Origin of the sequence: Streptomyces sp. NBC_00234, assembly GCF_036195325.1 — a bacterium.
Taxonomy (GTDB): Bacteria; Actinomycetota; Actinomycetes; order Streptomycetales; family Streptomycetaceae; genus Streptomyces.
On the sequence record NZ_CP108101.1, the window covers coordinates 4175814 to 4233484 of the forward strand.

A 57671-nucleotide genomic window follows, 5' to 3' on the forward strand; every position below is an offset into this window, starting at 1 on the left:
CAGAGGAGCTGAGAGATGGAACTCCACGACGTCTGGTTCGTACTCATCGCCGTCCTCTGGACCGGCTACTTCTTCCTGGAGGGGTTCGACTTCGGTATCGGTGTCCTCACCAAGGTGCTGGCCCGCGACCGCAAGGAACGCAGGGTCCTGATCAACACGATCGGCCCCGTCTGGGACGGCAACGAGGTCTGGCTGCTCACCGCGGGCGGTGCGACCTTCGCCGCCTTCCCCGAGTGGTACGCCACGCTGTTCTCCGGCTTCTACCTGCCGCTGCTGATCATTCTGCTCTGCCTGATCGTGCGCGGTGTCGCCTTCGAGTACCGGGCGAAGCGGGCCGAGGAGAAGTGGCAGACCAACTGGGAACACGCGATCTTCTGGACCTCGCTGATCCCGGCGGTGCTCTGGGGGGTGGCCTTCGGCAACATCGTGCGCGGCGTGAAGATCGACGCCGACATGGAGTACGTCGGCAACTTCTGGGACCTGCTCAACCCGTACGCCATTCTTGGCGGACTGGTCACGCTCTTCCTCTTCACCTTCCACGGCACGGTGTTCGCCGGGCTCAAGACGGTCGGTGACATCCGGGAACGGGCCCGCAGGCTGGCGCTCAAGCTGGGGCCGGCCACCGCGGTCCTCGCGCTGGTCTTCCTGATCTGGACCCAGGTCGACAACGGTGACGGCTGGAGCCTGACGGCCATGATCGTCGCGGCCGTGGCGCTGGTCGCCGCGATCGGTGCCGTCGCGGCCGGACGCGAGGGCTGGTCGTTCGCGCTGTCCGGGCTGACCATCGTGGCGGCGGTCGCCATGCTCTTCCTGACGCTCTTCCCGAACGTCATGCCGTCCTCGCTGAACGACGCCTGGAACCTCACGGTCACCAACGCCTCGTCCACCCCGTACACGCTGAAGATCATGACCTGGTGCGCGGGCATCGCCACTCCCATCGTCCTGCTCTACCAGAGCTGGACCTACTGGGTGTTCCGCAAGCGCATCGGTACCCAGCACATCGCCGATGCGCACTGATCGCACCGGCCGCGCCGAGCTCTCTGGGGGCTGTTTCACGTGAAACCGATCGACCCGCGTCTGCTCCGGTACGCCCGGGCCACCCGCCTCTTCCTGGCCGCCGTCGTGGCGCTCGGTCTCGTCGGGGCGGCGCTGGTGATCGCCCAGGCGATGCTCATCGCCGAAGTGGTGGTGGGCGGCTTCGAGGAGGGACTGTCCCTTCCCGGACTCCGTATGCCCCTGCTGCTGCTCGCCGCGGTCGCGGTGGGCCGGGCCCTGGTGGCCTGGCTCACCGAGCTGGCCGCGTACCGGGCCGGCGCGGCGGTCAAGTCCGAGCTGCGCGGCCGGCTCATGGAGCGGGCCGCCCAACTGGGCCCCGACTGGTTGAGCGGGCAGCGCACCGGGTCCCTGGTGGCGCTCGCCACCCGGGGCGTCGACGCGCTCGACGACTACTTCGCCCGCTACCTGCCGCAACTCGGTCTCGCGGTGGTGGTGCCGGTCGCGGTCCTCGCCAGAATCGTCACCGAGGACTGGGTCTCGGCCGCGATCATCGTGGTCACGCTGCCGCTCATCCCGCTCTTCATGATCCTGATCGGCTGGGCAACGCAGTCCCGGATGGACCGTCAGTGGCGTCTGCTCTCACGGCTCTCCGGGCACTTCCTCGATGTGGTCGCCGGGCTTCCGACACTGAAGGTCTTCGGGCGCGCCAAGGCGCAGGCCGAATCGATCCGCACGATCACGTCCCAGTACCGGCAGGCCACCCTGCGGACCCTGCGGATCGCGTTCCTGTCGTCGTTCGCCCTGGAACTCCTGGCGACGCTGTCGGTGGCCCTGGTCGCCGTGACCATCGGCATGCGTCTCGTCCACGGCGAACTGGACCTCTACACCGGCCTCGTGATCCTCATCCTGGCCCCGGAGGCGTATCTGCCCCTGCGCCAGGTCGGGGCGCAGTACCACGCGGCTGCGGAGGGGCTCTCGGCCGCGGAGGAGATCTTCTCGGTCCTGGAGACCGAGCTCCCCGCGGGCGGCACGCAGGACGTTCCCGCGACGCTGAGGCTGGAGCTCGACGGGGTGACGGTCCGGCACCCGGGCCGTAGCGAACCGTCGCTGAACGACGCCTCCCTGGTGGTGGAGCCGGGTGAGACCGTCGCCCTCGTCGGTCCCAGCGGAGTCGGCAAGTCCACGCTCCTCCATGTGGTGCTGGGCTTCGCCGCACCCGACGAGGGACGTGTGCGCGTCGGCGGGACCGATCTGGCCGAGCTCTCGCCGGAACGCTGGCGCGAGCGCATCGCCTGGGTGCCGCAGCATCCGCATCTCTTCGCCGGCACGATCGCCGAGAACGTACGACTGGCCCGTCCGGACGCGGACGACGAGACGGTGACGGCGGCGCTGCGGGACGCGGGCGCGTCCGGCTTCGTCGCGGACCTCCCGCAGGGCGCGCAGACGCTGCTCGGGGAGGACGGGGCCGGCCTCTCGGCCGGCCAGCGGCAGCGGCTCGCCCTGGCCCGCGCGTTCCTCGCCGACCGGCCGGTGCTCCTGCTCGACGAGCCCACCGCGGGTCTCGACGGCGAGACGGAGGCGGGGATCGTCGAGGCGGTACGGAGACTGGCGGCGGGACGGACCGTCCTCCTCGTCGTGCACCGCCCGGCGCTCCTGTCGGTCGCCGACCGCGTGGTGACGCTGGAGCCGCAGCAGGTCCGGAGCCCCGCAGGCGGGGCCGTGGAGGCAGGGCGGGTGGTGCCGCGGCCCGGGGGACCGTCCTCCGTTCCGTCCGCTTTGCCCGTCCCCTCCGACGAGCCGGGCGGCACGGGGGAGCCCGGGATCCTCAAGGACACCGCCCCGGGGACCGGGCACGTGCTGTCCCGGGTCAGGGAGGCCGCCGGTGCGCAGCACGCGAAGCTGGGCCTGGCCCTGCTGCTGGGCAGCCTCGCCGTGGGCTCGGCCGTCGGTCTCATGGCCGTGTCGGGATGGCTGATCTCCCGCGCCTCCGAACAGCCCCCGGTGCTCTATCTGATGGTCGCCGTCACCGCGACCCGCGCCTTCGGTATCGGCCGCGCGGTCTTCCGCTACGCCGAGCGCCTGGTCTCGCACGACGCGGTGCTCAGGATGCTCGCCGAACTCCGGGTCTCCGTGTACCGGGGGCTGGAGCGGATCGCACCGGCCGGTCTGCGCACGACCCGGCGCGGCGACCTGCTGTCGCGCCTCGTCGCCGACGTGGACGCGCTTCAGGACTACTGGCTGCGCTGGCTGCTGCCCGTGGGAACCGCGGTCGTCGTCGGGACGGCCGCTGCCGGGTTCACCGGCTGGATGCTCCCGGAGGCGGGCGCCGTGCTCGCCGTGGGGCTGCTCCTCGCCGGGGTGGTCGTACCTTTGGTGAGCAGCGCGTGCGCCCGTCATGTGGAACGCCAACTGGCGCCCGCACGGGCCGAGCTGGCCACCAGGATCACGGATCTGCTCAGTGGGACGGCCGAACTCACGGTCGCCGGCGCGCTGCCCGGCCGCAGCCGGCGGGTACGCGAGGCGGACGGCGTCCTCACCCGGATCGCTTCCCGCTCGGCGACCGCGACCGCGCTCGGCGGCGGTCTCTCCTCGCTGATCTGCGGCCTCACGGTGGTGGGCACCGCACTCGTCGCCCTCCCGGCGGTGTACGACGGGCGGCTGGCGGGCGTGGAACTCGCGGTGGTGGTCCTGACCCCGCTGGCGGCGTTCGAGGCGGTGACGGGGCTGCCGCTCGCCGTGCAGTACCGCAGGCGTGTGAAGCGGAGCGCGGAGCGCGTGTACGAGGTGCTGGACGCCCCCGTGCCCGTACGGGAGCCCGTCACTCTCGCTGCCGAGCCCGCCTCGCCGTTCCCGCTGGAGGTACGAGGGCTGTCCGCCCGGTACGCCGGAGCGCCGCGCGATGCCTTGGAGTCCGTCGATCTGACCCTCGTGCCCGGCAGGCGTATCGCGGTGGTCGGGCCCTCGGGCTCCGGCAAGTCGACGCTCGCCCAGGTCCTGCTCCGCTTCCTGGACGCGCGGACCGGGACGTACCGGCTCGGCGGTGTCGAGGCGTGCGAGCTCGACGGGGACACGGTCCGCACGCACGTGGGGCTGTGCGCCCAGGACGCCCATGTCTTCGACAGCTCCATCCGCGAGAACCTGCGCCTTGCTCGTACAGGAGCGACGGACGGCGAGCTGCGGGACGCGCTCGCGCAGGCCCGGCTGCTGGACTGGGCCGAGTCGCTCCCCGAGGGGCTCGACACCCCGGTGGGTGAACACGGCGCCAGGCTCTCGGGCGGGCAGCGGCAGCGGCTCGCACTGGCCCGCGCGCTCCTCGCCGACTTCCCCGTACTCGTCCTCGACGAGCCCGCGGAGCACCTCGACCTGGCGACGGCCGACGCGCTGACCGCTGACCTGCTGGCCGCCACGCGGGGCCGTACGACCGTCCTGATCACCCACAGGCTGGAGGGCCTCGACGCCGTCGACGAGGTGCTGGTGCTGGACGCGGGGCGCGTGGTCCAGCGCGGTGCCTACGCCGATCTCGCGGGTGCGGACGGCCCCTTGCTCCGCATGCTGGAGCGGGAGAGGGAGAGCGCGCCCGTCTGACGGGGGTCGGGGAGGGCCTGCGCGGGCCCTCCCCGACTTTCCTCGCCAAATAGGACTAATTAGGCTCGGTGCATGGCAGAGCCGGACCCGAAGGACTCACTCGAAGCCGCGACCCGGGCGGCGCGCAGCCTGCAGGGTCTCTCGACCGAACTGACCGCCCGCGTCCCGCAGCTGCTGGAAGCCATGCGCTCCGTGGGCACGGGCCTGGAACTGCACTCCACCCTCGACCGCATCTGTGAGACCGCGGCCGACCTCGCGGGAGCCCGTTACGCGGCCATCGGTGTCGTCGACGAGTCCGGGGAAGGGCTGTCCGACTTCGTCACCCATGGAGTTCCGGAGGACGTGGTCCGGGAGATCGGACACCGGCCCGACGGGCACAAGGGGCTGCTGGGCGCGCTGATCCACGATCCCGTACCGCTCAGGCTGGCCGACCTGACCGCCGATCCGAGGGCCGCCGGATTTCCGCCCGGGCACCCGCGGATGCGTACGTTCCTGGGGGTGCCGATCCGCGTCCAGGGGGAGATCTTCGGCAATCTCTACCTGGCGGAGAAGCACGGCGGGACGGAGTTCAACGACTACGACCTGCACATGGTGCGGGTGCTCGCCACCGAGGCCGGGATCGCCATCGGCAACGCCCGGCTGTACGAGGCGGCACGGCAGCGCGAGCGGTGGATCGACGGCTCGGTGGCCGTCACGACCGCCCTCCTCTCCGGTGGTGACGCCGACGACGCCCTGTCCGTCGTCGCCGAACAGGCCCGCCGCCTCGCCGACGCGGCGGCGGGGATCGTGCTGCTGCCGACGGCGGAGGGCGGTCTCGAAATCGTCGCGGTCTCCGCCGACGACCCGTCCGACTCCCTGGGCATCATCATTCCGTCGGGGAGTCCCGTCGTGTCGATGCTCCTGGCCGGTGAGGCGGTCTTCATGGACGACTCGGCATCCGACGCACGCCTGGTCACGAGGCTGGCCGACCAGTTCGGACCGAGCATGCTGCTGCCCCTGCACAGCGGTGGCCGGGTGCTCGGGGCGCTCGCCACCCCCCGTGCCCGGGGCGAGCGCCCGTTCACGGAGGCGGAGCGGACGCTCGCCACCCAGTTCGCCTCGCAGGCCGCGCTCGCGCTGATGATGGCCGAGGCGCAGCGCGACCGTGAGCGCCTCGCGGTCTACGAGGACCGCGACCGGATCGCCCGTGATCTCCACGACCTCGTCATCCAACGGCTGTTCGCCACCGGAATGATGCTGGAGAGCGCTCAGCGCAGGTCGGTGGTCCCCGAGGTGCAGACCGGCGTCGGACGCGCCGTCGACGAGCTGGACGTGACCATCCAGGAGATCCGGACGGCCATCTTCGCGCTCCAACAGGAACCGGCCGAGGCGCCTTCGGGGCTGCGCACCCGCGTGCTGCGGGAGATCAACATGGCGGCCGTGCCGCTGGGCTTCAAGCCCTCGCACCACTTCGTCGGCCCGGTCGACGCACTCGTGGGTGAACTCACCGGGAAGAACCTCATCGCGGCCCTGCGCGAGGCGCTGTCCAACGCGTTCCGGCACGCCGGAGCCTCGCTGATCGACGTGGTCGTCGACGCGACGGTGAGACTGCCGGACGGGCGTGAAGGGGTACGGCTGTCGGTCGCCGACGACGGGGTGGGCATTCCGGAAGGCGGGCGGCGCAGCGGTCTGCGCAACCTGGCCCGCCGCGCGGAGTCGCTGGGCGGCGCGAGCTGGTTCGGCCCCGGGATCGGGGAGGACGGGGGCGGTACGACAGTGGTGTGGGAAGCGCCGCTCTGACGGCCCTGCCGCTGCGTCCGTCCCGGCGGCCGGGTGTGGGCCGGTTGGCGGTACGACACTTCGGGGTCCCGTGATTCGGGGCGCGCCGGGGTGACGATCCGGGGATGCGCTCCGCTGTGCCGTGTCACTGTCGCCGGAAATGCCGCCAGGTATGCCGCCGGACGTATCGCCGGACGTATCGCCGGACAGAGGCCGGCCGTCCGCGGCGTGACCGGACGGCCGTGCTCCTGCTCTGCGTGCTGTCGGCCCTGGCCGTGCTGCCTGCGGTGCCCGGGCCGGACGCGATGGCCGCGCCCGCCCCGGCCGTCGCCCCGCTGGATCCGGCACCCGGCCCGCCGGCCGAGCCCTGGGACGCTCCGCCGGCCGGTCCCGACCCCGGTGCTGTGCCCGGTCCGCCGTCGGGGCCCGTGCCCGGCCCGCCGCCCGGTCCTTCGTCACCGCTGAGCACGGGGGCCGCGGTCGCCCGGCTGTACGCGGAGGCGGCGAAGGCCACCGAGACGTACGAGGAGGGCAGACGCGCATCGCTCGTGCAGCGGACCGAGGCCGCACGGCTGGACCGGCTGCTGGCCGACCGGCGGCGCGAACTCGGGCTGATCCACGAGGATCTCGGCCGCGTCGCCCGCTCCGAGTACCGGACGGGCGGCGTCGGCCTCTCCTACACGGCGCAGCTTCTGCTCGCCGACGATCCGCAGGAGCTGCTGCGCGGCCGGCAACTGGCCTGGCAGGCCGACAGAGTGGTGACACGCCTCCTGGAACGCGCCCGGCATGCCGAACGCGCCCTGGCCGACGGCGAACGCAGGGCCAGGTCCGCCTGGCACGCACTGGACATCGCCGTCGTGCGGCTGGCGGAGGTCAAACGGGGTATCGCGGCGAAGCTGGCCTCGGCACAGCAGCGGCTCCAGAGCGAGGCGGACCGCAGTGTCGCGGCGGGAAAGTGTGCGGGCGCGGTACGGATCGAGCAGCCGGGTCTGCCGGACGACGGCCCGAGCTGGGTGACGCCGGTGGAGGGGTACGAACTCTCGGCGGGCTTCGACAGCGTCGGCGCGCACTGGGCGAGCAGGCACACGGGGCAGGACTTCGCCGTGGACATCGGCACCCCGGTGCGCTCGGTCGGCGAGGGCAGGGTGGTGTCGGTCTCCTGCGGCGGCGCGTTCGGCATCGAGGTCGTGGTGCTGCACCCGGGCGGCTACTACACCCAGTACGCGCATCTGGCCGGCGTCACGGTGGACCAGGGCGAGCGGGTCCGGGTGGGGCAGTGGGTCGGGCAGTCGGGCACCAGCGGGAACTCGACGGGGCCGCACCTCCATTTCGAGGTGCGGCTCACGCCTCATACCGGGTCGGGAGTCGACCCCGTGCGCTGGCTGCGCGAGCACGGTGTGACGCTCTGACGGCCCGTCGTCCGGGGGCCGCCGTACGGCACGTCAGCGGGTGGCGAGAATCCGCTCGATGACGACGGCCACGCCGTCCTCGTTGTTGGTGAGGGTCGTACCGGAAGCGGCGGCCACCGCGTCGGGGTGGGCGTTGCCCATCGCGTACGAGGCGCCCGCCCAGCTCAGCATCTCCACGTCGTTGGGCATGTCCCCGAAGGACACGACCTCGGCGGCGTCGATGCCGCGCTCGGCACAGCACAGGGCGAGGGTGCTGGCCTTGGAGACGTCCCGGCCGCTGATCTCCAGGAGGGCCGTGGGGCTGGACCGGGTGAAGGAGGCCAGGTCGCCGGCGGCGGCGCGGGCCAGTGCGAGGAAGTCGTCCGGGGCCAGCTCCGCATGGTGGGCCAGGACCTTCAGCACGGGAGCGCCGGCGCCCGGAGACTCCTCCTGGAGCAGCTTCTCGGCGACGGCGACGGTGGCACCCGGGTCCAGGTGGAACGGCGGGTAGGCCGGTTCGTAGTGGATGCCGGTGGTGAACTCCACGGCGAACGAGGTGCCGGGGGCGGCCTCGCGCAGTGTGCGGACCGCGGCGAGGGCGGCGTCCCGCTCCAGCGGCCGGACCATGAGGGGCTTGCCCTCGGCATGCAGGTCGACGACGGTTGCGCCGTTCGCGCAGATGGCCATGCCGTGGCCGTGGACGTGGTCCCGGACGACGTCCATCCAGCGGGCGGGCCGGCCGGTGACGAAGAAGACCTCGATGCCGGCCTCCTCGGCCGCCGCGAGGGCTGCCACGGTGCGATCCGACAGGGTCTTGTCGTCACGCAGCAGGGTGCCGTCCAGGTCGGTGGCGATCAGCCGGGTTACGGCAGGCAGAGGCGAGTCGGTAGCTGAGGTCACAGGGTCATTCTCCCGTACAGAAGTGCACGGGCGTGCAGAGGGGCGCACATTTGAGGGCACGCGCCCCTGAGCAGCAGAACATGCCTGTGGCATGTGCCCGGGGACATCTGAACCGAATTCAGCGGAGCTGTGCCAGTCCCTCGGTGGCGATCCGCTCGAAAACCTTCTCGTCGGCCGCGAAGTCGGAGCCCGGGACCGGCCAGTGGAGCACGATCTCCGTGAATCCCAGCGCGAAGTGCGTCCCCGCGAAGTCGACGAACGCGTCGAAGGAGTCCAGCGGACGGTCCGGGGTGAAGCCGGTGAGCAGGATCCTGTCCAGTCCCCCGACGTCCCGGCCGACCGCGGCGCCCGCCGATTCGAGTCCGTCGAGCTGGCGGCGCAGGGCGGCCACGGACTGCTCGGGCGTCCCCGTCTCGTACAGCTTCGGATCACCGGTGGTCACCCACCCCTGGCCGTACCGCGCGGCGAGCTTCTGCCCGCGCGGGCCGGTGGCGGCGATCGCGAAGGGGAGCCGGGGGCGCTGCACGCAGCCGGGGATGTTGCGGGCCTCGTTGGCCGTGTAGAACTCGCCCTCGTACGTGACCGAGGGCTCGCGCAGCAGCTGATCGAGCAGCGGGACGAACTCGCCGAAGTGGTCGGCGCGTTCGCGCGGCGTCCACGGGGCCTCGTCGGTCCTGCGCAGGGTCGTGGCGTCGAAGCCGTTGCCGCCGGCGCCGATGCCGAGGGTGATGCGTCCGTCGGAGACGTCGTCGAGCGTGATGAGGTCCTTGGCGAGTGTCACCGGGTGCCGGAAGTTCGGCGAGGTGATGAGGGTGCCCAGACGCATGCGTTCGGTTGCCGCGGCTGCGGCGGTCAGCGTCGGGATCGCGCCGAACCACGGCCCGTCGCGGAAGGTCCGCCAGGCCAGATGGTCGTACGTGTACGCGGCGTGGAAACCGAGTTCTTCGGCCCGCTGCCAGACCTTTCGGCCTTCGCTCCAGCGGTGGATGGGCAGGATGAGGGTGCTCAAATGCATACATGCGACGATACGGCCGAGTCGTCGGGATACGTCGCAGGGGTCCGCGCGAGTGGTTGCCGCCTCCCGCGCGCGGGGCGACGCTGGAAAAGGACGCGGCCGGTCCCTCCCGCGCGTGAGCACGGTGCCGGGCGCAGTTCACCGGAAGGATGAACCCCCATGAGGATGCTGCTGACCGCTCGGATGGATACCGAGCACGCGAACCGAGCCGTCTCCGACGGAACGATGCCCAAGCTCATCGAGGACATCGTGGACACCCTCAAGCCCGAAGCGGCCTACTTCATGCCGGTGGAGGGCGAACGTACCTGCATGCTCGTCTTCGACATGGAGGATTCCGCCCAGATGCCCCCGATCGCCGAGCCGTTCTTCCTGGCAGGCGCGAGGGTCAGCGTGCAGCCCGTCATGAACCTCGACGATCTGCGCAGGGGCCTCGGCAACCTGGCGCGGTGACGCGCTCAGCCGGGCAGCCGCAGGAACTCCGGTGGTACGGCGTCGGTGAGCCAGACGCCGTTGGCGCTGACGTGGAAGACGTGACCGGCCGCGTGCATGGCTGCCGCGTCCACCGACAGCACGACGGGCCGGCCGCGGCGGGCGCCGACCCGGGTCGCGGTCTCGCGGTCCGGTGACAGGTGGACATGGTGGCGGTCCATGGGGCGCAGCCCTTCGGCGCGGATCGCGTCCAGTGCCCGCACGACAGTGCCGTGGTACAGGTACGCCGGCGGTTCGGCGGGGGGCAGTCCGAGGTCCACCGCGACGGTGTGGCCCTGGTTCGCGCGGATGCGGTCGCCGTCCACGGTGAAGCGCCGTTTGTCGTTGGACGCGACGACATGGTCGAGCTCGTCGCGGGTGATGACGAATCCCTGCCGGGCGGTGGCCCGCAGAAGGTCGTCGATCGCTACCCAGCCCTGGGCGTCGAGGGTGATGCCGATGCGCTCAGGTTGGTGTCTGAGGTGGGCCGAGAGGTATTTGGACACCTTGACCGTGCGTTGTTCGTTCATCCGGTCAGAGTGCCCACGGCGGACCTCTCGGCGCACCGGATTTTTTCTTCGGTGGTGAGGGCACACAGGTTTGATCCACAGCCAACTGCGTTTATCCACAGGTACTTTGACGATTCTGTGGACAAGTGACGCCCTGTATAGGCTATTTGATCAACTTACTTCTCTTTTGCGTGAGATGCCGCAAGAGAGTCCAATGTCCTGGCCTGTACCTCTCGTTCGGTCGCTGCCGCGACGAAGGCTTCCACCCCGTCCGAGCCAACCAGCCTCTGGACGGCGCGCATTGTTCCGGCGGGCAGGATCACCGGACGGGGCGTGTCCTCGTCGGTCAGCGGTTCCTCGGAGCCCAGGTGGTGGTGCAGGTGGCGGGTGGCGAACAGCCGCATCGCACGGGCCAGTTCGGCGTCGACCGTCTGCTGGGCGAGCGGCCGGAGCCGGCGCACCATCGAGGCGGCCTCCGCCGCGTCCGCGTCCGTCGGCGGACGGTGACCCAGATAGCGGGCGAAGACGTGCTCGGTGGTGAACTCCAGGAATCGGGACGCTATGTGCTCGACCTGGCCGCGAAGTTCCCTCAGATGGGCGGAGATTGCGGTGAGCGGAACGCCTGCCGCGTACAACTCGGCTGCCACCGATAGCTCTTGGGGGCTGGGGACCAGGAACTCGTCGTCCTTGCCCGGTACGCGCTCCAGTACGCCGAGTGCCACCGCCTCGTCGACCGCCGCGTCGTCCGGCGTCGCACCGAACCGCAGGTCGAGCTCGGCGCGGGTGATCCGGCCGGCCTCCTCATCGGTCCACGGGCCGTGCACCTCGGCGACCAGGCCGAGCACTCCGCCCAGCCCACGGCCGGCGTCCCATGCCTCCAGCAACTCCTTGATGCTGGCCAGGGTGTAGCCGCGGTCCAGCAGATCCGCGATCTGCCGGAGCCGGGCGAGATGCGTGGACCGGTAGACGTTGGCCCGGCCGCGCCGCTCCGGTGTGGGCAGCAGGCCGCGGTCCTGGTAGGCGCGGATGGTGCGGACCGTGGCCCCACTGGCGTGGGCCAGGTCCTCGATCCGGTACTCGGCGTCCGGCCGCGCCCCGGACGGCGTCCCGCTCCCGGTCACAGCGGCGGCTTCATACGGGCGATGCCGCGCAGCACCCCCGGGCTCACCCGGGACAGCAGCCGGATGCCCCGGGCCTCCGGGGTGACCGGCACGACGGCCTGATTGCGCACGACGGCCTGGAGGATCGCGTCGGCGACCTTCTCCGGGGGGTAGTTCCGGAGCCCGTACAGCCTGCTGGTCCGCTTCTGGAGGCGCTTCTCCTCCGCCGCGTCCGCCCCGGCGAACCGCGTGGTCGCCGTGATGTTGGTGTTGACGATGCCGGGGCAGATCGCGCTGACTCCGATGGACTTCTCGGCCAGTTCGGCCCGCAGACACTCACTGAGCATCAGCACGGCCGCCTTGGAGGTGCTGTACGCGGGCAGGGCCCGCGAGGGCTGGAAGGCGGCGGCGGACGCCGTGTTGACGATGTGGCCGCCCTGGCCGCGGTCGGCCATCTGCTTCCCGAAGATCCGGCAGCCGTGAATGACCCCCCACAGATTGACGTCGAGGACGTTCTTCCAGTCCTCGCTCGTCGTCTCCAGGAAGGAACCCGACAGGCCGATCCCGGCGTTGTTGACCAGCACGTCGACGATCCCGTACTCCCGGGCGACCTTCTCGGCGAGCTTCTCCATCGCCTGCTCGTCGCTGACGTCGACCGTCTCGCCCCAGGCGGCCGGGGACCCGATCAGCCGGGCCATCTCGGCCGTCCGGGCCGCTCCCTCGCCGTCACGGTCCACCGCCACCACCCGGGCACCGGCTTCGGCGAACGCGAAGGCGGTGGCCCGTCCGATCCCTCCGGCCGCCCCGGTCACCAGGACCAGCTGTCCGCCGAACCGGTCGGCATGGGCCCCGGTCGCCACCGCGCCCTGCACCGGCAGGCCGTCCCGCCGCGCCGCCTCGTTGGCCTCGACGAACTCGCCGATCCAGGACGACAACTGGTCCGGCCTCGTGCGGGGCACCCAGTGCTTGGCCGGCAACGACCGGCGGACCAGGTCCGGCGCCCACGAGTCCAGTTGGTCGTAGAGCGACTCGGAGAGGAAGAAGTCCTCGGTCGGCGTGATCAGTTGGACCGGGACATGCGCGTAGGCGTCCGCCCGGGGCCTGCGCAGACGGGGCCGGACGTTGTCACGGTAGAGCCAGGCCCCGTGCGCGGCGTCCTGGGGCAGCGAGGGCGTCGGATAGTCGCCCGCCGGCACCTTCTCCATGCGCTGGAGTATCCGGGGCCACTGCTTGCCGAGTGGTCCGCGCCAGGCGAGCTCCGGCAGGACCGGGGTGTGCAGCATGTACACGTACCAGGACTTGGCGCCCTGCCCCATGAGCTGGCCGACCCTGCGCGGGGTGGGCCTGCTCATGCGCTGCTTGATCCAGTGGCCGAAGTGGTCGAGGGACGGCCCGGACATGGAGGTGAACGAGGCGATCCGGCCCTCGGTCCGCTTGACCGTGGCGAACTCCCACGCCTGGACCGAACCCCAGTCGTGTCCCACCACGTGCACGGGCCGGTCCGGGCTCACCGCGTCCGCGACGGCCAGGAAGTCGTCCGTGAGCTTCTCCAGCGTGAATCCGCCCCGCAGGGGGGACGGAGCCGTCGACCTGCCGTGGCCGCGCACGTCGTACAGCACGACATGCCACTCCTCGGCCAGCCGCGAGGCCACCTCCGACCAGACCTCCTTGCTGTCCGGGTAGCCGTGCACCAGCACGACCGTCGGCCTGGACTCGTCGCCCAACTCGGCGACGCACAGCTCGATTCCGCCTGTGCGAACCCAGCGCTCGCGCGCCTCGCGCAGCTTCATGCCGCCACCTTCTCCTCTGCCCAGCGCCGCACGTGCGGCAGATCGTCATCCAGCCAGAAAGCGCTCTGCTCCGGGTCCTTGGAGTCGGTGACGACCAGGATCTCCTCGAACTTCGCGCCCGTACCCCGGAATCCGAGGTGCGGTTCGACCGCCCACAGCCCCGGCTGCGGCGGGTGATCGGAGAAGCGGTACGGGCTCCACAGGGGCGACCAGCCGTCCCGGTGGCCGTGCAGGGCGTCGCTCGCCAGCCCCTTGATGGACTGGGTGCCGAACCCGAAGACACGGGGGGACCAGCGCCGTTCGGTCACGCGGTCGACCTTGTGGGCGATGACGCCGAAGGGATAGGCCCGGTGTCTGTTCGCGTACCCCTGTCGGATCATGAGGCGTTCGACGTCCTCGTAGATCTCGCGGAGCGAACGCCGCTCACGGACCTCGCGCAGGATCAGCTCGCGGTGGACTTCCAGATCGGCCAGCAGCCTGTCGTGCAGCGGGCTGAGACCGAGACAGCCGGAGTAGCCGACGTCCGCGGTGAATCCCTTGTACACCGGGGCCATGTCGAGGATGAACGGCATCCCCGGCTCCAGCTTCCGGCCGGTCGGGAAGAACTGCAGCGGCACCTTGAAGTTCGCGAACGCCGTCCGGTCCCCGAACCAGGCGAACGGGAGATGGAACCAGTCCCGCACACCGCGCTCGCGCAGCCAGTCACGCTGCATCCGTGCGGCCTCGCGCTCCGTCACGCCCGGCCTGAGCTGAGCGGCGACCGCCTCCGCGCAGTCGTACGCGAGGCGCTGCACTTCTCTGAACCCCCGCAGTTCCGGGGCTTTTCCGTCCTTCGCTGCCGAGGTCATGCAACCGTCCGTTCCCTGACGTGCGCGGTACGTGCCCGTAACGTGACACTGATGAATGTGACAATGTCCGGCGGCTACGTCAAGGGGTGCGCGGAGACCTGTGGACAACTTCGGGCGCGGCCCGGACCGGAGCCGTGAACTCCTCCCCTGTGGGGTCCCCCTACGGGTCCGTACGCCTGGAGTCTGACGGCGATCCAGCCGCCAGGTCTGACGACCGAAGTGGTCCACGCCACTACCGTCGAACCCGTGACTGTGATCGTGACCGAAAGCCTGAGCAAGCGGTTCCCCCGGGTGACCGCGCTTGACCGGCTCACCCTGGACATCGGACCCGGTGTAACCGGCCTGGTGGGTTCCAACGGGGCCGGCAAGTCCACCTTGATCAAGATCCTGCTGGGTCTGTCCCCCGCCACCGAAGGCCGGGCCGCGGTTCTCGGGCTGGACGTCGCCACCAGTGGCGCCGCCATCCGGGAGCGCGTCGGGTACATGCCCGAGCACGACTGCCTGCCGCCGGACGTGTCGGCGACGGAGTTCGTCGTGCACATGGCCCGGATGTCCGGCCTGCCTCCCACGGCGGCGCGCGAGCGCACCGCCGACACGCTGCGCCACGTCGGTCTGTACGAGGAGCGCTACCGGCCCATCGGTGGCTACTCGACCGGTATGAAGCAGCGCGTGAAGCTGGCCCAGGCACTCGTCCACGACCCGCAGCTGGTCCTGCTCGACGAGCCGACCAACGGCCTGGACCCCGTCGGCCGGGACGAGATGCTCGGCCTGATCCGCCGCATCCACACCGAGTTCGGCATCTCCGTGCTCGTCACCTCCCACCTCCTGGGCGAACTCGAGCGCACCTGCGACCACGTGGTCGTCGTCGACGGCGGCACCCTGCTGCGGTCGAGCTCCACCAGCGACTTCACGCAGACGACCACGACCCTCGCGGTCGAGGTCACCGACAGCGACACCCACCCCGACGGCACCGACGCGCTGCGCAAGGTCCTCACCGGGGCCGGCGTCACCCTGGTCGGCCTCGACGGCGTCGACGCGGAGGGGCTGCCCGGTGCGGGCCACATCCTCCTGGTCGAGGCGACCGGCGAGGAGACCTACGACATCGTCCGCGACAGCGTCGCCGGGCTCGGACTCGGCCTCGTACGGATGGAACAGCGGCGCCACCACATCGCCGAGGTCTTCCGTACCGAAGAGGCACCGGCGGCGGACCGGGCGGCACAGACCGCGTCCGCCGGCGCCGTGACGCAGAAGGGGAGCGGTTCGTGATGAGCACCGACACCGGGGCCGTTGCCGGGAGCGACAGCTCCCGGATCCACAACATCGGGTACCGCTCCTACGACGGTCCGCGCCTGGGCCGCGCCTACGCGCGCCGCTCGCTCTTCTCGCAGTCCCTCAGGGGCTCGTTCGGCCTCGGCCGTTCCGCGAAGTCCAAGGTGCTGCCGATGCTGCTGTGCGGGGTGATGTGCCTGGTCGCGCTGATCATCGTCGCGGTCGCCATCGCCACGCCCAATATGACGAAACTGCCCATCAAGTACACGGCGTTCGCGATCTACCTCCAGGCGGTGATCGGACTCTTCATCGCCGCCCAGGCACCGCAGTCCGTCTCCAGGGACCTGCGGTTCAAGAGCATCCCCCTGTACTTCTCACGCCCGATCGAACGCGGCGACTACGTGGTCGCCAAGTACGCGGCCATGGCCTCCGCGCTGTTCATCCTCACCGCCACGCCGCTGGTCATCCTGTACGCGGGCTCGCTGCTCGCGAAGTTCGACTTCGCCGACCAGACCAAGGGGTTCGGGCAGGGACTGGTGTCGGTGGCGCTGCTGTCGGTCCTGTTCGCCGGCCTCGGACTGGTGATGGCCGCCCTCACCCCGCGCCGCGGCTTCGGCGTCGCGGCGGTGATCGCCGTACTGACCATCTCCTACGGGGCGGTCTCCACGGTCCAGGCCATCGCCTGGGAGACGGGGTCCGGCGACGCGGTGCCGGGGCTGGGGCTCTTCTCGCCGATCACACTGATCGACGGTGTCCAGACCGCGTTCCTCGGTGCCACCTCGGCCTTCCCCGGAGGGGAAGGCCCGGGCGCCGGTGCCGGAGTGGCGTATCTGATCGTTGTTCTCGCGCTCGTCGCCGGCTCGTACGCCGTGCTGATGCGCCGCTACCGGAAGGTCGGGCTGTGACCACCATCGAGATCGACCACACCTCGCGCTGGTTCGGCAACGTGGTCGCCGTGAACGACGTCAGCATGACGGTGGGTCCGGGGGTCACGGGTCTGCTCGGCCCCAACGGCGCCGGAAAGTCCACGCTGATCAACATGATGGCCGGGTTCCTCGCCCCGTCGACGGGCAAGGTCACGCTCGACGGCAGGACGATCTGGCGCAACGAGGCGGTCTACAAGGAGATCGGCATCGTCCCCGAGCGGGAGGGGATGTACGACTTCCTGACCGGCCGCGAGTTCGTCGTCGCCAACGCCGAACTGCAGGGCCTCGGCGACGAGGCGGCGCGCAAGGCCCTGGCCACCGTCGAGATGGAGCACGCGCAGGACCGGAAGATCTCGACGTACAGCAAGGGCATGCGCCAGCGCGTGAAGATGGCGTCCGCGCTGGTCCACGAGCCGTCCGTGCTGCTGCTCGACGAGCCGTTCAACGGGATGGACCCGCGTCAGCGCATGCAGCTGATGGAACTGCTGCGGCGGATGGGAGCGGAGGGCCGTACGGTCCTGTTCTCGTCGCACATCCTCGAAGAGGTCGAGCAACTGGCCTCGCACATCGAGGTGATCGTGGCCGGGCGGCACGCCGCATCCGGCGACTTCCGGCGCATCCGCCGGCTGATGACGGACCGGCCGCACCGCTATCTCGTACGGTCCAGCGACGACCGGGCGCTCGCCGCCGCGCTCATCGCCGACCCGTCCACCGCGGGCATCGAGGTCGACCTGAGCGAACGGGCCCTGCGGATCCAGGCCGTCGACTTCGGGCGCTTCACCGCGCTGCTGCCGCAGGTGGCACGCGAACACGGCATCCGGCTGCTGACCGTTTCGCCTTCCGACGAGTCCCTCGAATCGGTCTTTTCCTATCTCGTAGCGGCCTGAGTAGTGGCCTGAAAGGAGCTGTGAAGCGTCATGTACGACCCCACAGTCGCTCGGCTCACCTACCGGGCCCTGCTCGGCCGGCGCCGGGCTGCCATTCTGTTCATCCTGCCGGTGCTGCTGGTGGTCATCGCCGTCGCGGTACGGGCGTTCGCCGGGGCGGACGACCAGGTCGCGGCCAACGTGCTGGGCGGTTTCGCCATCGCCACGATGGTTCCGCTCATCGGCGTCATCGCGGGGACCGGGGCGATCGGGCCGGAGATCGATGACGGTTCGATCGTCTACCTCCTGGCCAAGCCGGTGAAGCGTCCGACGATCATCGTCACGAAGCTGATCGTGGCCATCGCCGTGACGATGGTGTTCTCCGCGCTGCCGACCCTGCTCGCGGGCCTGATCCTCAATGGCAACGGCCAGCAGATCGCGGTGGCCTACACGATCGCGGCGCTGGTCGCCTCGATCGCGTACAGCGCGCTGTTCCTGCTGCTCGGCACGGTCAGCCGGCACGCCGTCGTCTTCGGCCTGGTGTACGCCCTCATCTGGGAAGCGCTCTTCGGCAGCCTGGTGCCGGGCGCGCGGACGCTCAGTGTGCAGCAGTGGTCCCTCGCGGTCGCCGAGAAGGTGGGCGCGGAGGGTGCGATCACCTCGGATGTCGGGCTGCCCCTGGCGACACTGCTGCTGGCGGGGATCACGGTCGCCGCCACCTGGTACGCGGGCCAGAAGCTGAGGGCCCTGAAGCTCGCCGGCGAGGAGTGAGCCGGTCCGCCCCTGCGCGGTACGACCCCCGTCCGATGGGCGGGGGTCGTTCTGTGTCCTATGAACGGACAGTTGTACGCGTAACCGTACGTTTATCGGCTCGTTGGCCAGGGTGCGTGGAGGCAGTGGGGATCTGTGGCGTCGAGCTTTCGTGAATGCGGGGATCGCCGACACCGGTGGGGCAGTGCCGGCCGGGTCGGTCATTGAGTGAGTGGCAACCGTGAGCGTCCTCCACCCCTGAAGCCCGGGGACAGGGCCGTCCATCGCCGTTCCCGCGAAAGGGATGACCATGCCCACGGAAGTCGCACTGCTCGAATCACGCGCCCTGCGCGTCGAGCGGATGGGGCGCGTCGACGCCCTCGACAAGGTCAAGAGCCTTGTCATGCTCCCGGACGGAATTCACGTCCGTACCGAGGATGTCGCGCGCTACTTCGAGGTATCCACAGAGGCCGTGAAGAAGGTGACCCAGCGCCACCGAGCCGAGATGGAGGAGAACGGTCTCAGGCTCCTGCGCGGCGCTGACCTGCGAGCCTTCCATAGGGACATGGTGTCCCTATGGAGAGGCGAGGAGGGTGGGAGTTATCCACAGGCGGTCACTCAGCTCACGCTCTACACCCGCAGAACCGTACTCAACGTCGCCATGCTTCTTCGCGACAGCGACATCGCGCGGTGCGTCCGTACGTACCTGCTCGACGCCGAGGAGGAGCTGAAGGTGGCGTACCGCTCGCTGGACCAGCGCGTCACCGGCATCGAGGGCTGCCTCGCCGGTGTCGGCAGCGCGCTCCAGGAGCTCGGGCCGGTGCTCGGCAGAATGTCGGAGCGGCTCGACAGTCTCGACCGGAAGCTGGACGTCACGTACCAGGTCGTCGGTGCCATCAGCGTCAGGCTCTCGGACGTCTCCCAGGGACTCGTCCGTATCGACACGCGCATGGACGGCCTCGCCCAGCAGCTGAAGGATCTGCGCGGCTGACCCGGTCCCGACCGTCGCAGCCCATGGGAATGCCGCCGGCCACAGGGACCGGCGGCATTCCCGCGAGGGTCAGGACCGGCCGGTCCTGAGGAGTTCCTCCAGCACCAGGGCGATGCCGTCGTGCTGGTTCGACGCGGTGATCTCGTGGGCGACGGCCTTGAGGTCGTCGTGCGCGTTCGCCATCGCCACACCGTGCTGGGCCCAGCCGAACATCGGGATGTCGTTCGGCATGTCGCCGAAAGCGAGCGTGTCCGCGGCCTTCACTCCGAGCCGACGGGCGGCCAGGGACAGCCCGGTCGCCTTGCTCAGCCCCAGAGGCAGGATCTCGACCACGCCCGGACCCGCCATGACGACGTCCACCAGACTGCCGACCACCTCGCGGGCGGCCTTCGCCAGTGCGTCGTCGCCGAGCTCCGGATGCTGGATGTAGACCTTGTTCAGCGGGGCGGCCCACATCTCGGCGGCATCGTCCACGAACACGGCGGGCAGCGGTCCCTCCTGCACCCGGTAACCGGGTCCGACCAGCACCTCGCCGTCGAGTCCGTCACGGCTGGCGGCCAGCGCCAGCGGACCGACCTCCGCCTCGACCTTGGACAGCGCGAGACCGGCGAGCTGCCGGTCCAGGGTGAGCGAGGTCAGCAGCTTGTGCTCACCGGCGTGGTAGACCTGCGCGCCCTGGCCGCAGACCGCGAGGCCCTCGTAACCCAGGTCGTCCAGGATGTGCCGGGTCCACGGGACCGCGCGCCCGGTGACGATGATGTGCGCCGCGCCGGCCGCTGTGGCTGCGGCCAGCGCCTCGCGCGTGCGCTCCGAGACCGTGTCGTCGTCACGCAGCAGCGTGCCGTCGAGGTCGGTCGCGATGAGCTTGTACGGGAAGGTCGTCACTTGGAGACCGGCTCCAGAACCTCACGCCCGCCGAGGTACGGACGCAGTACCTCGGGTACCCGCACCGAACCGTCGGCGAGCTGGTGGTTCTCCAGGATCGCCACGATGGTGCGGGGTACGGCGCAGAGCGTGCCGTTCAGCGTGGCGAGCGGCTGGAGCACCTTCTTGCCGTCGCGGCTGTCGCGCATCCGGACGGAGAGGCGGCGCGCCTGGAAACCGTCGCAGTTCGAGGCGGAGGTCAGCTCGCGGTACTTGCCCTGCGTGGGAATCCACGCCTCGCAGTCGAACTTCCGGGAGGCGGAGGCCCCCAGGTCGCCCGAGGCGACATCGATCACCTGGAAGGGCAGCTCCAGCGCGGTGAGCCACTGCTTCTCCCAGTCGAGGAGACGCCGGTGCTCGGCCTCGGCGTCCGCCGGATCGACGTACGAGAACATCTCGACCTTGTCGAACTGGTGGACGCGGAAGATGCCGCGGGTGTCCTTGCCGTACGTGCCGGCCTCGCGGCGGAAGCAGGGCGAGAAGCCCGCGTACCGCAGCGGCAGCTTGTCGGCCTCGATGATCTCGTCCATGTGGTACGCGGCGAGGGGCACCTCGGACGTGCCGACCAGGTAGAAGTCGTCCTTCTCCAGGTGGTAGACGTCCGCGGACGCCTGGCCCAGGAAGCCGGTGCCCTCCATGGCGCGCGGGCGGACCAGCGCGGGGGTCAGCATCGGGATGAAGCCGGCCTCGGTGGCCTGCGCGATCGCGGCGTTGACCAGCGCGAGTTCCAGGAGCGCGCCGATACCCGTCAGGTAGTAGAAGCGCGAACCGGAAACCTTGGCTCCGCGCTCCATGTCGATGGCGCCCAGCGCCTCGCCGAGCTCCAGGTGGTCCTTCGGGGCGAAGCCCTCGGCGCCGAAGTCGCGGATGGTGCCGTGCGTTTCGAGGACGACGAAGTCCTCCTCGCCGCCGACCGGCACGTCCTCGTGGACGATGTTGCCGAGCTGGAGCAGCAGCCGCTTGGCGTCGGCGTCGGCCTCGTCCTGAGCGGCGTCGGCCGCCTTGACTTCGGCCTTGAGCTGATCGGCCTTCTTGAGCAGCTCGGCACGCTCGTCCGGGGATGCCTTGGGGATCAGCTTGCCGAGCGACTTCTGCTCGGAGCGGAGTTCGTCGAAGCGGACGCCGGACGACCTGCGCAGCTCGTCGGCGGAGAGAAGGGCGTCGACGAGCGCGACGTCCTCTCCACGGGCGCGCTGGGAGGCGCGAACACGGTCGGGGTCCTCACGGAGCAGGCGAAGGTCAATCACCCCTCAAGGCTACCGGTGTGGGGTTCCCCCGCTCGAACCGATATCGATGAGCGTGTCACTTTGCCCGAATTGCCGGAATTGATAATCCTGGAGGGAATCGCTGGGCCGGGCATCGGCGAAGTGGTCAATAAACGAGCGCATTCCCCCGAAAAGGGTTCAAGTGGTCCGCGCCGCTTGACGCACCGGGCCTGCGCGGGGCGGGAGTTGGGGACGGGGTTCCGATGTTGTCCACAGGGGGGTGCGGTTCGATTTAGTTATCCACAGGCTGTGAGGAAGATCTGTGGACACCGGAAGAGATCGTTCCGAAAGCCACATGAAGGCTCATGGATTCCCCGTTCAAACGCGGTTCACACACTCATTCGGGTGGGAATTCGATGCTCTAAAGAGTTGATCAATGCAATTGGGGTGACACGCGATGACCTGGGGCTCTGTGGACGGATCTGATGCCACTGAGCCGATTTGTCGACCATGTCGCATTACGGTGTCGACTTGTCCCCAGGTCGAGACGTCGGCCTGTGGATAACTCTGTGGGTAAATGAAAATCTGCAGGTAGGACCGGTGGGCAACGCACAGGACGCCCCTGGCCGGAGCGCCGCCGGGGCCCGGCTCAGCCGGGCCGGTGCTGCCTCAGACCCGGCCGTCCTGGCTCCGTGCCAGCCAGTCGGACGCCTCGGTGAAGTCGGTGTCCGAGGTCCCGGTACGCAGCGCGCGTACGTCCTCGGTCGTCACTCCGGCCCGCGGATACGAACCCAGGAACCGCACGTTCGGGCAGATGCGCTTGAGCCCCATCAGCGCCTCACCGACCCGCCGGTCCGCGATATGTCCCTCTGCGTCCACGGCGAAGCAGTAGTTGCCGATGCCCTCCCCGGTCGGCCGGGACTGGATCAGCATCAGGTTCACCCCGCGCACCGCGAACTCCTGGAGGAGTTCGAGCAGCGCGCCCGGGTGGTCGTCGCCCAGCCAGATGACCACGGAGGTCTTGTCCGCGCCGGTCGGTGCCGACGGCCGGGCCGGGCGGCCCACCAGGACGAAGCGTGTCTGGGCGTTCTCGGCGTCGTGGATCTCCGTGACCAGCGGTTCCAGGCCGTAGGTCGCCGCGGCGAACTCCCCGGCGAAAGCGGCGTCGTACCGCCCCTCCTGGACCAGCCGCGCACCATCGGCGTTGGAGGCGGCCGACTCCCACACGGCCTTCGGGAGGTGGGCCGCCATCCAGTTGCGTACCTGCGGCTGCGCGGCCGGGTGCGCGGTGACCGTCTTGATGTCGGTGAGCTTGGTCCCCGGACGCACCAGCAGCGCGAAGGTGATGGAGAGCAGCACCTCGCGGTAGATCATGAGCGGTTCGCCGGTGGTCAGCTCGTCGAGCGTCGCGGTGATCCCGCCCTCGACGGAGTTCTCGATGGGTACGAGGGCCGCCGCCGCTTCGCCGCTGCGCACCGCGTCCAGGGCCGCCGGTACGGAGACCATCGGGACGAGCTCGCGGGTGGCCGCTTCCGGGAGCGTACGGAGGGCGACCTCGGTGAAGGTGCCTTCGGGGCCGAGATAGGCGTAGCGCGTGGCTGACATACGGTCACCCTAATGCGCCCTGCGCGAGGGGCCGCGCCGTCTCAGGATGCGGCCGGGCGGGCGTCAGGACTCCAGCAGTCGCTGTCCCACGTACTCACCCTTCGCCGCACCGCCCGGCACCGCGAAGACTCCGCTCGCCTCGTGCCGGATGAACGGCGAGAGCGCGTCTCCCCGGTCGAGCTTGCGCTGCACCGGCACGAAGCCCCGGAAGGGGTCCGCCTGCCAGCAGACGAAGAGGAGCCCGGCGTCCGGGGTGCCGTCCGCCGCGATGCCGTCGTGGTACGAGAAGGGGCGCCGCAGCATCGCCGCGCCGCCGTTCTTCTCGGGGGAGGAGATCCGGGCATGGGCGTTGTCGGGGATCACCAGGCGGCCGTCCGGGCCTGCCTTGTCGAGGTCCATCCCGGTCGTCTCCGTGCCGCCGCTGAGCGGGGCGCCGTCCGCCTTGCGGCGCCCGATGACCCTCTCCTGCCGGTCCACCGTGAGCTTCTCCCAGTCGTCGAGGAGCATCCTGATGCGCCGTACGACGGCGTACGAGCCGCCCGCCATCCAGTCGAACGCCGGTCCGGAGTCGGCTGAGGCGGTGCCGGTCCCCGCGCCCGACGGTACGAAGATCCGCTGGTCGAAACCGCTGTCGGACGGCTTCGGATTTCCGGTGCCGTCGATCTGCCCCATCAGATTGCGCGCGGTTCTCGGGCGGTCGGTGGCGCCCGGAGTGCGGTTGAAGCCGCTCATCTGCCAGCGCACCCGGGCCGTCGTGGCGGCGTCCTTCTGGAGGGCGCGCAGCGCGTGGAAGGCGACGAGCGCGTCGTCCGCACCGATCTGCACCCAGAGGTCACCGTTGGAGCGCTTGGCGTCGAGGTGGTCGGAGGAGAACGGCGGCAGCGGGTCGAGGGCGGTGGGCCGACGGCCGGTCAGGCCCGTACGTTCGAAGAAGGTGCGGCCGAAGCCGAAGGTGACCGTCAGCGAGGAGGGCCCGGCGTCCAGGGCGATCCCGGTGTCGTGGTCCGCGCCGTCTCCGTCCACCGCCGGCCGGCCCGCCATCAGCCGCTCGGCCGTGGCCGACCAGCGGCGCATCAGCGCGGCGGCCTCCTTGCGTCCCGCACCGGGTGCCAGGTCGAAGGCGATCAGATGGCCGTGGGCCTGAAGCGGAGCGGTGATCCCCGCTTGATGTTTCCCGTGAAACATCGCGCGGGTCGATCCGACAGTGGTCAGCGCGGCCGGATCGTCGGGGCGGGTGGCGGCGTATCCCGCGGCGCCGCCCGCCGCGCCCAGCACGAGGCCCGTCGCTCCGGCGGCTCCGGCGGTGCCGAGCAGCCGCCGCCGGGAGACGGCACCGGCCGGAGCAGCGGCACCCGTGCCGGAGCCGTTCCTCGCGGCCTTCGGGGTGGCGTCCTTCATGTTCTTGCTCAACGTGCTCAGCCGATCCTGACGTTCTTGTCGATGGTCGTCTGGTCGATGTCCGACGTCCGCACCGTCACGGAGACCGTCCACTCGCCGGCCATCGGGACCTGGATGCCGTCGGCCGTCCAGTGGCCGTCGGCGAGGTGGTCGGGGACGACCGGCAGCGGACCGATGTCCTTGGACTTCAGCGTGAGCGCCACCTTCACCTCGGGGACGTCCAGCGGCCGGCCGTTCGCTCCGTCGACCCAGATGTGGAGCTGGTTGGCACCGATGCGCGCGGGGTCGATGTCCATCCGCACGGTCCCCTTGCCGTTCCGGCCGCCGGTGTCGAACGGCATGCTCAGGTTGATCGGGGTTCCGGGAGCCGGAACGCTCGTCGCGGCCGGGCCGCGGGAGGCTTCCTCCTCGGTACGCCCCGGCTCGGTGGAGGTCAGCACGGTCGTTACCGCGAGGAGGACGACGGCGATGCCCGCCTCCGTCAGTACCGAGCGGCGCAGGCCTGAGCGGTCCGGGTCGGCATCGCGGACGCGCTTCTCCTTCGTGGCCGTCAGGGCGGCACGCTGGCGGGCGAGCTGCGCGGCCCGTTCGGGGTCGACGGCCTCCGCGTCGGCGCCCACCGCGACCGCGACGGGCTCGCCGTCGTCGTCTCCGGCCTCGGCGTCCGTCGCCACGGCCTCGGCCGCTCCGGTGCTCTCCGCCAGCCGGGAGGTCCACCGGCGGGAGATCCAGGCGACACCGACGAGGACGGCCACCAGGGCCACCTTGACGAGCAGGAGCTGGCCGTACCGGGTGCCGGTCAGCGCGGACCAGGAGCCGACCTGGCGCCAGGACTGGTAGATCCCGGTCGCGGTGAGGACGACCACGCTGCCGAACGCCACGCGGGAGAAGCGCTGTACGACGGAGCTCTCGACGCCGGGCGTCCGGTACAGGGCGACCAGCAGGGCGGCGAGACCTCCGAGCCAGGTGGCGACGGCCAGCAGGTGCAGGACGTCGACCGGCATGGCGATGCCCGGCTGGATGCCGGTCGACGCGTGTTCCGCGAGGGCCCAGGTGCCGGCGATCCCGGCGGCGACGACCGTGCCGCCGATGGCGAGGCCGAAGGTGAGGTCCTTCTGCTCCGTCTCGTCCTCGCGCTTGGCGTACCCGCCGAACAGGACGGCGATGAAGAGGGCGGCGGCCCCGAGCAGCAGCAGCCGGGAGACCAGTGCGGCGCCCGGCTTGGTGTCGAGCACGGCTTGCAGACCGTTGAGGTCGAAGGCGTCCGAGAGCTTGCCGGAACCGGTGTACGGGCTGCGCAGGAGCAGCATGATCAAAGTGGCGGCGGTCAGGGTGATCCAGCCGCGCACGACGAGGCGTTGCAGCGGGCGTTCGGCTGCTCCGCGCCGCCAGCAGGCGAGTACGAACGCGGCGCCACCGGCCAGCAGGACGAATCCGGCGTACGCGGCGTAGCGCGCGATGCCGTAGAGGGTGCCGACCAGGCCGCCGCCGGCTCCGCCGGAGGGAAGCGCGACGGTCGTTTCCGAGGGGGCGCCGATGGAGAACGTGAAGGCGCCCGAGATCGGGTGGCTGTCCGCGGAGACGGCCTGCCAGGCCACGGTGTAGGTGCCGTCGGGCAGACCCGCGAGGAGCCGGACGCCGTACTCAACGGCGCCTCCGCTCCCCAGCTCGCGGGGCGCACCGGCGTCCGCCCGGCGGCCGTCGGGGTCGAGGACGCGGATCGAGTCCTTGCCCATGGCGATCTGCTCGGAGAAGCTGAGCGAGACCTCCTTGGGAGCGGTGTCGACCACCGCCCCGTCCTGCGGGTTGCTCCCGGTGAGGGCGGCGTGCGCGGACGCGGGGCTCGCGCCCGCCAGCACCAGGCCGAACAGCAGGCTGATCAGCGTGGCGAGGAACGCGACGGCGGCGAGCGGCCGGCGTATCGGGTGCGGCCCGAAGTGCGGGGCGGTGGCTGTCATGGGGTGTCAGTCCCTCACTGCTTCTTCGGGTTGTGGGTGGTCTCCTTCACGGGAACGTCGACCTTGATGGGGCCGGCCTTCTCGAAGTGCAGCTCCAGGGAGACCTTCTCGCCCTGCTTCGGTCGCTGCTTGAGCTTCATGAACATGATGTGGTTGCCACCGCGTTCGAGATCCAGTTCGCCGCCGGCGGGCACTTCGAAGGAACTGACCATGCGCATGGTCTGGTTCCTCGTCTCGTGGATCGTGACGTCGTCCGAGAGCGGACTGGTCACGGAGGTCAGCCGGTCGGCGGCGTCCCCGCTGTTCTGCACGACGAGGAAGCCGGCCGCCATGTCGCTGATGGGCTGCGGCATGAAGGCGCCGACCACCTTCAGCTCCGGCTCGCTGCCGGCGGAACAGCCCGCCAGCGCCAGGCCCGTGGTGAGGGCCAGGACGCCGGCGAGGGCGGTGCGGCGGTTCACGGAGTCGCTCCCGTGATGAGCTTCGGGAGGTCCTTCGCGTAGTCGTCGGACGTGGTGTCCTCGCCGTACAGCACGTACCCCTTGTCGGTCTTCGGCGAGAACGCGACCACCTGGGCGCCGTGCATCGAGACGACCGTGCCGTCCTTCTCCACCTTCGGCGGGTCGATGCCGATGCCGATCTGCCGGGCGCCCGCCTGGATGGTCGGGAAGTCGCCCGTGAGTCCGGTGAAGGCGGGGTCCTGGGCCTTGAGCCAACTGCCCAGGGACGACGGGGTGTCGCGTTCGGGGTCGGTGGTGACGAAGACGACCTGGAGCTTGTCCTGGTCGGCCTTGGGCAGGGCGCGCTTGGCGAGCGCGATGTTGCTCATGGTCAGCGGGCAGACGTCGGGGCAGTTGGTGTAGCCGAAGTAGATGAGTGTCGGCTTGCCCTTGGTCTCCTCGCGGAGGTCGTACTTCTTGCCGTGGGTGTCGGTGAGGACGAGGTTCGGCTTGGTGAAGGGCTGGTCGAGTACGGTCGCGGCCTTGGTGCTGGTGTCGGCGGAGACGTCCGCGACGGGCTTCGCGGAGTCCGCGTCACTGCCGCAGGCCGACAGGGTCAGTGCCGCCGCGGCGGCGAGCGCCGCGGCGAGCATCGTCTTCTTGGTGCGCATGGAGAATTGTTTCCTGGTCTGTGGTGCGGGTGCTGCTTTGGGCGTCAGGCGGTGCGGCGGCGTCCCGCGAGGACGCCGAACGCGACACCCGCGATACCGATGACGATGCCGACGACGCCCAGGATCCGGGCGGTGCCGTCGCTGCTGTCGGCCGAGGCGGAGGGCGAGGCGGAGTCCGCCTTCGTGTCCTTCGCGGCCTTGTCGTCCGTGGCGTGGTCGCTCTTGTCGTCGGCGGCGGCAGCACCGTGCGCGTCGGCGGACGCAGCGGTCAGCTTGAGGACGGGGGCCGGGCTCTCGGGCTCTTCGCCGCCCTCGACGGGCTCCTCGATCCAGCGGACGACTTCCTTGTTGTCGTACGTCTGGAGGGCCTTGAAGACGAGCTGGTCGGCGTCCTCGGGGAGCTGGCCGACCGAGAGCGGGAACTGCTGGAAGTAGCCCGGCTCGATCTTGCTGCCGTCCGAGGTCCAGGTGACCTTCGAAACGGCTTCGGTGATCTTCTTGCCGTGCACGTCGAGGGGCTTGTCGAGCTTGCTCTTGTCGACCTTGATCTTCCAGCCGGGCACGGCCTGCGGGCTGACCGAGGACAGCGGGTGCTCGGCCGGGAAGTTCACTTCGAGCTTCACCGTCGAGGCGTCGTCGCGCTCGTTGGGGACCTTGAAGTTGATGGTGGCGTAGCTGCCCTTGGCGGCCTCGCCCTGCGGCTGGACGCTGACGTGAGCGGCGGCGGGGCCGGCGAGCAGCAGGACGGTGGAAGCGGCGACGCCGCCCGCGATGGCGATGCGTGAAACGTTCATGGCAGGGATCTCCACAGGCAGAAGGAAAAGGTGGTCCGGCGCGCTGGTGCGCGACGGCATCGCGACACCTTTTCCCCGGGTGATCCGGGCCGCGCCGAAGAGATCCGGGCGAAGGGTGTCGCGTCAGGCCGCGTGTACGTATACGGCGGGAGGCCCGCGCCTGATCACCATGTGCTGCAACGGATCCCCGGCGGCGGGCGCGAGCGCGTCGACGGCCGTGCGGGGGATGTGGGGCCCGGTCGTCCGTCGCCCGGGAAGGCCCGCGAGCAGGGTGCGTACGAGCGAGAGCGCGACGCGCAGGGACCGCAGCCGGGCGCCCGCCGCGAGTTCCTGGGCGCCGTGCACCGAGAGCCGGGTGAGGCCGAACAGGGCGACCTCGCCGCGGCGCAGCAGCCAGCCGGTGACCAGGGCGGCCAGGAGGTGCCCGAGGATCATGGGCAGGCTCGGCAGCGTCCCGGACGATCCGGCGAGTCCGGCGAGGCCGGTCAGCGCGGTCGGGTCGGCCGTCGCGAGGTGTGCGTGGTCCTGCGCCAGGCTTGCCGGGTCGATGCCCGCGGTGGTGACGACGCGGTGGGCCTCGGCCGCGTTCAGCCGGGCCGGCCCCTCGCCGCACAGCAGTCCGGCGGCGAAGCGGATGACCGCGTCGTTGTCCGTCCCGGCCGCGGTACCTGCCGCGGATTCCGTGCCGTGGGTGCCGAGTCCGAAGAGGACGTGCAGCGCGAGCTGTCCGCCGGTGAGGGCGGCGGCGATCGACGGGAGCGACCTTTCGCGCCCGGCGAGCGGCAGCACGAGCGCGAAGATCCCGAGGAAACCGGCGAGCAGTGTCCACCAGGGGACGGCCGCGCACGAGGCGAGTGCGTGTCCTGCCGCGGACAGCACGACGCAGACCGCGGTGAACACCGCGGCCCTCATGAGCCGCAGACCGGCTCCGGCGCGTGCGACGGGCATAGACATGGCCGGGTCATCATCGCACTGCGTACCGGGGCCGCGTCAGGCAGGTCCGGAAGGTCGGTTTCCTTCGGCATGGGCGGCTGTTGTGCCTGTTCGGGTGGGCTGGGGCGGCCGGACATAGCCGGTATGCGGAACATTCGCATCCGCCGAATGAGTGCCGTCACAGCCGATCTGTGCTTACGAAGGGCTCTGCGCGGCAATACGTATCGGTATGTCGAGCCGCAGCCAGGAGGCTGGAGCATGAGCATGTGGTGGTCACTCCATTTGCGGCGCGAAGCTGCGAGCGTTCCGCTCGCCCGTCGTTTTCTGCTCGGCACCATGGAAACCGCAGGGGTCGATCCGGACATCTCCTACGACTTGTCGGTAGCGCTCAGCGAAGCCTGTGCGAACGCCGTCGAGCACGGCGGGGACCGATGGGACGCCCCCGATACCGAGGGTGCCGGTGATATGTCGGGGCCCCGCCCCGTGCAGGGCGGACCCTCCGGGCAGTACCGGGTCACCGCTTATCTGGACGGCGAGAAATGCCGTATCGAAGTCGCCGATTCGGGGCCCGGTTTCCCCGCCCGGCGCACGCTTCGCACCGCCGCACAACCGGCCGTGGAACCCCCGGCCGCGGCACAGTCGCCCGCCCCGTGTCCGTCCGCCGGGCAGCCGCCCGTCACGGCGGAGAGCGGACGGGGCCTCGGTCTGATCGAGGAGCTCGCCGATCACGTCCATTTCGCCAACCGGCCGGGCCGGGGCGCGGTCGTGAGCTTCGACAAGGTCCTGAAATGGCGGAAGGGCGCGCTGCTCATGGTGTCCTGAGCAGCGCGCCCTCCGGCGCGGGGTACGACGGTCCGTCGCCCTGCGGGGTCAGCCCTTGAGCCGGGCCATCCACGCCTCGACGTCGTCGGCACGACGCGGCAGCTGGTCGGACAGGTTCCGGTTGCCGTCCTCGGTGACGAGGATGTCGTCCTCGATCCGGACGCCGATGCCGCGGTACTCCTCGGGCACGGTCAGGTCGTCGGCCTGGAAGTACAGACCGGGCTCGACCGTGAGGCACACGCCGGGCTCCAGGACGCCGTTGACGTACGCCTCGGTGCGGGCGGCGGCGCAGTCGTGGACGTCCATGCCGAGCATGTGACCGGTGCCGTGCAGGGTCCAGCGGCGCTGGAGGCCGAGCTCCAGGACCTTGTCCACGGACAGGTCGCCGAGCAGGCCCCACTCGACCAGCTTCTCGGTGAGCACGCGCTGCGCGGCGTCGTGGAAGTCGCGGTAGTCGGCGCCGGGCTTGACGGCCGCGATGCCGGCTTCCTGCGCCTCGTACACCGCGTCGTAGATCTTCCGCTGGAGCGGCGTGAACGTGCCGCTGATGGGAAGAGTGCGCGTCACATCGGCGGTGTAGAGGTCGTTGGTCTCCACTCCGGCGTCGAGCAGCAGCAGTTCGCCGGAGCGGACGGCGCCGTCGTTGCGGACCCAGTGCAGGGTGGTGGCGTGCGGTCCGGCCGCGCAGATCGAGCCGTAGCCGATGTCGTTGCCCTCGATGCGGGCGCGGAGGAAGAACGTGCCCTCGATGTAACGCTCGCTCGTCGCCTCGGCCTTGTCGAGGACCTTCACGACGTCCTCGAAGCCGCGGGCGGTGATCTCGCACGCCTTCTGCAGCTCCGCGATCTCGAAGGCGTCCTTCACCAGGCGGGCCTCGGAGAGGTAGACGCGCAGTTCCTCGTCGCGCTCCGCGGTGACCTTGTCGGTGAGGGCGGACTCGATGCCGGCGTCGTGCCCGCGGACGTTGCGCACCGGTCCGGTGGCCTCGGTCAGCGCGGCCGGGAGCTCACGGACGTCCTTCGCCGGTATGCCCAGCATCTGCTCGGCCTCGGAGAGCGAGTGGCGGCGGCCGACCCACAGCTCGCCCTGGCCGTTGAGCCAGAACTCGCCGTTCTCGCGGTCGGACCGGGGCAGGAGGTAGATCGTCGCCTCGTGCCCCGCCTCGCCGGCGCCCTTCGGCTCCAGGACCAGGACGCTGTCGTGGGTCTGGTCACCGGTGAGGTACGCGTACTCGGTCGACGCACGGAAGGCGTACTCGGTGTCGTTCGAACGGGTCTTGAGGTTGCCCGAGGGAATGACCAGGCGCTCGCCGGGGAAGCGCGCGGACAGCGCGGCGCGGCGGTCAGCGGTGTGCTCGGCCTGGGCGATCGGCTCCAGACCGTGCAGCTCGGTGTCGGCCCAGCCGGACTTCATGTTCTCGGCGAGCTCATCGGAAATGCCCGGGTACAGGCCGTTCTTCCGCTGCTTGATCGGCTCTGCTTCTTCGGTCTCCGGCTCCGGGTTCTCCGGGGTGAGCTCCTCAGACACGATTTGTCTCTCCTTGATACGACACTGGACCACTCCCCATCGTACGGGCGTACGGAAGGGGGTCCAGGGTCGGAAGACCTCTTACATGGGCGGCGCGCCGACCGAGCGGCGGCGGCTGCGTCCGGCGGCGGGCCGCGGTGCTCACTCCCGGTGCCCGCCCGTGGCGGCGGTCAGTCGAAACGGGCGGCCAGGATCACGACGTCCTCGGTGCCGTCGCCCTGGTCGAGGCCCTCGGGCAGCATCGCCCGCAGTACGTGGTCGGCGATCGCTCCCGGGTCGTGGCGGGCGGCCTTCGGTACGCAGGCCGCAGCCGAGTGCAGCCGGGCGAACGCCCGGTCCATCGCGTCGCCGGTGCGGCGCAGGAGCCCGTCGGTGTAGAGGAGCACGGTCTCGCCCGGTTCGGGGGTGAACTCCACGCTCGGAGCCTCCCAGCAGGCGAGCATCCCGAGGGGCGCGGACAGTGTGGTCTCCACGAACTCGGTGCGGCGCTCGCCGATCACCAGGGGCGGGCTGTGCCCGGCGCCGGCCAGCAGGATCTTGCGGCGGGCGGGCTCGCAGTACGCGAAGAGCGCGGTCGCGGCCTTGGCGGGCTCGGTCAGCCGCAGCAGCAGTTCCAGGTCGGAGAGTACGGCGACGGGGTCCTCGCCCTCCATCACGGCGTACGCCCGCAGACTCGCCCGGAGCCGGCCCATGGTGGCGAGTGCGCCGGGTCCGGAGCCGCCGACCGACCCGACGGCGAGGCCGAGCGCGCTGTCCGGCAGCGGCAGTGCGTCGTACCAGTCGCCGCCGCCCTGGGGCGCGGGCCGGTGGCGGGCGGCCAGTTGGACGCCGGGGACGCGGGGCAGCCTGCTGGGCAGGAGTTCCTCGGCCAGGGTCGCCACGTCGGCCCTGGCCCGTTCGAGTTCCAGCAGCCTGGCCAGGTGCTCCGTGGCGTACCGGATGTAGAGGCCGATGAGGTGGCGCTGCCGTTCCAGCGGTTCGGCAGGTTCGTCGTAGAGCCAGACGGCCGCACCGAGCCGGCCCGCCGCCTCGGTGGCGAGCGGCACGGCGTAGCTCGCGGCGTAGCCGAGCCGGGCGGCGACCTCGCGGTGGCGCGGGTCGAGACTCTTGTCGCCGAACAGATCGGGGCTCGTCAGCGGAGCCTGGGCGTCCGGGAGCCCGTCGAGGATGCGGCCGTACGAGGTGGCGCTGCGCGGCACGGTCTCGATGTGTCCGAGCTCCGCATGGGCGAGTCCGAGGCCGACGGTGGTGGACGGGCCGCCCGCGGCCGGTTCGAGGACGAGGAGTCCGCGACGGGCGCCGACGAGGGCGGCTCCGGCGTCCAGCAGCTCGCGAAGAGCGTGGTCGAGGGTATGCGTTCTGGCCAGGCGCTCGGTCAGCTCGTGCAGCGTCGTGAGATCGGACACCCAGGACGCCAGACGGTCCTGGAGGAAGGCGCCCGGGGCTGCCGGGACGCCCGTCAGGGGCGCTGGAGTGTGCGTTGAAACAGGAACCATGGGATCGATTCCAGCCACTTTCGGCAGGTGAGGGGCGCTCATGGGAGCCAGCTTTCCGACCGGTGCGATTCGTCGAATAGCATCGCAAACCCCCATGTCATTCTGCGCCGCTATCAATGCATCCACATGTACACGCACAAGTAAGGCGATGTCCAGCATTGTCCTCGCGGGATTTGTGGTGTCTGTGTGACAGTTAAGTTGGCTAAAAAATGCACCTATGGCAGTTATTTGCGGTCGACTGGGTGTGCTCGACAGGGGGTGCTCTCGGGGTGAAGTGCCCGAGGGAGCGTCATCCAGGGCATGCTGGGTACGTAATCGGTGATGACCAGCGGCAGTTGTGATCGCCCTGGAACCTGGCAGCGGGCCCGTACGTCTTTATCGACGACGGCCGCGCCCCCACCCCCGAGTGGCGGGGCTTGCACCAGGGACGGCAAGCGTGAAGCGCGCGCCGCCTCCGCCACGTATTGGCTGGACTCGGCTCAGCACGGCTCGGCTCAACTCGGCTCGGTTCGACTCAGCTCCATTTCTGCTCGGTTCCACTCTGCTCGGCTCGGCTCACGCTCGGTACCGATGGCTTGCCCGTACCGCAGATTCGATGAGCATGTACGCACAGTGAAGAGACACGCGCGTGGTGTAACGCCCACGTGGTGTCATGTGGACCTCGGCGTTCAACGGAAAGGAACGAGCGCTCATGCGCGAGATCCTCGGAAGGCGACGCAGGCTCCGGCTCCGGCGCAAGGGACGGCCCGCACAGCTCGACGCGGCGCTGACCTGTGCCACCGCATGGCAGTGGCCCGTGCTGCCCGGAGCGGGACTGGCGGCGGCCGGCATACGCGGTGACCGCGGGCGTGGCTGCGCCTGCCCCGACCCCGAGTGCGCCGTGCCCGGCGCACACCCCTTCGATCCCGGCCTCCTGGCCGCGACCACCGACGAACGCATGGTGCGGTGGTGGTGGACCAACAGGCCGGCGGCCCCGGTCATGCTGGCCACCGGCGGACGTGCGCCGTGCGCGCTCAGCCTGCCCGCCGTCGCGGGTGCCCGTGCGCTGACGGCACTCGACATGATGGGCATGCGGCTCGGCCCGGTGGTGGCGACCCCGACGCGGTGGTCGCTGCTGGTGGCCCCGTACACCCTGGAGCGCCTCGGCGAACTGCTTCACGCCAAGGACTGGGTGCCCAGCTCCCTGCGTTTCCACGGCGAGGGCGGCTACCTCGTCCTTCCTCCGTCGGAGATCGGCACGGGGCAGGTCCGGTGGGAGCGCGCCCCGTCGTCCCCGAAGGCCGCACCCTGGCTTCCCGACGTGGAAGCGGTACTGGACGCGCTCGTCGAGGCGAGCACCGGTGCTCCGGACGGCGGTAGCCGACTCGCCTACTGACGGACCGGCAGCGGTCCGGACCACGGACTGTCAGCACGGCGGCGGAGGACGGGCGCAGTGACGGACGGGCGGCGCGGGACGGCGGTCGGCTCACTCGTACGAGTGTGAGCCGACCCGAGTTCTGCGGTAAATGGGCGCGCAGGACCCGGCCGCCCGTATTCCGTCGATATCGTCGGTACACCGTCAGAATTTCGCGCCCGGTTGGCAGGTGAGGCCACGATGAATCTCCGTATGGCCGGTCTCTCGGCAGCGGTGCTGTTCACCGTTCTGCTTCCGCTGGCCGCTTCCGCGGTGACTTCGGGCGCGCCTGATTCCGTATCGTCCGATGCCAAATCCGGTGGGTCGCTACTTTCTGATGGCCTTTCCGTAGAACATGGCGAAGAGAGCGAAGCGGAACGCGCCGGAGAAATGCCCGAAGAGCGTCCGGCGGACGGCTCGGCGGAAGGCTTGACGGAGCGTGCGGACGGAATTTCGCCGGAGAACATTTCTCCACCCGGACTTCTGTCCGAAAGTGGGCGGCCCGGCGGGGCCGGTGGCACCGGTGCGCCTGCTGCCCGGTGCGGCCCCGAGCTCACCTCCCCCGAAGGCGTCGAGGCGCAGACCTGTGTGATGGCGCAGGGGCGCGAAGTCTGGGCCCGTACCTACTACCGCAACACGACCGGTGAGCAACTGCGGTCGTTCCTCACGCTGATGGGGCCGGGCGGGCGGGCCGTCGAGCTGCGCTGCGAGGTGGCGGCGCACGACGAGCCGGGCGTCTGCGAGACACCCCGCGCACCGGCGCACGGAGCGACCGGTGCCTATACGGCAGTGGCGGAGTACGCGGCGGGCGGGGCGGCGGACGAGGTCCCGCTGCTTCTGCGGACCGGCAGCAACCCGGTTTCCCCGTCCTCGGATTGAGGATCCCGGCCGGTCGGCTGCCGGGGCGGTCCGGCTCTGCTGCGAGGCGATCCGGAGGGGTGTCGCGGGCCGTGTCGTACGGGCCCGGAAATGAGGATGCCCGGTCGCTGGCGACGGGGGATGCACCAGCGACCGGGCTTCCAGAACGGTAACAAGAGATCTGCCGTTCGCAAATTCGATCTCGCCTATTCGGACAGCGATTTACTCGCGAGTACGGTCGCTGTGACGCGAGTCACCGAGCCGCCCCGCGGGCACTCGTCACTGTCAGCTGAGCGTCACTTGGCGGTTGGTGAGCCCGCCGCGCGCCCGGCGCTCCTCGGGGGTGAGCGGAGCGTCCGAAGCGAGTGCTTCCGCGAGCCGCTCGGCAAGCTGCTCGGCAGGCTTCTCGCACTCCTCGGCACCCATCGTCCGCGGCAGGTCCCAGACCGGAACCATCAGTCCGTGGGCCCGGAAGGAGCCGACCAGACGGGTGTCCTCGCCGAGCGAGGACGTCCCGGCCGCGTGCAGCCGGGCGAGCGCGTCGAGGAGCTGCTCCTCGGGGTGCGGCATGACCCAGCGCAGGTGGTTCTTCTCCGGGGTCTCGCACCAGTACGCGGCGTCCACGCCGGAGAGCAGCGTGGTCGGGATCGCGGCGTCGTTGGCACGCTCCAGGGAGGCGGACACCTCGGGCGTGGCGTTCTCCGCGTCCGGAACCCAGAACTCGAACCCGGAGTGGACGACCGGGTCGAACGGAGCGTTGGGGTCGAGCAGGTCCTGGAGGCGCGGGCCGTCGGCCGGAACGCGCCGGGCGGCGACCGGCGTACCCGGCTCCGCCTCCAGCGCCCGCTGCAGGGTGTCCGCGAGGTCGCGGCTCAGGTCGCCCGACGAGGTGTCGTTCTGCAGGGCGAGCAGGACGGAACCGTCGTCGCGGCGCAGTGCGGGCCAGGCCATGGGCAGCACGGTCGCGAGCGTCACGGACGGCACGCCCTCGGGCAGTCCGCCCTTCAGCGTCAGTTCGACGGTGGCGGCGGGCACCAGCTCGCGCAGGGCGACCCAGTCGCACTCGCCGGAAAGCCCCTCGAAGGGGCGCTGGACCAGTTCGGTCACGGCCTGGGCGGCGGCGCGTCCGTGACACGCCTTGTAACGGCGGCCCGAACCGCACGGGCAGGGCTCGCGGGCCCCGACGACCGGGATCTCACCATCCTTGAGCTGCTGCTTCCCGGCCTTGGTCTGAGGGCGCTTCTTGGCCATGGTGGGCATTCTCCCGATTGCGACAGTGCGGTCTCGGCCGCGAGCCTAGCCGCCTGTGCCGCTGCCCGGGCACACATGCCCGCCACGGTCCGTGCGCGCTCCGGCCGGCCGGGCCGGTGCCCGAGGTCCGTCGTGCCGTCCGTGGCGGCCGGGCGGGTATGGCGTGCGGGCCGGTGCGGCGTCCGCCCGTCACCCCGCGTCGGCGAAGCCGAGGCCGTCGAGTCCGCCCAGCTCGTCCAGTCCGTCGAGCCCGTGGAGCGGGTCCGAGCCCCCGGGGCCGCGCTCGGCCGCGTCGGGCTCCTGGGCGACCTGGGCCCAGACGGTGACCTCACCCGAGGAGTCGTCGCGTACGCCCCACTCCTGGGCGAGAGCGCTGATGATGTTGAGCCCGCGACCGCCCCGTGCGGTCACCGACGGTGTGGCCGGGACCGGCCGGGTCGGTCCGCCGCCGTCCGTCACTTCGACGGTCAGCTCGCCCGTTCCGTCGACGCGCCATGCGGCGCGGACATCGCCGTCACCCACTTCTGTGTGTTGTCCCAGCGGCCTGCCGTGCCGGCAGGCGTTGCTGAGAAGTTCGGAAAGGATCAGAACAGCGTCGTCGACGACCGCGTCCGAGACCCCGTTGCTGCGAAGCTGCTCGCGCATACGGTGCCGCGCCTGCCCCACGCCCGCAGGGCCATGGGGTACGGCCATGCTCGACGACGTGGGCACTTCCTGTGCCACCACCAACGCCACCCCCGGACCTCCTATCCCCACGCCACGGATTGGATGCCCCACTGGACTGGACCGGAAACCGGCCAAAGGTCTGCCAGTGACGCACTCGTAACGATCGGATACGGAACGAATGCGCCGGTGTACTCCCCGTAACAGATGTTAAGGACGACCCAGTTGGGACAGGACCTGCTTTGGGCGATTGGTGATGATTGCCTCGACTCCGAGGCGTGCGCAGAGCTCCACGTCCTCCGGTTCGTTCACCGTCCAGACGTGCACGCGGTGGCCCGCGCGGTGCAGCCGGTCGATGTAGCCGGGGTGACTGCGTACGATCCGCATCCCCGGACCGGCGATCCGGGCACCCGCCGGAAGCCGCGCGTCGCGGAGCCTCGGGGTGACGAACTGCATCAGATAGACGGTCGGCAGCGTGGGTGCGGCGGCCTGGACGCGGTGCAGGGAGCGCGCCGAGAAACTCATGATGCGGATCGGTGAGGGTCCCTCGGCCGGCGGATCGTCCAGACCGAAGCGCTTGAGCAGGTGCAGCAACCGCTCCTCGACCTGCCCCGCCCAGCGGGTGGGGTGCTTGGTCTCGATGGCCAGCTGAAGGGGCCGCCCGGCCGCACGCGTCTCGACGACGAGTTCGAGGAGGCGTTCCAGCGTGAGTACGGAGGTGAGCTCGCCCGGCGCCGGGTCCCAGTCCGGGGACTCCTCGCGGTCCTTCCAGGAACCGAAGTCGAGGGCCGCGAGCGCGGAGAGCTCCAGGGCGGAGACGGCGCCGCGGCCGTTGGACGTGCGGTTCACCCGGCGGTCGTGGACACAGACGAGGTGTCCGTCCGCGGTGAGCCGCACATCGCATTCCAGGGCGTCGGCGCCGTCCTCGATCGCCTTCCGGTAGGCGGCCAGGGTGTGCTCGGGTGCGTCGTCCGAGGCCCCGCGGTGGGCGATGACCTGGATCGGGGTGCGGATGGTGTGCTGGCGTGCGTCGGTCACCGCGTCATGGTGTCACCGGTCGGCGACAGGCGCGCGCATCTTATAAAGGCAGACATAAAGGGAGACCGTTTTGCCTGATGTAAAGATTGGTGTGCGGATGCACAGGTCCTGCTTACAGTGGCCTGACGTGCTGTGGGAAAAGCTGACCGCAGACACGTGCACAGCGGATCTCTTGCCGAAGACCGAGTGGAACCGAGGAGTAAAGAGCTGTGAGCACCGAGAACGAGGGCAACGAGGGCACTGCGGTTCCGGCCGTACCGCCTGTTCCGTCCACACCTCCAGTGCCGCCGGCCGCTGCTCCCGAGGGCATGCCCCCGTCCGCGGCGGCCCCGGCCGTTCCTGCTGAAGCACCGACGGCGCCCGCGCCCGACGTCGCGCCCGCACCTGTTTCCGATGCGGCTCCCGGGAACCAGCCGCACGACACCTTCCAGCAGCCCTATCAGCAGCCGAGCCAGGAGTCGTACCAGGAGCCCGCGGGCGCGGGTGGCTGGCCGCCGCCCCCTCCGGCGATCCCCTCCTACGCCGGCGGCGGCGACTCGGGTCAGGGCTGGGGCGCTCCGGCGCCCGCCGACCCCGAGCGCCCGCGCAAGCGGCGCGCGAGCGGTCTGGTCGCCGCGGTGGCCGTGGCGGCGCTGGTCGCCGGCGGTGTCGGCGGAGCCCTCGGCTACTGGGTGGCCGACCGGAACGACACGAATTCCGCCACCGGCTCGACCACGGTCGCGGCCTCGAACAGCCCGAAGGACTTCAAGCGGGCCGAGGGCACGGTCGCCGGCGTCGCGGCGAAGGCGCTGCCCAGCGTCGTCACGATCGACGCCCAGAGCGGTGACGGCGAGGGCGGCTCCGGCACCGGCTTCGTGTACGACAAGGAAGGCCACATCCTCACGAACAACCACGTGGTGGCCTCCGCGGCGGACAGCGGCCAGCTGACGGCGACGTTCTCCAACGGCAAGAAGTACGACGCCGAGGTCGTCGGCCGCGCCCAGGGCTACGACGTGGCCGTGCTGAAGCTGAAGAACGCGCCGGAGGGGCTCACCCCGCTGGCCCTCGGCGACTCGGACCAGGTCGCCGTCGGCGACTCGACGATCGCGATCGGCGCGCCGTTCGGTCTGTCCAACACGGTCACCACGGGCATCATCAGCGCCAAGAACCGCCCGGTCGCCTCCGGTGACGGATCCAGCAGCAAGAACTCGTACATGAGCGCCCTGCAGACCGACGCCTCCATCAACCCGGGCAACTCCGGTGGTCCGCTGCTCGACGCGGGCGGCGCGGTCATCGGCATCAACTCGGCCATCCAGTCGACCAGCGGCGGCGGCCAGTCCCAGGCGGGCTCGATCGGCCTCGGCTTCGCCATCCCGGTCAACCAGGCGAAGAACGTCGCCGAGCAGCTGATCAAGACGGGCGAGCCGGTCTACCCGGTGATCGGCGCGACGGTCACGATGGAGGAGACGACGGGCGGCGCGGTCATCTCGGAGGAGGGCGCGGGCGGCAGCCCGGCGGTCTCCCCGGACGGCCCGGCGGCCAAGGCGGGCCTCAAGGGGGGCGACGTGATCACGAAGTTCAACGACACCGTGATCGAGAGCGGCCCGACCCTGATCGGCGAGATCTGGACCCACAAGCCGGGCGACAAGGTCACGCTGACCTACAAGCGCGACGGCAAGACGGCAACGGCCGAACTCACCCTGGGCGAGCGCGAGGGCGACAGCTGACCGGCTAGGCTGTCCTTCGCGTCGAGGCGGGCCGCTGCCCGCCGACTCCACGACGCGGGGGTGGGTTGCCCGAGCGGCCTAAGGGAACGGTCTTGAAAACCGTCGTCGCAGCGATGTGACCGTGGGTTCAAATCCCACACCCACCGCAGCATTCAGCAATTCGGAAGAGGCATCCCGTTCACGGGGTGCCTCTTCCGCATGTGCGGGCCGGACGTGGCGGTCAGAGGTGTTCCGGGCGGCCCGTGGTCAGGCGGGCCGCCGAGGCGATCGCGGCGCGGGCCTCCTGTTCGGACAGGCCGGTGTGGACCGCCGCGGATGTGAGGGCGTCGGCGAGTTCGTCGCCGAAGCCGTTCTCGTAGGCGCGGCAGGCCGCCCAGAAGAGGCGGGTGTTGCGCTGGCCTTCCCGGGCCGCCCGGACGAACTGGACGAGCCCCTGGCCCCGGTGGTCGACGGGCCGGTGGCTCGTGGGGTGGGGGCGGCGCACGGGGGGTGCGAGCAGGCGGAGGAGGGCCCGGGGGCAGGGCGCGGGGGCGAGGCGGGCGGTGCCCGGGGCCAGGCGGTAGGCGCCGTGGGTGGTAACCGAGCCGGGGCCCACGAGGTATCCGCCGAAGCCGCGGACGTCGATGCCGGGGGCGAGGCGGCTCGCCGAGTTCGGTACGGCCACGTCGGGCGGGCCGGTCAGCCAGAGGTGGCGTCCGCCGCTCGGGGTGAGCACGGTGATGGTCGGCGGGATGGTGAACCGGTGCCGCTCGGCCAGCTGTTGGAGCGCGCCCATGGAGTCCGTGCCGTGTGCCGCGTCGATGTCGAGGTCGATGCCGATGAGGCGGTGCGGGGGCCGGCCGCAGGCGATGCCGTAGCCCGTGGCGCGCGGCGCCGCGGCGAAGAGGGCGCGTACGGCGGTGGGGTCGGTGGTGGCGTCGTGGACGCCGTGGCCGGGCAGTCCGCAGCCGCCCCGGCAGCGGACCGGAGGGTCTTCGCCGCGGTGGGGTGAGCGCAGTGCGGGGAGCTTGGTGGCGGACAACGGGATGACGGGGAGCCCTCGCTCGGCGGCGGCGAGCGCGTGGGCCAGGGCCAGGGTGGCGTTCTGCCGGTCGATGGTGGCCATGCGTTCATTCTCGTACAAGCGTTCGAAGGAGGGAAGGGGAAGAGGTGCGGGAAGGGGGGTGGCGGGGGGTGCTAAATAGGTGGGGCAGGAACGCTTTTCCTCTTGGGGGGTGCGGGGCGGCGGGGCGGCAGGGGGTGTGAGCTGCGGTTTCGCGCAGCGTGGGAGGTTTATCGGGTGTTCCTCACGCTTGCGGGGGAATCGAGGGCTGCGGGGTGGTTCGACGGGGATTCGGCGGGCAACTTTGGTCCTGCGACGTCGTGACCAACTCCGGAGCGGTCGGCCAACTGCTTCGGAACCAGCCGTAACAGCCGTATCAAGCCGTACTTTCGGTTCCTGGAGGAATTGACATGGCAAGCATCCGTACCGCTCGTGCCCTCGCCGCTGTTGCCGCCCTGCCGCTCGCCGTCGCGCTTTTCGGTGGCGTGGCCGCAGCAGACAACGGCTCCTTCGCGAACGACGGATCGAACGCGGCGGTGGCGACGATCGGCGGCAGTGGGGTCGGTGGCAACAACTCCGGCAACTCGTCCACCTCGCAGCAGCAGGCAGTCGGATCCGGCGCCTCGAACCAGAGCAACTCGGCCCAGGTGAACGGCTCGGCCTTCACGGCGATCGACCAGTCCAACCGGAACTTCGCGGTCAACTTCACCCAGCTCTGGTGACCCGGAGGCCGGGGGCCGCTGGGGGGTAGGTCCACGGTGTGGTGAAGCACGGTCTGCGCGGCGGCACTTCGGTGCCACCGCGCAGACCTTTTTTGCGGTGCGGGGATCCTCGTGTTGCGGCAGCGGCCTTGACAGTCCGGTCGAATCTGACGGACAGTCAGAAAGCCATGACGTCACCGATCCGTACGCCCGGGAGGACGCCGCAGTGCACCTCGCCCCGACCGAACGCCAGCAGCGACTGCGCGCCGAACTCCGCACGTACTTCCGTGATGTCATGCCGGACACGAGGGTGGAGGACCCTGCGGCACAGCGCGCGCTGCTGCGGCGGATCGGCGCCGACGGCATGCTCGGACTCGGCTGGCCCGTCGAGTACGGCGGGCAGGGCCGCGGCCCCGACGAACAGTTCGTCTTCTTCGACGAGGCGTACCGCGCCGGCGCGCCCGTGTCGATGGTCACCCTCAACACCGTCGGACCCACCCTGATGAAGTACGGGACGGACGAGCAGAAGGACTACTTCCTGCCCCGGATCCTCAAGGGCGAGCTCGTCTTCGCGATCGGCTACAGCGAGCCGGAGGCGGGTACGGACCTGGCGGCTCTGCGCACCCGGGCGGTACGGGACGGCGAGTGCTGGGTCATCGACGGACAGAAGATCTTCACCAGCAACGCCCAGAACGCGGACTGGATCTGGCTCGCCTGCCGGACCGACCCCGAAGCACCGAAGCACAAGGGCATCTCGATCGTCCTCGTGCCCACGGACGACCCGGGCTTCGCCTGGACGCCCATCGAGACGGTGGGCGGGCTGACCACGACGGCCACGTACTACGACGGTGTCCGCGTGCCCGTCGGTCATCTCGTCGGTGCCGAGAACGCCGGCTGGGGGCTGATCACCAACCAGCTGAACCACGAGCGGGTGGCGCTCGCCGCGATCGGGATGCAGGCCGAGGACTTCTACGAGGAGGCGCTGGCCTTCGCCCGTACCCCCGATCCGGTGACGGGGCGGCGGCTGGTTGACGAGCCCTGGGTGCGGTCCCGGCTGGCCGAGGCGTATGCCCGGCTGGCGGCAACGCGCCTGCTCAACTGGCGTTTGGTGGGGGAGGTGGGGGCGGGCTCACTGGCCCCGGGCGAGGCGAGCGGCGTGAAGTTCGTGGGAACCGAAAGCGCCGTCGAGGTGTATCGAATGTGCCAGGAAATCACGGGCGAGGCCGGGATGGTCCGGGGCGGCTCACTCGGTGCCTTCGGGGACGGGGAGCTGGAGCGGATGAACAGGGCGGCGCAGATCAACACCTTCGGGGGCGGGGTGAGCGAGGTGCAGCGGGAGATCGTCGCGACGATGCGGCTCGGCATGAAGAGGGGGAAGCGGTGACGGACGCACAGGGAGGAGGAAGCGGCCCGGGGCGGCCGGACGAGCTGTACTCCCGCATGAAGGAGTACGAGGGGCGGGCCGCGGCCACCGCGGGCGTCGGCAAGGACGTGGTCAGCCGGGCGATGATCCGGCACTGGTGCGAGGCGATGGGGGACCGCCTCCCGGCGTACGAGGGGCCGGACGCGATCGCCCCGCCGACGATGCTCCAGGCGTGGACGATGGGCGGGCTCTCGGGGCACGCGGACCGTTCCGGGGCGTACGACGAGCTGCTCGCCCTGCTCGACGGCGCCGGCTGCACCTCGGTGGTCGCGACCGACTGCGAGCAGGAGTATCTGCGCCCGCTCCGCCCCGGCGACCGGATCACCTTCGACGCGGTGATCGAGTCGGTCTCCGGGCGGAAGACGACCAAGCTGGGCACGGGGTACTTCGTCACGACGCGGATGGATGTCCGTGCGGACGGGGAGCCCGCCGGGACGCATCGTTTCCGGATCCTGAAGTACCGGCCCGCGCAGGGGAAGCGGAGTGCCAGGAGTCTGCGACCGCGCCCGGTGATCAACCGGGACAACGCGGGATTCTGGGAAGGCGTGGCCGGGCACAAGCTGCTGATCCAGCGCTGCACCGAATGCGCCACGCTGCGTTTTCCCTGGCTGCCGGGGTGCAACGAGTGCGGTTGCCAGGAGTGGGACACCGTCGAGGCGAGCGGCGAGGGCACCGTCTTCTCCTACGTCGTGATGCATCACCCGCCCTTCCCCGCCTTCAGCAGCTCCGAGGAGCCGGGGCCGTACGCGGTGGCGCTGGTCGAGCTGGCCGAGGGGGTGCGGATCGTCAGCAACGTCATCGGGGTGCCGTCCGACAAGGTGCGGCCCGGTATGCCGGTCCGGCTCGAATTCCTGCGGACGGATCCCGAGTTGGAGCTTCCGGTGTTCCGGGGGAGTGAGGGCTGAGATGGACTTCACGCCTACGGAGGAGCAGGCGGCGGCGCAGGGGCTGGCCGCACGGATCTTCGCGGATCTGTCGACGCACGAGCGACTGGCGGCGGCCGGGACGGGCACGGACGCCGAGCTGTGGAAGGAGCTGTGCGCGGCCGGGCTGACCGCCGCGGTCGAGGAGATCGGGCTGCTGGGGCTGGTGCTGCTCCTGGAGGAGCAGGGCAGGACCACCGCGCAGGTGCCCTTCGCCGCGACCTGCGTGTACGGGGTGCTGGCGGTCGGCGAGCACGGTACGGCGGAACAGCGGGAGAGGCTGTTGCCGGCGCTGCGGGACGGCACGGCCGTGGCGACGGGCGCGTTTCCCGCCCGGGACGGTCTCCGGTCGGCCGGTGGCGACGGGCGGCTGAGCGGGACCGTGCCGTACGTGCCGTGGCTGCGGGACGCGACGCATGTCCTCGTGCCGGACTCGGACCGGGGGCTGTGGATGGTGGGCATCGCGAATCGGGGGGTGTGGGTGCGGCCCGTGGAGACGACGGCGCCGTGGGCGGCGGCGCGGCTCGTCCTGGACGGGGCGCCCGGGGAGAGGCTAGGCGGGGCAGGGGCCTACGCCTCGGTGCTGGCGACGAGCCGTACGGCGTTCGCGGGGCTTCAGGCCGGGGTGGCGGCCGGTTCGCTCGCGCGCGCCGTCGAACACACCGGTACCCGCGAGCAGTTCGGCCGTCCGCTCTCCACCAACCAGGCGGTACTGCTGCGCGCCGCCGACGCGCACATGGACACGGAGGCGATCCGGGTCACCGCGTACGAGGCGGCGTGGCGGCGCGATCACTCGCTGGTGTACGGGGCGCAGGCGCTGACGGCCGCGTGGTGGGCGTCGGAGGCGGGTCGCCGCGTCGTGCATGCCGGACAGCACCTGCACGGCGGGACGGGCGCCGACCTGGAGCATCCGGTCCACCGGCACTTCCTGTGGGGGCGCCAGCTCGACGCGTACTTGGGATGTGGGAGTGAAGTGCTCGACGAACTGGGCCGGTTGCTGGCGGAGGAGGAGATGCCGACATGAGGCAGGGAAACACCCGAGAGGCAGGGGGGCGCCCGTGTGTGGGCGAGGAGCTGACGCCGCTGGAGATCCCGGTGACGCGCACCCTCATCGTCGCGGGGGCCGTCGCCTCGCGCGACTACCAGGACGTGCACCATGACGCCGAGCTCGCACGGGAGAAGGGCTCGCCGGACATCTTCATGAACATCCTCACGACGAACGGTCTCGTGGGCCGCTTCGTCACCGACCGCTTCGGTCCCTCGGCTGTGCTGAGGAAGGTCGCCATCAGGCTGGGGGCTCCCAACTACCCGGGAGACACGATGGTGTTGACCGGCACGGTGGTCGCGGTCCAGGGTCCGGCGGACCCGGCCGGGACCGGCGAGGCCGGCGAGGTCGTGGAGGTGGAGGTCGTGGGGACCAACGGGCTGGGGCGCCATGTCTCCGGCCGGGTCACCCTCGCCCTGCCGGACGCCGGGCCCTCGCGAGAGGTGGCGTCATGAGTGTGCGCAGGGCCGATTCGCTCGGCGGGAAGGCCGCGGTCGTGGGGATCGGGGCGACCGAGTTCTCCAAGGACTCGGGGCGCAGCGAGCTGAAGCTGGCCGTCGAGGCCGTGCGGGCCGCTCTCGACGATGCCGGGCTGACGCCCGCCGATGTCGACGGAATGGTCACCTTCACCATGGACACCAGCCCCGAGATCACGGTCGCGCAGGCGGCCGGCATCGGGGAGCTCTCGTTCTTCTCCCGGGTCCACTACGGCGGCGGGGCCGCGTGCGCCACCGTGCAGCAGGCGGCGCTGGCCGTGGCGAGCGGGGTGGCCGATGTCGTCGTCTGCTACCGCGCGTTCAACGAGCGCTCCGGGCGCAGATTCGGTTCCGGCGTGCAGCAGCGGGAGCCCACTCCCGAAGGGGCGGCGCTCGGCTGGAACCTCCCGTTCGGGCTGCTCACCCCCGCCTCCTGGGTGGCGATGGCCGCCCAGCGCTATCTGCACGCCTACGGCCTGGCCCCGGAGGTCTTCGGGCACGTCGCGGTCACCGACCGACGCCATGCCGCCACGAACCCGGCGGCGCACTTCTACGGGAAGCCGATCACCCTCGCCGATCACGCCGCCTCGCGCTGGATCGTCGAACCTCTGCGGCTGCTCGACTGCTGCCAGGAGACCGACGGCGGTCAGGCGATCGTCGTGACCAGCGCCGAGCGGGCGAGGGACCTGCCCCGTCCGCCCGCTGTGATCGTCGCCGCGGCCCAGGGGGCGGGGCGGGCCCAGGAGCAGATGACCAGCTTCTACCGGGACGGGCTGACGGGACTGCCGGAGATGGGAGTCGTGGCCCGGCAGCTGTGGCGCAGCTCCGGGCTGTCGCCCGCCGACATCGACGTGGCCATCCTCTACGACCACTTCACTCCGTTCGTCCTCATGCAGCTGGAGGAGTTCGGCTTCTGCGGGCCGGGTGAGGCCGCCGACTTCGTCGCGGGCGACGAGCTGCCGCTGAACACCCACGGGGGGCAGCTGGGGGAGGCGTATCTCCATGGGATGAACGGCATCGCGGAAGCGGTCCGGCAGATCCGTTCCACCTCGGTGAACCAGATATCCGGTGCGGCCAGGACCCTGGTCACGGCCGGTACGGGCGTCCCCACCTCGGGGCTGATCCTGGGCACCGACGACTGACTCCGCCGCGCGGCGGACCTCCGGCGGAGCGGCGCCGGCGGGTCCGGGCCCGCCGTTGTCCTGTTCGGGGGCGGACCCTGACACGGGTGGTCGGCCCCTCCACCTTCAGGAGGTCGGGCCCGCCCCGCCCCTACAACCTGAGGCGGACGCCGCTTCGGGACCTGGGGCCGATCCCCTCGGCGGCGACCGCTCCTAGCGTGGACATATGACCACGCCAGTCTGCACCGGCGCCTCCAGGCCAGTCGCTGCCGCCGCCGGACACCCGACCTGCTCGCCCTATGCGTCGTTCTCCTCGTACGTACGGGCGCGGGGGCCCGTACTGCTGCGGACGGCCCGCTCGCTCACCGCGAATCCGAGCGATGCGGAGGATCTGCTGCAGACCGCGCTCACCAAGACGTACGTCGCGTGGGAGCGGATCGAGGACCACCGGGCGCTCGACGGATACGTCCGCCGGGCCCTGGTGAACACGCGTACCTCGCAGTGGCGCAAGCGCAAGGTCGACGAGTTCGCCTGCGACGAGCTGCCGGAGCAGGAGACCGTACCGGCCCCCGATCCGGCCGAGCAGCAGTCCCTGCACGACGCGATGTGGCGTGCGGTCCTCAAGCTTCCGGACCGGCAGCGCGCCATGGTCGTCCTGCGCTACTACGAGGATCTCAGCGAGGCCCAGACGGCCGAGGTGCTCGGGGTGTCCATCGGTACGGTCAAGAGCGCAGTGTCGCGGGCCCTCGGCAAACTCCGCGAGGACCCGGAGCTGACCCCGGTCCGGTAAGGGCGGACCGTCCCGGGAGGAGCGGATGTGCCCGCCGATGCCGATTCGTACGCGCGGGAGTAGTGACATACCGAGCGGTATGTGCGCAGAATCAGCGGAACATTACTGCCGCGTAGCGCCCACCGGGAGGACGCCGTGCTCAGCACCATGCAGGACGTACCGCTGACTGTCACCCGCATCCTGACCCATGGGATGACCATTCACGGGAAGTCGCAGGTCACGACCTGGACCGGCGAACCCGAGCCGCACCGCCGTACCTTCGCCGAGATCGGCGCGCGCGCCGGGCAACTGGCCCACGCCCTGCGCGACGAGCTCGGCATCGACGGCGACCAGAGGGTCGCCACACTCATGTGGAACAACGCCGAGCACGTGGAGGCGTATCTGGCGATCCCCTCCATGGGCGCCGTGCTGCACACGCTCAACCTCCGGCTCCCCGCCGAACAGCTGGTCTGGATCGTCAATCACGCCGACGACAAGGTCGTGATCGCCAACGGTTCGCTGCTGCCCCTCCTCGTGCCGCTGCTCCCCCACCTGCCGTCCATCGAGCACGTGATCGTCTCGGGCCCCGGCGACCGCTCGGCGCTCAGCGGCATCGCGCCGCGCGTGCACGAGTACGAGGAGCTGCTGGCCGGCCGCCCGACCGATTTCGACTGGCCCGAGCTGGACGAACGCCAGGCCGCCGCCATGTGTTACACCTCCGGCACCACCGGCGACCCCAAGGGCGTCGTCTACTCCCACCGCTCCATCTACCTGCACTCCATGCAGGTCAACATGACCGAGTCGATGGGGCTGACGGACAAGGACACCACCCTCGTGGTCGTGCCCCAGTTCCATGTGAACGCGTGGGGCCTGCCGCACGCGACGTTCATGACCGGCGTCAACATGCTCATGCCGGACCGCTTCCTCCAGCCCGCGCCGCTCGCGGACATGATCGAGCGCGTGAAGCCGACCCACGCCGCCGCCGTTCCCACCATCTGGCAGGGGCTGCTCGCCGAGGTCACCGCCCATCCGCGCGACCTCAGCTCGATGGCCAGCGTCACCATCGGTGGCGCCGCCTGCCCGCCCTCCCTCATGGAGGCGTACGACAAGCTGGGCGTCCGCCTCTGCCACGCCTGGGGCATGACGGAGACCTCGCCGCTCGGCACCATGGCCAACCCGCCCGCCGGGCTGACCGCCGAGGAGGAATGGCCGTACCGCATCACGCAGGGCCGCTTCCCCGCCGGTGTCGAGGCACGTCTGGTCGGCCCCGGCGGCGAGCACCTGCCCTGGGACGGCGAGTCGGCCGGTGAGCTGGAGGTGCGCGGGGCGTGGATCGCCGGTGCGTACTACGGCGGTTCGGACGGCGAGCACGTGCGGCCCGAGGACAAGTTCAGCGAGGACGGCTGGCTGAAGACCGGCGACGTCGGTGTGATCAGCGAGGACGGCTTCCTCACCCTCACCGACCGGGCCAAGGACGTCATCAAGTCGGGCGGGGAGTGGATCAGCAGCGTCGATCTGGAGAACGCGCTGATGGGACACCCGGACGTGGCCGAGGCGGCCGTCGTGGCCGTCCCCGACGAGAAGTGGGGCGAGCGCCCGCTCGCCACCGTCGTCCTCAAGGAGGGCGCCACCGCCGACTACGCCTCGCTGAAGGCGTTCCTCGCCCAGTCGGTCGCCAAGTGGCAGCTGCCGGAGCGCTGGACGATCATTCCGGCGGTCCCGAAGACGAGCGTCGGCAAGTTCGACAAGAAGGTCATCCGCAAGCAGTACGCGGACGGGGAGCTGGACATCACCCAGATCTGATCCGTACGACGAGGAGGGCGGTACGGGACTTCCCGTACCGCCCTCCTCGTATGCGCGCGTGGCGCCCCTGCGTCAGTTGGTGCCTATCTTCGCCAGCAGATCGACGATGCGGGACTGCACCTCGTCGCTGGTGGAGCGTTCGGCCAGGAAGAGAACGGTTTCCCCCGAGCCCAGCCCGGACAGTTCCGACTGATGCAGACCGGTCGAGGTGTAGACGACCAGGGGTGTGCGGTTCAACTGGCCGTTCGCGCGCAGCCAGTCGATGATCCCGGCGCGCCGACGGCGTACCTGCATCAGGTCCATCACCACCAGGTTCGGCCGCATCCGGGTGGCGAGCTCGACCGCCTCGCTGTCGGCCGCCGCCCTCGCGACCTGCATGCCGCGGCGCTCCAGCGTCTCCGTCAGAGCCACCGCGATCTCCTCGTGCTCCTCGATCAGGAGCACCCGCGGCGGATGCTGTTCGCTGTCGCGCGGGGCGAGTGCCTTGAGGAGTACGGCGGGGTCGGCGCCGTACGCCGCCTCGCGCGTCGCCTGCCCGAGCCCGGCCGTCACCAGCACCGGAACCTCGGCGGCCACGGCCGCCCGGCGCAGCGACTGGAGGGCGGTCCGGGTGATCGGGCCGGTCAGCGGGTCGACGAAGAGCGCGGCGGGGAACGCCGCGATCTGGGCGTCGACCTCCTCGCGGGAGTGCACGATCACCGGGCGGTAACCGCGGTCGCTCAGCGCCTGCTGGGTCGAGACGTCGGGCGCAGGCCAGACGAGCAGCCGTCGGGGATTGTCCAGCGGCTCCGGGGGCAGCTCGTCGTCGACGGGACGGGGCTGCGGGCGGTTGGCGACCTCGACCGCGCCACCGGGGCCGTCCAGCGGCTCCGGCCCTTCGGCCGCGCCCCTGTCGGGCGCCCCTATGGCGTACGCGCGCCCTGCGGCCACCGGGGTCGACAGCAGCTGACCCGAGCCCGGGCCCTTCGTGCCGCCCCCCTGGGTGGGCGTGGGGGTGCTGGTCTGGTCGGCGGTGCCGGGGGCCCCGGTCTGCGGGGGAACGAGCGGTGCCGGAGGCTCCGCCTCCGGCGGGGCGGCCAGCTTGCGGCGCCGTCCCGCGCCGCCGAGGCTCTGGTTCTGCTGATGCGCGAGGTGCTGTGCGAACGGCACACCCTGCCCCAGCGTGCGCACGCTGAACGCCCGCCCCTGCGTGGAATCCGAGGACGCCGGCATCGGTGCTTCCGCGGGCAACGGCTGGCGCCGCACGTCCTGTGCGGGGCCGGCGGCGTCGGCGGGGTGGGGTGCGGCAGGCGGCGTGCTCTCCTGCGCCGGGACCCCGGCGGGGGCCGGGACGACCCCGGTGGTGTGCGTGGTCCGGCCGGGGCCGGCCCAGGACTCGTCGACGGGCGGACCGTCGGGCGCGTCGGCGTCCACCGACAGGGCGGCCAGCCCCTGGCCCGAGGTGCCGTCCTGTCCCCAGCCGGGAGGCGTGGACGCGTGGCCCGGCTCCTCCGGTCCGACGGGCCGGCGGGCCCGGCGACGGCCGGACGGCACGGGGTGCGCCTGCGGCGGGGTGTGGTCGGCGTCCGGCGGTGTGTGTACGGCGTCGTGGCGCTCCGGCGACGGTTCGCCGGCCGCCCCGGCCACGGGCTGAACCCGGTCGGCGTCGGCGGGCGGGAGCGCGAACGCGGTGCGCGGCCCCGTGGGCTCGGCCTGGGCGGCACGCTCCTGGGCGGCCGACAGCGCGCGGCGCGCCCGCCGTCCACCGGGCTGCGAGGCGTGGGAGTCCGCGGCCGGTGATCCGGTCGATGCCCCGTCCGGGGACGGCTGGGGCTGGGGTGAGGCGAGCGCCGGAAGGGCCGGCTGGGGCTCCCCGTCCCGTCGCGCACGACGGCCCGAAGGCGAGACCGGCACCTGCGCGCCCGACGGCACGCCCTGCGGCGGCACGGTCTGACCGAGCTGTGGACGGCCACCGCCGCCCTGCGCACCCTCGGCGGCCGTGACAACGGACCCCTCGGAAGGGGCCGAAGGCGAGGAGGGAGCCGAGGCGACGGCAGGCAGCGCCAGGGCCTGCCCCATGGGCTGGCCCTGCTGCCCCTGGCCCTGCTGCCCCTGCGGGGCCTCGGGCTGATCCACCGCGCCGGTCTCCACCGCGCCGGTCTCCGCCGCGCCGGTCTCCGCCGGGCTGGGCCGTCCGCGCCTGCGCCCGGAACCCCCGTTCGGCCCGCCGGGACCCGGCTCGCCGGGCTGCTCGGCGGCAGCGGAATCCGGCGCCGCGGGTCCGCGCCGCGCCCTGCGCCGCCCGGTCGGCTCCGCCGCACCGGTGTCCGTGGTCTCCGAGCCGCTCACGGGACTGTCCAGGAAGGCGTCCGTCGACGACCTGCGCGCCCTGCGCCGGCCACCGCTCGTGACGCCCTGGTCCTGTGGAACGGTCTCCTGCGCCGCGGGCACGGTCTCCACCGGCGGGGGCGCGATCGCGCCGGAGCCCGTTCCGAGCGGTACTTCGAGTACGTACGCACTGCCGCTCATGCCCGGCATCTCGTGCGTCTGGAGCACACCGCCGTGCGCCCGTACGATCCCGCGCACGATCGGCTCGTGCACCGGGTCTCCCCCGGCGAACGGCCCGCGCACCTCGATCCGTACGACGTCACCGCGCTGCGCGGCTGCCACGACGACCGTCGAGTCGACGTAACCGCCGCCCGGCACCAGCCGGGTCTTGCCCGTCGAGTCGACACCGGCGACGTCCGCGACCAGGTGCGCGAGCGCCGTCGCCAGCCGTACCGGGTCCACCTCGGCCTCGATCGGCGGAGCGTGCACCGCGAACTGCGCGCGCCCGGGCCCGATCAGCTCCACCGCGCCGTCGATACCGGCCGTCACGACACCGTCGAGCAGTACGGGGATCTTGGTGAGGCCCTCCGCGCCCGAGTCCAGCCGCTGGTAACCCAGCACGTTGTCGACGAGCGTCGTCATCCGGGCGTAGCCCGCGGCCAGGTGGTGCAGGATCTGGTTGGCCTCCGGCCACAGCTGGCCGGCCGGGTCGGCGGCGAGCGTGGACAGTTCGCCCCGCAGTTCCTCCAGCGGGCCGCGCAGGGATTCGCCGAGTACGGCGGTCAGCTGGCCGTGCCAGGAGCTCAGCCCGGCGACGAGGTCCGTCTGCTTCTCCAGCTCGGAGGCGTAGCGCTCCGTACGGTCGGCGAGTTCCGCCGCGTGGCGTTCGGTCAGCTCGGCGACCTCCGCGGCGTGGGCCTCGGTGAGCCGGGCGATCTCGGCGGTGTGGCTCCCGGTCAGTTCGGTGACCTCGGCCGTGTGCTGCTCGGTGAGCTCCTCGTACGGCCTGCGGTCGGTGAAGGTCATCACCGCGCCGACCAGCTGGTCCCCGTCGCGCACGGGCGCGGTCGTGAGGTCGACCGGCACCTGCGCGCCGCTCCTGGACCACAGCACCTGCCCGCGCACCCGGTGCTTGCGCCCGGACTTGAGCGTGTCGGCGAGCGGGGACTCCTCGTACGGGAAGGGCTCGCCCTCCGCGCGCGAGTGCAGGATCAGGGGGTGCAGTTCCTTGCCGCCGAGGTCGCTGGCACGGAAGCCGAGAATCTGAGCGGCGGCCGGGTTGACGAGGACGACGCGGCCGTCCGTGTCCGTACCCACGACGCCCTCGGACGCGGCCCGCAGGATCATCTCGGTCTGGCGCTGCGAACGGGCCAGTTCGGCCTCGGTGTCCACGGTGCCCGAGAGATCGCGTACGACCAGCATCAGCAGCTCGTCGCCGGTGTAGCTGGAGTGGATGTCGTTGTACCCGGCCTGGCCGCTGTCCAGACTCGCGCTGGTGACCTCCGCCGGGAACTCGATGCCGTCGGTACGCCGCGCGGTCATCCGCGTCGGCTTGGTCCTGCCCTGCTCGTCCGCAGCCTCCGGCCGGCGCATCGACCCCGGAATCAGCTTGGAGTCGAACTCCGGAAGCAGATCGAGCAGTCCGCGCCCGACGAGCGCGGTGCCCGGGGTCTCGAACATTTCGAGGGCGATGGTGTTGGCGTTGACGACCGTGCCGTTGCAATTGACGAGCAGAAGCCCGTCCGGGAGGGCGTCGAGTATGGCTGCGAGGCGAGCAGCGCCTCGGGATGGCCTGCTGCTCACGACGACGCTTCCTCCCTGATTACCGCACCTTGCCGACAGCGGGCCCCATCCTGCCCCTCGGGCCGCAGGCTGTCACTGGAGGAGTCTAAAGGCAGGGGAGGGCAGCAGGGCGGTCTATGAGGGGGAGCTCTCACCAAGGTTCTGTGCGAGCCGTGTACACCGGGGGCGTGACATGTGACCGTCCGCGCACCGTGTGACGTGCGCGGACGCCGGGCGACCGGTCCTGCGGGAGGGCCGTCAGAGGGCGGGCAGTACCGGAATCAGGTTGTTCCAGCGCGAGACCTCGCAGCCGTTCACCCGGTTCAGGTACGCGGAGAAGTTCTGTCCCTGCCAGGTCCCGACGATCCGTGCGGTTGCCGGGCCGCCGTAGATCTGGGTGCACATCCCGTTCTCGGGCGTCGGCAGGAACGGGTTCTCGCCCGCCGCCTCCGCCTCCGCGAGCCGGTCGCAGGCCGCCTGCGCCCTCGCGTGGGTACCGCCCGCCGGGCCGCAGAGGAGCTCGAACGTGCCGTCGGCCGCCGGGTCCCCGGAGTCCGAGACGGTCACGGTCATACGCATCGCGGGCGCCTCGGCCCCGCGCGCCCACGGGTCCTGCAGACCGTCCTGGGCACCGGGGCCGTCCTGACCTTCGTGGCCGTCCTGGCCGTCCTGAAGGAACAAGGGGAGCGGCAGCAGCAGCGGGGGGACCGGGGCCACGGCGGTCGCCGCGGGCGCGGCGGCGGACAGTGCGGCGAGAGAGGCGACGGCGGTGACGGCGAGACGACGCAGCATGCGGGGCTCCAGTGCTCTGGACACGACGGACGGCGGTCGGGGGCCGCGCCCCCGCTCCCTCTAACGCTCCGCACGCTCCGACGATGCGCAACGGCTATGTGCTTTGCCCTGGCACCCGCTCGCCTAGTACCGTGGGCGGCGATTGGTGACAGCGCGCTCGTCTGTGTCATCATCTGCACGCACCACTCGCGCTCGCGCGGGGTGTGCTGGAGGCGTCGCCTAGTCCGGTCTATGGCGCCGCACTGCTAATGCGGTTTGGGTCTTAAAGCCCATCGAGGGTTCAAATCCCTCCGCCTCCGCTCCGACCCGAAGCCCCGTGCCCCTGGCACGGGGCTTCGGCCGTTCCCGGGCTCCGATGGCTCCGTACGGGTGACGGAAGCCCCGTCCCGCAACGCCCCCGATGCGCTGTTTCCGCAGCTCAGGGCTGGTGGAGCTAATGGATTTCGCGTGACGGCGCAGGTCATGTAATGTTGTTCTCGCAACGCCGACGGGGCAGAAAAGCCCGGGAGGCAAGCCAGCGGGTAACACCAACGGCAGGCACTCGTAGCTTAACGGATAGAGCATCTGACTACGGATCAGAAGGTTGCAGGTTCGAATCCTGCCGAGTGCACAGCAGGCCAAAGGCCCTCAGGAGAAATCCTGAGGGCCTTTCGCGTTGCCCGTACAGCAGCGAAGCGCAGGTGTACCGCAGGTCGTGCACGCGCACTCGCCGCACCGTTGCGTCCCGACACAGGATGGTGAGCATCCGATTCAGGCGGGTGTCCGGGAGCGTGAGTCGCTGACGCGTGCACCACGCTCCACCCCATGACTGGGGATGCCCCATCGTGATGCGCGGGTGTACAACCCCGTGTGGATGCCGACTGTCTGTAAGGCGCTGGAGGAATGAGCCTTCGGTGCCTTTCCGTGCGGAGTTTGGGGATCAGGTGGGGAAGCGGAAGCAGGTCTGGAGAGTCGTCGTGGCCGGTGGCGCGGCGGCGGTGTTCACGGCCGTGGCCGCGGTGCCGGCAGGGGCGGCCGAGGGCGGGGTCTCGTTCACCCGTGTCCAGGTGAACGGCGGCAAGCCGATCGTGATCGGGGTGTCGAAGGAGGTCGCGGTGCCCGCCTCCTTCCGGATGGCGACCACGCACACGTGGAAGTGGCCGGCGGTGTTCCTGTACCGCGGTGGTGCGAGTGATCGGCTGTGGCACGCCGTCGAGACGAGCGACTGCATCAAGGTGAGCCCGGGCGTCTGCGACTTCAACGAGAGGATGTACTTCGACCCGAGCGTATGGGACATGCGCAACAGCGAGGCCGGGGCCTGGAAGGTCGCGGCCGAGGTGTACTTCACGGGCGGCGGTGGTGACACCGACGACGAGGGTCTGACGGTCCACGTCCAGCGCAACTCCCGCCTGACCGTCAACGCCTCGCCCGAACCGGTGTCCAAGGACAGCACCATCACCGTGACCGGAAAGGTCACGCGGGCCAACTGGGAGACGAGGAAGTACGCCTCCTACGGAGGCCGTCTGGTGAGCCTGCAGTTCAAGCCTGCCGGCGCCGCCTCCTACGCCACGGTGAAGAAGGTGTACGCGAACGACTCGGGTGATCTCAGGACGACCGTGAAGGCATCCAAGACGGGTACGTGGCGCTGGGTGTACTACGGCAACACCACCACCGGGCCGTCGACGTCGTCCGGGGACAACGTCGTGGTGAATTGATGTTCCGCGGTGCCGGCGGGCCTGGTATCAGCGCCTGACATCAACGGCCGTGTACATCGGCAGCAAGACTTCTCCCGCGAGAGGCCGGCCGGCCTCAACGGCGCACCCGCCTACGGATCTCAGAAGGTTGCGGGTTCGAATCCCGCCGAGTGCACAGCAGGCCGAAGGCCCTCAGGGGAAATCCTGAGGGCCTTTCGCGTTGGTGCGGTGCGGCAGGCTGCCTGTTCAGTTCTTGCGGAGGCGGAGAGTCTCGGTGACGAGGGTCGGGGGCAGCCCCGGCCCGGCGCACGCGTAGTCGATCAGCAGGTTCCGGTAGGAGGCGTTCGCGAGCTGTGGCGCCAGGGCGATCAGGGCCCGCAGGTCGTCGGGCGAGCCGGACAGGCGTGTGCGGTACGCGGTAGCCGCCGCGCGCAGGGCGACTTCGTGCGGTTCGTGGTGCAGGCCCTGTTCGGCGAGGTCCACGGCGGCGGCGAAATCACCCTGCTCGGCCCGTACGTCGGCAAGGTCCAGGTAGAGGGACCAGTTGTCGGGCTCCAGCGTCAGGGCGTCTTCGAAGGCTGCCGCGGCCCGGTCCAGGTCGCCCATCACGCGCCAGGTGGCCGCTCGTGCGACCGCGGTCCACATGACCCGCTCGTCGGCGTCGGCGCGGTCGCACAGGGCGAAGGACAGGTCGTAGTGGCCGCAGGCCCGGGGCAGCCGTGCCATGGCGGCCAGCGACTCCGGCACGGGGCTCCGTTGGGACACCATGTCGATGGCATGGAACCAGGCCGCGAATCGCTCACGCATCTCGTCGGTGTCCAGGTCGTGGCCGTAGTCCAGGGTCCGCAGACACGCCTCGGCCAGCGCCTCGGCACTCACCGCGGCGAGGAAGCGGGGATCGCCGAACCACGGGGCATCGCCCCACGCCACGTCGGGCCGCGCCCCCGTGACCGAACCGAGGGTCATCGCCGCGTCATCCATGTCCCCCTTGAGGAACAGGAAGTGCGCCTGCGCAGGCAGGGCGCTCAGGGAACTGTCTCTTTCGAGACCCGCCTCCAGCTCCGGGCGCCGGTCCCGCCACAGCTCGGCGAGGGCCGCATAGGGCTCCGGGGACGCCGGTGCGGAGGCTATCGCCCCCACCAGGAGTTCCACGGCGATGAGCGGATTTCCGCCGCAGTGCGCCATCACTCCGGCGAGACCGACGCCCGCCGCCACTGACTGATTCGACATCGGCAGAGCGTATCCGTGGCCAAAGGCTTCCCGGTCCCTTCCACTTGCGCGGCGGCACGGCCCGGTGAGGACCCGGAGGGCCCCTCTTCCCATCCTCTTGCCCCACCAGGTATCTTGCATCGCATGGAACCAGGTGATTCGACCAAGCAGGCCCGGGCAGCCGCCCAACTGCGCAAGGGCGTCCTGGAGTACTGCGTGCTCGCCCTGATGCGGGACCGCCCCCGCTACGGCGTGGAACTCCTCCACGCCCTGAAGGACTCCGGCGCCCTGGCCACCAGTCAGGGCACGGTCTACCCGTTGCTCTCCCGGCTGCGTCGCGACGACCTGGTCACCACCACCTGGCAGGAGTCCGCCTCCGGACCACCCCGCCGCTACTACGCGCTCACCGACAGCGGCCGGGCCGCGCTCGACGAGTTCACCCGCGTCTGGCCCGGCTTCCGTGACGCCGTCGACGCCTTCCTGACCACGCCGCACCCTTCCACCGGAGACCCCGCATGAAGACCTCTGCCGATCCCGTACGCGACTATCTCTCCGCCGTCGAGCGCGAGGCATCCGCGCTTCCCGCCGACCGGCGCCAGGAACTCCTCGCCGACCTCGCCGAACACATCGAGGTGACGCGCGCCGAACGCCCCGATGCCGCGATCGGCGAGGTCCTGGCGGAGCTGGGTGACCCCCGCATGATCGCGGCGACGGCGCTGGCCGAGGCGGGGCACGTGGCCACCGGGGCATCGGCCCGGGACGGT

At 70.9% G+C, this 57671-nt stretch carries 49 protein-coding genes and 3 tRNA genes (1 of these 52 only partly in view); 28 read left to right on the top strand and 24 right to left on the bottom strand.

The window, feature by feature from the left end:
* The first annotated feature begins 15 nt into the window (after positions 1-15).
* The 4 genes from cydB (at position 16) to OG230_RS18275 (ending at position 7748) form a co-directional block, all read left to right on the top strand.
* Positions 16-1017 (top strand): cytochrome d ubiquinol oxidase subunit II, encoded by a 1002-nt coding sequence (cydB, locus tag OG230_RS18260; RefSeq protein ID WP_328904801.1) that lies wholly within the window; start codon positions 16-18, stop codon positions 1015-1017.
* Between the two features lie 39 nt (positions 1018-1056).
* Complete coding sequence (gene cydD / locus OG230_RS18265) at positions 1057-4581, top strand: thiol reductant ABC exporter subunit CydD (RefSeq protein ID WP_328904802.1); 3525 nt, start codon at positions 1057-1059, stop codon at positions 4579-4581.
* A gap of 72 nt (positions 4582-4653) precedes the next feature.
* Positions 4654-6360, top strand: a complete 1707-nt coding sequence (locus OG230_RS18270) for a sensor histidine kinase (protein ID WP_328904803.1) — start codon at positions 4654-4656, stop codon at positions 6358-6360.
* A 221-nt stretch (positions 6361-6581) separates the two neighbouring features.
* The gene (locus tag OG230_RS18275; protein WP_328904804.1) at positions 6582-7748 is read left to right on the top strand and encodes a M23 family metallopeptidase; all 1167 of its coding nucleotides are present in this window, start codon (positions 6582-6584) and stop codon (positions 7746-7748) included.
* Between the two features lie 33 nt (positions 7749-7781).
* On the opposite strand, the gene OG230_RS18280 is transcribed toward OG230_RS18275, so the two are convergent.
* Both OG230_RS18280 and OG230_RS18285 read right to left on the bottom strand, forming a co-directional pair.
* Positions 7782-8627 (bottom strand): Cof-type HAD-IIB family hydrolase, encoded by an 846-nt coding sequence (locus tag OG230_RS18280; protein ID WP_328904805.1) that lies wholly within the window; start codon positions 8625-8627, stop codon positions 7782-7784.
* 118 nt (positions 8628-8745) lie between these two features.
* On the bottom strand, positions 8746-9642 hold the full coding sequence (locus tag OG230_RS18285) for an LLM class flavin-dependent oxidoreductase (protein ID WP_328904806.1): 897 nt from the start codon (positions 9640-9642) through the stop codon (positions 8746-8748).
* A gap of 159 nt (positions 9643-9801) precedes the next feature.
* Here OG230_RS18285 and OG230_RS18290 point away from each other — a divergent pair, with 159 nt between their 5' ends.
* On the top strand, positions 9802-10092 hold the full coding sequence (locus OG230_RS18290; protein ID WP_328904807.1) for a hypothetical protein: 291 nt from the start codon (positions 9802-9804) through the stop codon (positions 10090-10092).
* Positions 10093-10097: 5 nt separating this feature from the next.
* On the opposite strand, the gene OG230_RS18295 is transcribed toward OG230_RS18290, so the two are convergent.
* The 4 genes from OG230_RS18295 to OG230_RS18310 all read right to left on the bottom strand — a co-directional run bounded on the left by OG230_RS18295 (position 10098) and on the right by OG230_RS18310 (position 14357).
* Complete coding sequence (locus tag OG230_RS18295) at positions 10098-10640, bottom strand: RNA 2'-phosphotransferase (protein ID WP_328904808.1); 543 nt, start codon at positions 10638-10640, stop codon at positions 10098-10100.
* A 155-nt stretch (positions 10641-10795) separates the two neighbouring features.
* A complete protein-coding gene (locus tag OG230_RS18300) occupies positions 10796-11740 on the bottom strand; it encodes a MerR family transcriptional regulator (protein ID WP_328904809.1) in 945 nt (314 codons plus the stop codon).
* On the bottom strand, positions 11737-13509 hold the full coding sequence (locus OG230_RS18305; protein ID WP_328904810.1) for an SDR family oxidoreductase: 1773 nt from the start codon (positions 13507-13509) through the stop codon (positions 11737-11739). The genes OG230_RS18300 and OG230_RS18305 overlap by 4 nt, the downstream gene beginning before the upstream one ends.
* Positions 13506-14357 (bottom strand): M24 family metallopeptidase, encoded by an 852-nt coding sequence (locus OG230_RS18310; protein WP_328904811.1) that lies wholly within the window; start codon positions 14355-14357, stop codon positions 13506-13508. Before OG230_RS18310 ends, OG230_RS18305 begins: the two co-directional genes overlap by 4 nt.
* 219 nt (positions 14358-14576) lie before the next feature.
* On the opposite strand from OG230_RS18310, the gene OG230_RS18315 reads away from it, so the two are divergent.
* The 5 genes from OG230_RS18315 (at position 14577) to OG230_RS18335 (ending at position 19159) form a co-directional block, all read left to right on the top strand.
* Positions 14577-15623 carry an ABC transporter ATP-binding protein gene (locus OG230_RS18315; RefSeq protein WP_443051329.1) on the top strand — a complete coding sequence of 349 codons (1047 nt, stop codon included), beginning with the start codon at positions 14577-14579 and terminating at the stop codon, positions 15621-15623.
* On the top strand, positions 15623-16531 hold the full coding sequence (locus OG230_RS18320) for an ABC transporter permease (RefSeq protein WP_328904812.1): 909 nt from the start codon (positions 15623-15625) through the stop codon (positions 16529-16531). The genes OG230_RS18315 and OG230_RS18320 overlap by 1 nt, the downstream gene beginning before the upstream one ends.
* Positions 16528-17439, top strand: a complete 912-nt coding sequence (locus OG230_RS18325; protein WP_328904813.1) for an ABC transporter ATP-binding protein — start codon at positions 16528-16530, stop codon at positions 17437-17439. Before OG230_RS18320 ends, OG230_RS18325 begins: the two co-directional genes overlap by 4 nt.
* A 30-nt stretch (positions 17440-17469) precedes the next feature.
* On the top strand, positions 17470-18189 hold the full coding sequence (locus OG230_RS18330) for an ABC transporter permease (RefSeq protein WP_328904814.1): 720 nt from the start codon (positions 17470-17472) through the stop codon (positions 18187-18189).
* Between the two features lie 289 nt (positions 18190-18478).
* On the top strand, positions 18479-19159 hold the full coding sequence (locus tag OG230_RS18335; protein WP_328904815.1) for a hypothetical protein: 681 nt from the start codon (positions 18479-18481) through the stop codon (positions 19157-19159).
* 69 nt (positions 19160-19228) lie between these two features.
* Here the strand turns inward: OG230_RS18335 and OG230_RS18340 are convergent, their stop codons facing one another.
* The 9 genes from OG230_RS18340 to OG230_RS18380 all read right to left on the bottom strand — a co-directional run bounded on the left by OG230_RS18340 (position 19229) and on the right by OG230_RS18380 (position 29108).
* A complete protein-coding gene (locus tag OG230_RS18340; protein WP_328904816.1) occupies positions 19229-20044 on the bottom strand; it encodes an HAD family hydrolase in 816 nt (271 codons plus the stop codon).
* Entirely contained in the window at positions 20041-21330 is a 1290-nt protein-coding gene (gene serS, locus OG230_RS18345) for a serine--tRNA ligase (RefSeq protein WP_328904817.1), read from the bottom strand. The genes OG230_RS18340 and serS overlap by 4 nt, the downstream gene beginning before the upstream one ends.
* A gap of 627 nt (positions 21331-21957) precedes the next feature.
* A complete protein-coding gene (gene pheA, locus OG230_RS18350) occupies positions 21958-22893 on the bottom strand; it encodes a prephenate dehydratase (RefSeq protein ID WP_328904818.1) in 936 nt (311 codons plus the stop codon).
* Positions 22894-22956: 63 nt separating this feature from the next.
* Entirely contained in the window at positions 22957-24303 is a 1347-nt protein-coding gene (efeB, locus tag OG230_RS18355) for an iron uptake transporter deferrochelatase/peroxidase subunit (protein WP_443051330.1), read from the bottom strand.
* Between the two features lie 5 nt (positions 24304-24308).
* Positions 24309-26249 carry a copper resistance CopC/CopD family protein gene (locus OG230_RS18360; protein WP_328904819.1) on the bottom strand — a complete coding sequence of 647 codons (1941 nt, stop codon included), beginning with the start codon at positions 26247-26249 and terminating at the stop codon, positions 24309-24311.
* A gap of 14 nt (positions 26250-26263) precedes the next feature.
* Complete coding sequence (locus OG230_RS18365; protein WP_328904820.1) at positions 26264-26710, bottom strand: copper chaperone PCu(A)C; 447 nt, start codon at positions 26708-26710, stop codon at positions 26264-26266.
* Positions 26707-27342, bottom strand: a complete 636-nt coding sequence (locus tag OG230_RS18370) for an SCO family protein (RefSeq protein ID WP_443051595.1) — start codon at positions 27340-27342, stop codon at positions 26707-26709. Before OG230_RS18370 ends, OG230_RS18365 begins: the two co-directional genes overlap by 4 nt.
* Positions 27343-27404: 62 nt before the next feature.
* A complete protein-coding gene (locus OG230_RS18375) occupies positions 27405-28154 on the bottom strand; it encodes a YcnI family copper-binding membrane protein (RefSeq protein ID WP_328904822.1) in 750 nt (249 codons plus the stop codon).
* A 123-nt stretch (positions 28155-28277) separates the two neighbouring features.
* On the bottom strand, positions 28278-29108 hold the full coding sequence (locus OG230_RS18380; RefSeq protein ID WP_328904823.1) for a hypothetical protein: 831 nt from the start codon (positions 29106-29108) through the stop codon (positions 28278-28280).
* Positions 29109-29345: 237 nt separating this feature from the next.
* Here OG230_RS18380 and OG230_RS18385 point away from each other — a divergent pair, with 237 nt between their 5' ends.
* Positions 29346-29909, top strand: coding sequence for an ATP-binding protein (locus tag OG230_RS18385; protein WP_328904824.1), 564 nt, complete (start codon positions 29346-29348; stop codon positions 29907-29909).
* A 48-nt stretch (positions 29910-29957) separates the two neighbouring features.
* On the opposite strand, the gene OG230_RS18390 is transcribed toward OG230_RS18385, so the two are convergent.
* Together OG230_RS18390 and OG230_RS18395 are read right to left on the bottom strand one after the other, a co-directional pair.
* A complete protein-coding gene (locus OG230_RS18390) occupies positions 29958-31436 on the bottom strand; it encodes an aminopeptidase P family protein (RefSeq protein ID WP_328904825.1) in 1479 nt (492 codons plus the stop codon).
* A gap of 170 nt (positions 31437-31606) precedes the next feature.
* Positions 31607-33091: a PP2C family protein-serine/threonine phosphatase gene (locus OG230_RS18395; RefSeq protein ID WP_328904826.1), complete on the bottom strand. Its 1485-nt coding sequence runs from the start codon at positions 33089-33091 to the stop codon at positions 31607-31609.
* 532 nt (positions 33092-33623) lie between these two features.
* Here OG230_RS18395 and OG230_RS18400 point away from each other — a divergent pair.
* The gene (locus tag OG230_RS18400) at positions 33624-34307 is read left to right on the top strand and encodes a bifunctional DNA primase/polymerase (protein WP_328904827.1); all 684 of its coding nucleotides are present in this window, start codon (positions 33624-33626) and stop codon (positions 34305-34307) included.
* 219 nt (positions 34308-34526) lie between these two features.
* Positions 34527-35204 (top strand): hypothetical protein, encoded by a 678-nt coding sequence (locus OG230_RS18405; protein WP_328904828.1) that lies wholly within the window; start codon positions 34527-34529, stop codon positions 35202-35204.
* Positions 35205-35468: 264 nt separating this feature from the next.
* Here OG230_RS18405 and OG230_RS18410 read toward each other — a convergent pair whose 3' ends face one another.
* The 3 genes from OG230_RS18410 to OG230_RS18420 form a co-directional block, all read right to left on the bottom strand.
* The gene (locus OG230_RS18410; RefSeq protein ID WP_328904829.1) at positions 35469-36434 is read right to left on the bottom strand and encodes a DUF5926 family protein; all 966 of its coding nucleotides are present in this window, start codon (positions 36432-36434) and stop codon (positions 35469-35471) included.
* A 189-nt stretch (positions 36435-36623) separates the two neighbouring features.
* A complete protein-coding gene (locus OG230_RS18415) occupies positions 36624-37079 on the bottom strand; it encodes an ATP-binding protein (RefSeq protein ID WP_443051331.1) in 456 nt (151 codons plus the stop codon).
* Between the two features lie 228 nt (positions 37080-37307).
* Entirely contained in the window at positions 37308-38135 is an 828-nt protein-coding gene (locus OG230_RS18420; RefSeq protein WP_328904830.1) for a glycerophosphodiester phosphodiesterase, read from the bottom strand.
* 209 nt (positions 38136-38344) lie between these two features.
* On the opposite strand from OG230_RS18420, the gene OG230_RS18425 reads away from it, so the two are divergent.
* Both OG230_RS18425 and OG230_RS18430 read left to right on the top strand, forming a co-directional pair.
* The gene (locus OG230_RS18425; protein WP_328904831.1) at positions 38345-39841 is read left to right on the top strand and encodes a S1C family serine protease; all 1497 of its coding nucleotides are present in this window, start codon (positions 38345-38347) and stop codon (positions 39839-39841) included.
* A 59-nt stretch (positions 39842-39900) separates the two neighbouring features.
* Positions 39901-39987: transfer RNA gene (locus OG230_RS18430), tRNA-Ser, on the top strand.
* 74 nt (positions 39988-40061) lie between these two features.
* Here OG230_RS18430 and OG230_RS18435 read toward each other — a convergent pair.
* The gene (locus OG230_RS18435) at positions 40062-40946 is read right to left on the bottom strand and encodes a bifunctional DNA primase/polymerase (protein WP_328904832.1); all 885 of its coding nucleotides are present in this window, start codon (positions 40944-40946) and stop codon (positions 40062-40064) included.
* Positions 40947-41293: 347 nt separating this feature from the next.
* On the opposite strand from OG230_RS18435, the gene OG230_RS18440 reads away from it, so the two are divergent.
* From OG230_RS18440 to OG230_RS18475, 8 genes are all read left to right on the top strand, one after another.
* On the top strand, positions 41294-41605 hold the full coding sequence (locus OG230_RS18440) for a hypothetical protein (protein ID WP_328904833.1): 312 nt from the start codon (positions 41294-41296) through the stop codon (positions 41603-41605).
* A gap of 205 nt (positions 41606-41810) precedes the next feature.
* The gene (locus OG230_RS18445) at positions 41811-42968 is read left to right on the top strand and encodes an acyl-CoA dehydrogenase family protein (RefSeq protein WP_328904834.1); all 1158 of its coding nucleotides are present in this window, start codon (positions 41811-41813) and stop codon (positions 42966-42968) included.
* Positions 42969-43024: 56 nt separating this feature from the next.
* Positions 43025-43912 (top strand): bifunctional MaoC family dehydratase N-terminal/OB-fold nucleic acid binding domain-containing protein, encoded by an 888-nt coding sequence (locus OG230_RS18450; RefSeq protein ID WP_328911438.1) that lies wholly within the window; start codon positions 43025-43027, stop codon positions 43910-43912.
* A gap of 1 nt (position 43913) precedes the next feature.
* Positions 43914-44954: an acyl-CoA dehydrogenase family protein gene (locus OG230_RS18455; protein WP_328904835.1), complete on the top strand. Its 1041-nt coding sequence runs from the start codon at positions 43914-43916 to the stop codon at positions 44952-44954.
* Positions 44951-45430, top strand: a complete 480-nt coding sequence (locus OG230_RS18460; protein ID WP_443051332.1) for a MaoC/PaaZ C-terminal domain-containing protein — start codon at positions 44951-44953, stop codon at positions 45428-45430. Before OG230_RS18455 ends, OG230_RS18460 begins: the two co-directional genes overlap by 4 nt.
* Entirely contained in the window at positions 45427-46593 is a 1167-nt protein-coding gene (locus tag OG230_RS18465) for a lipid-transfer protein (RefSeq protein WP_328904837.1), read from the top strand. The genes OG230_RS18460 and OG230_RS18465 overlap by 4 nt, the downstream gene beginning before the upstream one ends.
* A gap of 205 nt (positions 46594-46798) precedes the next feature.
* Positions 46799-47362, top strand: a complete 564-nt coding sequence (locus OG230_RS18470) for a SigE family RNA polymerase sigma factor (RefSeq protein WP_328904838.1) — start codon at positions 46799-46801, stop codon at positions 47360-47362.
* 135 nt (positions 47363-47497) lie between these two features.
* Positions 47498-49144, top strand: a complete 1647-nt coding sequence (locus tag OG230_RS18475; protein WP_328904839.1) for a long-chain fatty acid--CoA ligase — start codon at positions 47498-47500, stop codon at positions 49142-49144.
* A gap of 72 nt (positions 49145-49216) precedes the next feature.
* Here the strand turns inward: OG230_RS18475 and OG230_RS18480 are convergent, their stop codons facing one another.
* Together OG230_RS18480 and OG230_RS18485 are read right to left on the bottom strand one after the other, a co-directional pair.
* Complete coding sequence (locus OG230_RS18480; protein ID WP_328904840.1) at positions 49217-53254, bottom strand: response regulator; 4038 nt, start codon at positions 53252-53254, stop codon at positions 49217-49219.
* Positions 53255-53491: 237 nt separating this feature from the next.
* On the bottom strand, positions 53492-54025 hold the full coding sequence (locus tag OG230_RS18485) for an SSI family serine proteinase inhibitor (protein ID WP_328904841.1): 534 nt from the start codon (positions 54023-54025) through the stop codon (positions 53492-53494).
* A 208-nt stretch (positions 54026-54233) separates the two neighbouring features.
* Between OG230_RS18485 and OG230_RS18490 the strand changes: the two genes are divergently transcribed.
* The 3 genes from OG230_RS18490 to OG230_RS18500 all read left to right on the top strand — a co-directional run bounded on the left by OG230_RS18490 (position 54234) and on the right by OG230_RS18500 (position 55719).
* A tRNA-Ser gene (locus OG230_RS18490) sits at positions 54234-54324 on the top strand.
* A 238-nt stretch (positions 54325-54562) separates the two neighbouring features.
* Positions 54563-54635, top strand: a tRNA-Arg gene (locus OG230_RS18495).
* A 346-nt stretch (positions 54636-54981) separates the two neighbouring features.
* Complete coding sequence (locus tag OG230_RS18500; RefSeq protein WP_328911439.1) at positions 54982-55719, top strand: hypothetical protein; 738 nt, start codon at positions 54982-54984, stop codon at positions 55717-55719.
* A 225-nt stretch (positions 55720-55944) separates the two neighbouring features.
* Here the strand turns inward: OG230_RS18500 and OG230_RS18505 are convergent, their stop codons facing one another.
* A complete protein-coding gene (locus tag OG230_RS18505; protein WP_328904842.1) occupies positions 55945-56928 on the bottom strand; it encodes a tetratricopeptide repeat protein in 984 nt (327 codons plus the stop codon).
* 123 nt (positions 56929-57051) lie between these two features.
* Here OG230_RS18505 and OG230_RS18510 point away from each other — a divergent pair, with 123 nt between their 5' ends.
* Both OG230_RS18510 and OG230_RS18515 read left to right on the top strand, forming a co-directional pair.
* Positions 57052-57426 (top strand): PadR family transcriptional regulator, encoded by a 375-nt coding sequence (locus OG230_RS18510; protein WP_328904843.1) that lies wholly within the window; start codon positions 57052-57054, stop codon positions 57424-57426.
* Positions 57423-57671: the beginning of an HAAS signaling domain-containing protein gene (locus tag OG230_RS18515; RefSeq protein WP_328904844.1), read on the top strand. 348 nt of this gene lie beyond the right edge of the window; only the first 249 of its 597 coding nucleotides appear in the window; its start codon is at positions 57423-57425; the stop codon falls past the right edge of the window. Before OG230_RS18510 ends, OG230_RS18515 begins: the two co-directional genes overlap by 4 nt.

What these genes read in the sequence shown, in the direction of transcription:
- OG230_RS18400 (WP_328904827.1), top strand. Translation starts at nt 33,624, where the DNA reads ATGCGCGAGATCCTCGGAAGGCGACGCAGGCTCCGGCTCCGGCGCAAG.
- OG230_RS18410 (WP_328904829.1), bottom strand. Translation starts at nt 36,434, where the DNA reads ATGGCCAAGAAGCGCCCTCAGACCAAGGCCGGGAAGCAGCAGCTCAAG.
- OG230_RS18330 (WP_328904814.1), top strand. Translation starts at nt 17,470, where the DNA reads ATGTACGACCCCACAGTCGCTCGGCTCACCTACCGGGCCCTGCTCGGC.
- OG230_RS18305 (WP_328904810.1), bottom strand. Translation starts at nt 13,509, where the DNA reads ATGAAGCTGCGCGAGGCGCGCGAGCGCTGGGTTCGCACAGGCGGAATC.
- cydB (WP_328904801.1), top strand. Translation starts at nt 16, where the DNA reads ATGGAACTCCACGACGTCTGGTTCGTACTCATCGCCGTCCTCTGGACC.
- OG230_RS18370 (WP_443051595.1), bottom strand. Translation starts at nt 27,342, where the DNA reads ATGCTCGCCGCGGCGCTCGCCGCCGCGGCGGCACTGACCCTGTCGGCC.
- OG230_RS18485 (WP_328904841.1), bottom strand. Translation starts at nt 54,025, where the DNA reads ATGCTGCGTCGTCTCGCCGTCACCGCCGTCGCCTCTCTCGCCGCACTG.
- OG230_RS18385 (WP_328904824.1), top strand. Translation starts at nt 29,346, where the DNA reads ATGAGCATGTGGTGGTCACTCCATTTGCGGCGCGAAGCTGCGAGCGTT.
- OG230_RS18460 (WP_443051332.1), top strand. Translation starts at nt 44,951, where the DNA reads ATGAGGCAGGGAAACACCCGAGAGGCAGGGGGGCGCCCGTGTGTGGGC.
- OG230_RS18505 (WP_328904842.1), bottom strand. Translation starts at nt 56,928, where the DNA reads ATGTCGAATCAGTCAGTGGCGGCGGGCGTCGGTCTCGCCGGAGTGATG.
- OG230_RS18440 (WP_328904833.1), top strand. Translation starts at nt 41,294, where the DNA reads ATGGCAAGCATCCGTACCGCTCGTGCCCTCGCCGCTGTTGCCGCCCTG.
- OG230_RS18465 (WP_328904837.1), top strand. Translation starts at nt 45,427, where the DNA reads ATGAGTGTGCGCAGGGCCGATTCGCTCGGCGGGAAGGCCGCGGTCGTG.
- OG230_RS18310 (WP_328904811.1), bottom strand. Translation starts at nt 14,357, where the DNA reads ATGACCTCGGCAGCGAAGGACGGAAAAGCCCCGGAACTGCGGGGGTTC.
- OG230_RS18455 (WP_328904835.1), top strand. Translation starts at nt 43,914, where the DNA reads ATGGACTTCACGCCTACGGAGGAGCAGGCGGCGGCGCAGGGGCTGGCC.
- OG230_RS18360 (WP_328904819.1), bottom strand. Translation starts at nt 26,249, where the DNA reads ATGACAGCCACCGCCCCGCACTTCGGGCCGCACCCGATACGCCGGCCG.
- OG230_RS18415 (WP_443051331.1), bottom strand. Translation starts at nt 37,079, where the DNA reads ATGCGCGAGCAGCTTCGCAGCAACGGGGTCTCGGACGCGGTCGTCGAC.
- pheA (WP_328904818.1), bottom strand. Translation starts at nt 22,893, where the DNA reads ATGTCAGCCACGCGCTACGCCTATCTCGGCCCCGAAGGCACCTTCACC.
- OG230_RS18295 (WP_328904808.1), bottom strand. Translation starts at nt 10,640, where the DNA reads ATGAACGAACAACGCACGGTCAAGGTGTCCAAATACCTCTCGGCCCAC.
- OG230_RS18335 (WP_328904815.1), top strand. Translation starts at nt 18,479, where the DNA reads ATGCCCACGGAAGTCGCACTGCTCGAATCACGCGCCCTGCGCGTCGAG.
- OG230_RS18320 (WP_328904812.1), top strand. Translation starts at nt 15,623, where the DNA reads ATGAGCACCGACACCGGGGCCGTTGCCGGGAGCGACAGCTCCCGGATC.
- OG230_RS18270 (WP_328904803.1), top strand. Translation starts at nt 4,654, where the DNA reads ATGGCAGAGCCGGACCCGAAGGACTCACTCGAAGCCGCGACCCGGGCG.
- OG230_RS18510 (WP_328904843.1), top strand. Translation starts at nt 57,052, where the DNA reads ATGGAACCAGGTGATTCGACCAAGCAGGCCCGGGCAGCCGCCCAACTG.
- OG230_RS18435 (WP_328904832.1), bottom strand. Translation starts at nt 40,946, where the DNA reads ATGGCCACCATCGACCGGCAGAACGCCACCCTGGCCCTGGCCCACGCG.
- OG230_RS18290 (WP_328904807.1), top strand. Translation starts at nt 9,802, where the DNA reads ATGAGGATGCTGCTGACCGCTCGGATGGATACCGAGCACGCGAACCGA.
- OG230_RS18375 (WP_328904822.1), bottom strand. Translation starts at nt 28,154, where the DNA reads ATGAACGTTTCACGCATCGCCATCGCGGGCGGCGTCGCCGCTTCCACC.
- OG230_RS18405 (WP_328904828.1), top strand. Translation starts at nt 34,527, where the DNA reads ATGAATCTCCGTATGGCCGGTCTCTCGGCAGCGGTGCTGTTCACCGTT.
- OG230_RS18380 (WP_328904823.1), bottom strand. Translation starts at nt 29,108, where the DNA reads ATGTCTATGCCCGTCGCACGCGCCGGAGCCGGTCTGCGGCTCATGAGG.
- OG230_RS18285 (WP_328904806.1), bottom strand. Translation starts at nt 9,642, where the DNA reads ATGCATTTGAGCACCCTCATCCTGCCCATCCACCGCTGGAGCGAAGGC.
- OG230_RS18395 (WP_328904826.1), bottom strand. Translation starts at nt 33,091, where the DNA reads ATGCTGGACATCGCCTTACTTGTGCGTGTACATGTGGATGCATTGATA.
- OG230_RS18470 (WP_328904838.1), top strand. Translation starts at nt 46,799, where the DNA reads ATGACCACGCCAGTCTGCACCGGCGCCTCCAGGCCAGTCGCTGCCGCC.
- OG230_RS18450 (WP_328911438.1), top strand. Translation starts at nt 43,025, where the DNA reads ATGAAGGAGTACGAGGGGCGGGCCGCGGCCACCGCGGGCGTCGGCAAG.